The organism is Thalassolituus alkanivorans (genome assembly GCF_020447205.1).
GTDB lineage: Bacteria > Pseudomonadota > Gammaproteobacteria > Pseudomonadales > Oceanobacteraceae > Venatoribacter > Venatoribacter alkanivorans.
Map to the genome: position 1 here is coordinate 57,672 of NZ_JAJAEL010000035.1, position 56,460 is coordinate 114,131.

A 56,460-nucleotide genomic window follows, 5' to 3' on the forward strand; every position below is an offset into this window, starting at 1 on the left:
GAACTGAAAGCCCTGCTGCAACAGCAGCAACCACCAAAATCCTGACGGAGTTTTTATGAAACGCTATCTGCTGCAACCGCTGATCAAAGGCTCCATGGTGGTACTGCCGTTACTGATTACCATCTGGCTGTTATGGTCTGCGCTGATGTGGCTTAACGGTCTGGGCCTGAGCCTGCTCGCCAGCCTGCATATTCCCAGCATTTTTCCTGGTATGGGCCTGCTGCTGATGCTGCTGGCTTTGCTGTCAGTCGGATTATTATTTCAGTTCAACCCGGTCAGCTGGCTGTATCAGTATGTGGAAGATGCCCTGCTGCGTTTTCCGCTGGTAAAAACACTGTACGGCGCGGTTAAAGACTTTGCCGCCATGTTCGATCAGGAAAAACAGCACAATCAACAGGTCGTGCTGGTCGATATGCCCGGCGATGCACAATTGCTGGGCTTTATTACCGCCAGCAAAATTCCGCCGGCGGTGCAGAATGCCGGCGATAAGGAAGAACTGGTCGCGGTATACCTGCCCATGAGCTACATGGTTGGCGGCTATACCCTGTTTGTTCCACGCGCCCGCCTGACGATGCTCGACTGGTCGTTTGAAGATGCCATGCGCTTTGCACTAACTGCCGGAGTATCGCAAAGCCAGGCACGCAAAACCAAAGAGCCGTTATGGCCCCTTAATGGTGACGATAAAAACAAAGGTGTCTCTGAATAATCAATCGGCGGCAATGTCACACACCTGGCGCGTCAGCGCCAGGAAGGCGCCCAGCGCCAGCAATAAAAAGGCACAGGCAACAAGAATAGCCACCGGATAATACAGATTACCGGCCAGATCGAGCTGGCTGTATTTAATAATCATAATCAGCGCTTCCAGCACCAGTGCGATACACACGGTGCCGACAAAACGGGTGATGGTGCGGCGGATATTCTGGAAAATATTTTCCCCGGCTTCTTCCGCCGCGTATTCCTTACCAACCCCCAACCCCAGCTCATACATTGCCAGCGCGATAACAAGCGTATTAATCGCCTTAATCACCAGCGTGACCATATCGCCATCACTACTGAATAATCCGTTAAAAAACGTCGAAAATGATAATCCCACCAACAATAAAGCCAGCAGATGGAATACACCGGAAAATAATAAAGCGACGCCGGTTTTGTATTGATGCAGCAAAGGCTGGGCAGTGTTTCCCGATGGAGTCAGTAACGAATTCAGCATAAGTCGGTCCTGTGACAGCGTTAAAAATACGTCTGTCTGAGACTGCCTCATCCCTGCACGGTTCCTTCTTTTTTACAGCCGAAGCACAGCTGAAGTACAACTACAGTACAACTACAGTGCAGCTACAGGGCCGCAAGCGCTGCCAGCATTCCTGAAGTTAAATGCGCAAGGTCGTTATCATCCATCACAAAAGGCGGCATCACATACAGCAGATTACCAAATGGCCGCACCCAGATACCGCGTTCCACACAGGCTGGCTGCAGTTGCGCCATGTTCACCGGCTGCTGCATTTCAATCACGCCAATAGCACCCAACACACGAACATCAGCAACTCCCGGTAACTGACGTGCCGGCATTAATCCCGACAGCAGTCCCTGCTCCAGACGCGCGACCTGCGCCGCCCAGTCGTTTTCCAACAGCAAATCGATACTTTCACAGGCCACCCGACAAGCCAGAGGGTTACCCATAAAAGTCGGGCCGTGCATAAAACAGCCAGCCTCACCAGCGCTGATGGTTTCCGCAACCTGTGAGGTAGTAAGCGTTGCCGCCAGTGTCATATAACCACCGGTCAGGGCTTTGCCAAGGCAGAGAATATCCGGTGTGATTCCGGCCCATTCACAGGCAAACAAACGTCCGGTGCGACCAAAACCAGTGGCAATTTCATCGGCAATCAGCAGCACGTCGTATTCATCACACAGGCGCCGCGCCTCGCGCAGGTACTGCGGGTGATAGAAGCGCATGCCTCCGGCTCCCTGCACCACCGGCTCAACAATCAGGGCGGCTATGTCGGCATGATGCTTTTGTAACACCTGCTCCAGTGCGCTGCAGTCAGCGGCATCCCAGTCGTCATAAAAACCCGTCTGCGGCGGCGGAACAAAATATTGCTGCGGCAGAATACCGGCAAACAACTGGTGCATCCCACGGGTTGGATCACATACCGACATCGCCCCCAAAGTATCGCCGTGATAGCCGCGTTGCAGGGCCAGAATCTTATGTTTACCGCTAAGCCCGCGGGCCTGCTGATACTGCAGCGCCATTTTCAGCGCCACCTCCACCGCCACCGAGCCAGAATCCGCCAGAAACACCTTATCCAGCCCCGCCGGCGTCAGCGCCACCAGACGCCGTGCCAGCTCAATGGCCGGACTGTGCGTCAGACCGCCAAACATCACATGACTCATCTGCTCAGCCTGCTCCAGCAGAGCAGCATTCAGACGCGGATGGTTATAGCCGTGTACCGCACACCACCAGGAAGCCATGCCATCGATCAGCTCGCGGCCATCCGCCAGCTGCAGTCTGACTCCACGGGCCGCAACCACCGGCCACACCTGCGCCGGCTCAGTCATTGAGCTGTAAGGATGCCAGAGGTGTTCACGGTCAAAAGCCAGATCGGGCTTCTGTCGCAGCATGGAAGAAGCTGGGTGAGAAACAGAGGAAAAATGCATAGCAACTCCTGACAGTGGAAGAGACCCAGGCCGAAGCAGGCCCGGCTCCGGACCGTTCCGCAGTAAACTTGTAAACCATTTTTAAATTGACTGGTTAACCATCAGCATTATGATCAGCCGCAACTCCCCTGTCGAGTCGGCAACAGAAACAGACGAGCCGGCAACAGCGACAGGCTTTAACCCATTCAGAAAAGGCACCCTCAGGCAGCATGAGCTGGAACCAGCGTATTCAACAGGCACTGCATGAACGCCAGCAACAGCAGCTGTGGCGCCAGCGCGCTCTGCTGGGTGATGTGCAGCAGACACACACCCTGCGCAACGGCCAGCCGGTGCTGAACTTCTGCGCCAATGATTATCTTGGTCTGGCCGCCTGTGGTGCTGATGATCTGGCCCATGCCGCACAGCGCTGGGCAATGGGAAGTGGTGCTTCACATCTGGTGTGTGGTCACAGTAGCGCCCACCATGAGCTGGAGCAGGCACTGGCCGCGCACTGTGGCTATGAGCGGGCGCTGTTATTCTCAACCGGCTTTATGGCAAACCTCGGCACGATTGCCGCCCTCGCCGGACGTGGTGACGAAGTGCTGCAGGACAAGCTCAACCACGCTTCACTGCTGGATGGCGCCTTGCTCAGCCGCGCCAGACTCAGCCGTTACCGCCATGCCGATTACCACCATCTGCAACAGCTGCTGGACGTGCCGGCCAACGGAGAACGTCTGATCGTCAGCGACAGTATCTTCAGCATGGACGGCGATCTGGCCGACGTCCGCCGCCTGAGCGAACTGAGCAGCGAACACAACGCCCTGTTAATGATCGACGACGCCCACGGCTTTGGCGTACTGGGCAGCACAATCAGCACCCCCAACATCGAACCCGCTGCAGGCCAGGGAGTACGGGCCTATTTTGGCCTCAGTCCGCAACAGCTGCCGCTGTACGTCGGCACTCTGGGCAAAGCGCTGGGCGGTTTTGGTGCTTTTGTTGCCGGCAGTGCTGACCTTATCGATTACCTGATCCAGTTTGCCCGGCCTTACATCTACACCACCGCGCTGCCACCAGCGCTGGCCGAAGCAATGCTGGCCAACCTGAAGCGTCTGCAGCAGGGCGACCGCCAGCAACAGTTGCAGGCCAATATCCGCTATTTCCGCCGTCAGGCCGCCAGTCTGGGTTTATCGCTTATGCCGTCAGAATCAGCCATTCAGCCGCTGCTGATCGGTGACAGCGGTAGCGCCCTGCGGCTATCTGAGCAGTTGCTGCAACGCGGGTTGTGGGTCAGTGCCATCCGTCCGCCCACCGTACCTGCCGGCAGCGCCCGCCTGCGCATAACCCTGAGTGCTGCACACCGTCAGAGCGATATCGACTTACTGTTAAACGCCCTCGCTGAATTGCTGCCGGTTCAGGAGGCCAGTGCATGAGCCAGCCTATCTCCCCATGGCGCCTGCTACGGACAGAAAGCCCCGGCCCCGACTGGTTCTGGCTGCCGGGCTGGAGTTTTGCCCCGGAAGTCTTTGCCCCGCTCTATAACCAGCTGCCGGGTCAGCACTATGGCTTTGATTATTCCGCAACAGGGGTTGCAGACAACAGTGACTTCAACAGCTGCGCTCAGGCTCTGGTCAATCAGGCTCTGATCAATCAGGCTCCCGCCAGTCCGCAACGTCCGGCGATCTGGGTTGGCTGGTCGCTGGGTGGTGCCCTGGCCTGCGCAGCGCTGTCTGTTTCTGCAGCGGCATCGACAACGCAAAAAACGGGCAATATTACCCTGATCACACTGGCCACCAGTGCCACGTTCTGCCGTTTACAGGCGGAGGACGAGTTTGGTCTGGATGCCGATCTGCTGCAGCAGTTCAGCCAGAATATGCAGCAACAGCCGGAGAAAACCCGGCGCCGCTTTCTCGCACTCTGCACTCAGGGCGCCGCTGACGCACGGCCACTCAGTCGCCTGCTTGCCAGCCACCAGCTGAGTGATCCGGCTCCCCTGCTGTCGGGCCTCGACTGGCTGCGCAGCTATCGTCTTAACCCTGCAACCGGCAACCGCCTGCAGGTCAGGCAGGAACAACACTGGCTCGGCAGCCACGATGCGCTCAATGCCGGCGGACTCAACCCGGTGTATTACAGCCCCGGCCACAGTCATGCTTTTTTTCTCGAACCCGAGGGACAGGCCGCCCTGTTAACCCGGCTGCAGGCCTTGTGTTGCCTGCTCAAACCGGCCAGCGGAGCACAGGGATGAACGCTGAATGTCTTTCTCTGCAGACGCCCGGCGACAGCACGATCACGCTGCAGCGTGATAAACGCCTGGTAGCACAGCAGTTCAGCCGCGCCGCCCACTCGTACGATCAGGCCGCAGGCATTCAGCTGCAGGTGCGCAATCAGCTGCTCAGCCGTCTGCAACGCATCAACGGGCCCTTATACGGTCACTGGCTGGATATCGGCTGTGGCACCGGTCAGACCCTGCCGCGGCTGCAGCAATTAGGGGCACAACAGGTCTGCGGGCTCGATCTGGCCGGCGGCATGATCCGCAGCGCCCGCCGTTTCAGCAGCCCGTCGATTCACCTGTTGCAGGCCGATGCCGACCATATACCGCTGGCCAGCGCCAGCTGTGACGGTCTGTTTTCCAGCCTGATGCTGCAATGGAGCGAGCAGCCGCACAGCACCCTGCGAGAATGGGCGCGGGTGCTGAAACCCGGCGGCACACTGGCTCTGGCAACGCTGCTGCCCGGTACTCAGCAGGAGCTGTTACAGGCCTGGCGCAGCATCGACGACAAGCCTCATGTAAACAATTTCATCAGCGCCGCTGACCTGCAGCAGGCACTGTTGCAGGCCGGATTGCGCAGCGTTAGCCGGCAGCAAAGTCTGTTGCAGGAACATTACGACTCACTCACCAGCCTGCTGCGCAACCTCAAAGCCATTGGCGCCACCAATGTGAACCCAGGCCGGAAAAGCGGCCTGGGCGGCCGCCGGGCATTGCAGCAGCTGGATAACGCTTATCCGCGTGACCGCAATGGCCTGCTGCCGCTGAGCTATCAGGTGCAGTGGCTGCTGCTGCGTAAAGAGTAAAATGGGAACAGAGCCAAATGACACAGCGCCTCTTTATTACCGGCACCGATACTGACGCCGGCAAAACCCTGATCAGCGCCGCCTATCTGCTGAAAGCACAACAGCAGGGTTTAACCTGCCTGGGTCTGAAACCCGTCGCCGCCGGTTGTGAACGTAAGCCTTCCTCTTATCTGATGCGCAACAGCGATGCCCTGCTGCACCAGCAGTACAGCCAGCCGGCACAGGATTACAGCGTCCACAATCCCATCGCTCTGCAGGCGGCAATTGCACCCCATATTGCCGCGCAACAGGAGCAGTGCACACTTACCGTGGACAGTCTGATGCAGGCCTGCCAGCCCGCCCTGCATCAGCAGCCGGATCTGCTGTTATGCGAAGGCGCCGGTGGCTGGTTGGTACCATTAAATAACGCAGAAACCCTCGCCGATTTTGCCTGTTCACTGGGCGCCCCGGTGATTCTGGTGGTGGGAATGAAACTGGGCTGTATTAACCACGCACTGCTCAGTGCCCGCGCCATACAGCAATCCGGCTTAGCGCTGGCAGGCTGGGTGGCCAACCAGCTGCCACCGGGGATGACCGCGGCACAGGAAAATCTGCAATTCCTGCAACACTGGTTCAATCAGCAGAATGTTCCCTGCCTGGGGGTTATTCCGCCTATCGACGCTCTGAATTGCACAGATAAGCAACAATTACAGGCCGTTTCTGACTGTCTGCATTGGCCCCCGGGCCTGCAGTTGTGAATAACAGGCACAGCAAAAAACGGCAGGCTTCGTGATAGTGTGCAAAAATACATTCATCGTGTGTTATTTCATTCGTCATTGGTCAGGCCAGAAACACCATGGAAGATTCTATCAATCCATCTTCAGCAACCGCGCCGGATACGGCCCTTACGACAGAGCAGATTCAGCGCTTTATTCCTTTTGATGAGCTGTCTGCCCATGCTGTCAGCGAGCTGTTGCCGCATTTCCGTGCCTATTCGCTGGCCGATAAAAAGATTCTGTTCAAACGTGGTGAAGAAGACGACGAATGTCACTTTCTGCTTGAAGGAACGGTCGACCTGGCCGATGACCAGTTCCGTATTACCCAGATTAAAGGCGACGATGACGAAAACTTTCTCGCCCTGGATGCCAGCCATCCGATTCACCGCCATGCGGCCATTACCCAGTCGCCCTGCCAGTTGTTTGCTATCAAGCGTCAGTATCTGGAGCTGATCACCACATGGTCGGAATTACGTCAGGCCTATGATCAGGAAGAAGACTCTGAACACGACTGGCTGGAAAGCCTGCTCACTTCCGATCTGTTTAACCGTGTACCACCGGCCAATATCCAGAAGCTGCTGGCCCGCTTTAACGAACGCGAAGTGTCACTCGGTGAAGAAATCATCCGTGAGGGCGAAGAAGGCCATGAGTGCTATGTGATCAAAAGCGGCAAGGCCATTGTCAGCCGTAAAGTAAATAACAAACAGGAAACCCTCGCCGCTCTTGGCAGCGGAGATCTGTTTGGTGAAGACGCCCTGGTCAGTAATCTGCCCCGTAATGCCAGCATTACCATGAGCAGTAACGGCGTGTTGATGGTATTAACCAAAGAAGACTTCGACACCCTGCTGAAAACTCCGGTGGTTGAATACGTCAGCGAAAGCCAGCTCAGCGCCCTGATCGATGAAGGCGATACAGGTACCGTCGTGCTCGATGTACGCCTGCCACAGGAGGTCGCGGCCAGCCCGATTCACCGTGCGACAACCATACCACTGGCACAGCTGCGTACCCGTCTGAATGAATTATCCAAAGCCTTTGTGTATGTGGTTACCGGCGAAGGCCGGGCGGAAGCCGCGGCCTATATCCTCACCGAGGCCGGTTATCAGGCGCGGGTGCTGAAACGCAGTGAATAGCGCAGCGCCTGCCAGACCGGTTCAGGGTCTGGTTACTGGTGCAATCATCTCTTCATAAGCTTTCATATAACGCGGCAGCGTATTGCGGTCGAGCCATACCGCCATACGCTGACGGTTGGTTTCGGTATTTTTCTGCTCAGCTACCCAGCGGTTTACCGCCGCCACCACGGTTTCTCCCCAGGGCGTTTTCGGGCAGGCCATGGCACCCTTGGCAAACTGCGGCAGCTCTTTGATCGACAGTGCCACCAGCTCATGCTCTTCCGGTGACTGAATCGTGTCGACCATATAACGGTTAATCCAGGGGTATTCGATAATGTAATCAATACGCCCCGACTGCAGCATACGGTACAGACTCAGCGGCCCATGCAGACTGGAGAGCACCGTAGCACGCTGATACACATCGCCGGCACTCAGCAGATTATCGAGAAACACATAATAGGAACGGTCAGCCACCAGCCCCAGACGCATATTGGTACGCGCCAGCATATCTGCTGCTGCAATGGTCATCTGCGGCGCAAACAGCGCCTGATAATCATCCAGCCGCACCATAAAGGCCAATGATGGAAACAACGCCGGAGAATCACTGAACAGGGTGTACTTTGCCCGCTCCGGAGTATACAGCGCCGCCGGATGGCAGATATTTTCCCCTGCACGGATCAGCTGCCAGGCCCGGGCCGGGGTCATCTCTTCCCGTACATGGCGATACTGCGGCATCGCCGCGATGACCAGATCCAGATAAGTATCGGCGATGCCCTTGCCTGCCATTGGCCCCTCGCTGATATGCAGTGGCGGATATGGCATCACAATCCAGCGCAACAGCGGACGATCATCTGCTACAGGCGTTTCCTGCGCCAGGCAGGACAGAGCCATCACAAACATCCCCATAGCCAACAGCCAACGCATATCAGCCCCCATCCTCCGATAATAAGAACTTAAGCGTAGACCAGCCATATCGTCTGAGGACAGGAAGGTACTTCAGGGTATTTGTCATAGATGGCCCGAAGGGTGGCGGCCATGGATGGCGGGCATCAAAGCGCAGCAGGAGCATAGCTTAACGCGCTTCAGCGCGGCCCGAAGGGTGCCCGCCACGGATGGCGGGCATCAAAGCGCAGCAGGAGCATAGCTTAACGCGCTTCAGCGCGGCCCGAAGGGTGGCGGCCATGGATGGCCGCCATAAAAAAACCCGCACAAGGCGGGTTTTTTCAGAAGGGCAAAACTTACAGTTTGCCGGCTTCTTCTGCCAGGTACTTGGCAACACCTTCAGGAGATGCGTCCATACCTTTGTCGCCTTTGTTCCAGCCAGCCGGGCAAACTTCGCCGTGCGCTTCGTGGAATTGCAGAGCTTCAACCAGACGCACCAGCTCATCGATGTTACGGCCCAGTGGCAGGTCGTTGATGTTGGCAGCACGTACCACACCTTCTTTATCGATCAGGAAAGCACCACGCAGCGCAACGCCACCGGCAGTTTCTACGTCGTATGCTTTACAGATACCGTGGTCAACGTCAGCCGCCATGGTGTACTTAACTTCGCCGATACCACCTTTGGCAACCGGCGTGTTACGCCATGCGTTGTGGGTGAAGTGAGAGTCGATAGACACAGAAATCACTTCCACGCCCAGCTCTTCGAACTTGGCCATACGGTGATCCAGAGCGATCAGCTCAGATGGGCACACGAAGGTGAAATCCAGTGGATAGAAGAACACCAGAGCGTATTTGCCTTTGGTTGCTTCTGCGAAGTTGTATGAATCAACGATGGTACCGTTGCCCAGTACAGCCGGAACGGTAAAGTCAGGTGCTTTTTTACCTACCAGTACGCTCATGTTTCTTACTCCCTGTGAGTTCTGAAATTTATCGGTATTATCCGGACAACACCTGCGGCGCAGCCGGAGCATAAAGAGCTGGTATCATACAACGCGCTCCCGGCTAAGCATACCGCCGCCGCCAGAGAATCAGGGCGATGATTAATTTTGCCAATCATAGCCATAGCAATTGTCTATAACACGGGTAAGTGATTGTGGCAGAAGGGTTTTTCAGCAAACTCTCGGCACCGAAGCGGAGACACTACCAGCGCTTGCTGCTGGCTGTGGCTATCTCGTTGTTGCTGCATGCCCTGCTGCTGTCGGCGCCCTTCTCTGTACGGCTGTCACCGGCCCAGACCCAACCCGTAATTAATGCCGAACTGCGCCAACCAGAGGTAAGCGCCCGGACCTTACAGGATGAAGCACCAGCTCAGGTGCCGACGACTCAGGTTCAGGCAGTCCCGACTCAGGAAGTGGCTCAAAGCCAAAGCGAAGCTGTTAAACAAAACGCAGCTGTGAAACACAACGCAGTTCCGGAGCAGAGTCAGAAGCAGCCTCAGGCAAAAACAGAAGCCGCCAAACAACAAACCCAGCAGCTAATACCTGAGCCGCAATCCACACCACAACCAAAGCAGCAGTCGAGCGCACAGACAGCACAACAACCGAGCCAGAAACAAAGCGGACTGGTCACTGAGAAAGAAGATTTATCAGCCGATCCACTGGAGCGCAGCTACCAACAGAAACTGCTCGCACATCTGCGCGAACGGGTAATCGCCCCGGCGCAATTTACCGGCAGTGTAAGGCTGGAGCTGACCTTAAGTTACCGTCAGGTGGCCACCAACGTGCGGGTTATCCGCTCCAGTGGCGACCCGGTAATGGACGACTGGGCCGTCAAAGCTGCACTGAGTGCCAACCCCTACCCCAGAGTGCCGGATGAATTACCGGCTTCGTATACCTTTCGCCCGACCATCCGCACCCTGCAATAACGCAGCTGCATGCCCTGAACACAGCCCATAAAAAATGGCCGCATAGGCGGCCATTTTTCTGCGGATAATGCAGATAAAAAGAAACGACAGCTTATTTACTGTGCTCCAGAATATCTTCCACAATTTCCTGCTCTTCATGCAGGTCTTCAGCGTCGGCTTTCTCATGCGGCAACAGCAGGTTCAGCACAATCGCCACCACACCGCACAGGCTGACACCCTGCAGGTGGAACTCGGAAGAACCGATTGCCATACCACCAATACCGAATACCAGAGTGGTCGCCACAATCACCAGATTGCGCTGTGCACTCATATCGACTTTGGCTTTGATCAGAATGTTCATGCCAACACCGGCAATAGAGCCGAACAGCAGAATCATAATACCGCCCATCACCGGCGTCGGAATGGTCTGCAGCAGCACACCAAACTTGGCCACGAATGCCAAAACAATGGCAAACACTGCCGCCCAGGTCATCACTACCGGGTTAAAGGCTTTGGTCAGCATCACCGCACCAGTCACTTCGGAGTAGGTGGTGTTTGGCGGGCCGCCAAACAGAGACGCCGCAGAAGTCGCCAGACCATCACCCAGCAGAGTGCGGTGCAGACCTGGCTTCTGCACGTAGTTTTTACCGGTCACGCTGCCAATCGCCAGAACGTCACCAACGTGTTCAATCGCCGGCGCAATGGCCACCGGAATCATGAACAGAATGGCCGCCAGCTGAAATTCCGGCGTCACAAACTGCGGTAACTTAACCCATGGGCTGGCATCCACGGCTGTCAGATCGACCATGCCGGTAAACGCAGCAATGGTGTAACCCACCGCCACACCCGCCAGAATCGGCACCAGACGGAAAATACCCTTCGCCAGAGTGGCCACCAGCAAGGTGGTAATCAGGGCAGGCATCGATACCCACATAGCATCGGCATAGGGGAAGAGTTCGGCGGACGCATCACCGGCTTTACCCATCGCCATATTCACCGCAATAGGAGCTAAGCCCAGACCAATCACCATAATGATCGGACCGGTAACCACCGGCGGCAGTAAGCGGTGCAGGAAACCCGGGCCACGCAACGCCACCAGAGCCGACAGCGCAACATAAACCATACCAGCACAGAACAGCGCGCCCATGGTGGCCGCCATGCCCCAGGTTTTTACGCTGAACAGAATCGGCGCAATAAAGGCAAAAGATGAGGCCAGGAAAACCGGCACCGAACGTTTGGTGGTGAACTGAAAAATCAGCGTACCGATACCGGCGGTAAACAGCGCCACACTCGGGTCGAGGCCGGTAATCAATGGCACCAGCACCAGTGCGCCGAAGGCCACGAACAACATCTGTAAACCGGCCAGCAGCATACGCCAGCCGCGATACAGATCTTCTGTATTGTCCCGCATAGAAACTCCCCTGATTTTTAATTATTTCGTGCCGAAGATCTTGTCACCGGCATCGCCCAGACCAGGGATAATGTACCCCTGCTCGTTCAGATGGCTGTCCACCGATGCGGTATAAATATCCACATCCGGGTGCGCATCCTGAACCTTTTTAATGCCTTCCGGTGCCGCTACCAGCACCAATGCACGGATGCTGGTACAACCGGCCTGCTTTAACAGGTCGATGGTTGCCACCATCGAACCGCCGGTGGCCAGCATCGGGTCCACAATCAGTGCCATACGCTGGTCGATATCACCGGCCAGTTTGTCGAAGTAGCTGACCGGCTCCAGGGTTTCTTCATCGCGGTACAGGCCGACCACGCTGATTTTGGCACTTGGCACCAGCTCTAACACGCCGTCCAGCATGCCCAGACCGGCACGCAGAATCGGTACCACGGTAATTTTTTTGCCGCGAATCCGCTCCGCTTCAACCGGACCACACCAGCCATCGAGGGTGTAGCTTTCCAGTTCCATATCTTTGGTTGCTTCATAGGTCAGCAAGTTGCCGACTTCAGCCGCCAGTTGGCGGAAGGTGCGGGTGCTCATTGATTTGGATCGCATCAAACCAATTTTATGCTGCACCAGGGGGTGGCGGATCTCATGTACGCTCATGCATGCCTCATTCTGTCTTTCGGGTACAATAACGGGCGCAATTTTCGCACAGCACCTGATCCTGCGCGACGCAAAATTTAACCGAATGGTCAGATTGGCCTGATAGACTGAATCCGAGGTAAGTATGCCCCGCGCCTGTGCCCGCCATATTCTGGTAAAAACCAAAGAAGAAGCCGACAAACTGAAGCAGTTACTCGATAAAGGAGCCGACTTCAGCAAACTGGCCAAACAACACTCCATTTGCCCGAGCAAGAAAAACGGCGGCAGCCTGGGGGAGTTCAACAAAGGCGATATGGTCAAAGCCTTTGACGATGTGGTGTTCAAAGGGCCGCTGTTAAAAGTACAGGGGCCGGTTAAAACCCGCTTTGGCTACCATCTGATCGAGACTATTTACCGTAACTGAGGCAGTGGCAATGCCTGCCTCTGCAGCTCCACTGTTTTTAATCAGCACCGTAGCCAACAAAAACAGCATTTTTTAACATCAAAGCCTGTTGCCTCCCAGGGGAACTTATCCCCTTGCCGGCGGGCCGACCCCAGCTTCGCGCTTTCTGGGCCGTTACCCTTGAAACCTTGATATTTACTGGCCGCGCGGCTCATCGGCCATCCATGGCCGGAGCCACTTGTCCGCATCCCTGCGGACAGACCAGGCATATCTGCGGTTTCTGCGGCGGCCCCAGAGGCGCAGAAAACCGTCACCGCGATGTCGTTTTTCAAATCAAACGCATTCTTTTAAATGTCACGTCTCAAACACGGTTTTCTTTGAAATACGGCTGAGCGGAATGCTTAAACCGGCGATCGTGCGGCGCCAGACAACCAGATGATTCTGCGGCCTTCAGAGCAAAACCCTGCCCCGGAACGATACAAGTTATGGGTATTTTAAAACGTCGTTCCGGGGCGAATTGTTTTGCGTGCCGCATAATCATTGCAGTTGGCTGGATGAAGCCGGACGCGCCGAAAAGAGAGGATCGTAAGGAGATACCTCTCCTTACAGGGGGCCAGGGGCTTGCCCCGGAAAGGCGTTTCAGGTTGAAAAACAGTCGTCGATTATGGAGTGACACTCCAGGCTGTGGGACAGCAATGGCCTCTGCCCTGTCTGTAACTATCTTTTTCTGCCTATGATGACATTTGCCATCCGTCAGCGCAGACTAAGCGCTTTATTTTCAGCTTCCGGAAGCCGCTATGCGTATCGCCATTCTTTCCCGTAATCCTAATCTTTATTCGACCCGTCGTCTGAAAGAAGCGGGGGAGCAACGTGGGCATGAGGTCGATATTATCGACACCCTGCACTGCTATATGGATATCACCAGTAACAAACCGACGGTGCGTTACAAAGGTGACGCCCTGCCGCAGTACGATGCGGTGATTCCGCGTATTGGCGCCTCCGTTACCTTCTACGGTACGGCGGTGGTGCGTCAGTTTGAAATGATGGGCACCTATTCCATTAACGAATCCGTCGCCATCAGCCGCTCGCGCGATAAACTACGTTCGCTGCAATTGCTGTCACGTAAAGGTATTGGCCTGCCGCGTACCGGTTTTGCCCATCGTCCGGATAACGTTGAAGACCTGATCAAAAACGTCGGCGGCGCGCCGCTGGTGATCAAACTGCTGGAAGGCACCCAGGGCATTGGCGTGGTACTGGCCGATACCAAAAAAGCCGCCGAAAGCATCATCGAAGCCTTTATGGGTCTGAACGCCAACATTCTGGTGCAGGAATTTATTAAGGAAGCCGGCGGTGCCGATATCCGCTGTTTAGTGGTCGGCGGTAAAGTTGTTGCGGCGATGAAACGTCAGGCGGCCGAAGGTGAATTCCGCTCCAACCTGCACCGTGGCGGCAGTGCCGAAATCGTACGTTTATCGGCGGCTGAACGTAAAACCGCCATCGACGCCGCCAAGGCCATGGGCCTGAATATGTGCGGTGTGGATATTCTGCGCTCCAACAATGGTCCGGTGGTGATGGAAGTGAACTCCTCTCCCGGCCTCGAAGGCATTGAAACCGCCACCGGTAAAGACGTTGCCGGCATGGTGTTCCAGTTCCTGGAAAAATCAGCCCGCACCAGCACCAAAACTCGCGGTCAGGGTTAATGCGCGGACTGAATTAATACATAACGATCAGGGAAAGCATGCCAAAGCGTAGTATCGAAATTGCCGGGATCAGCATCGCTCCCGGCGAAAGCCAGAAAATCGAATTACCAGTCGGGCGTTTATACACCGACAATTCCGTCTCCATGCCGGTCTTTGTTAAACGTGGTAAACGCCCCGGCCCCACTTTATTTATCAGTGCCGCCATTCACGGCGACGAGCTGAATGGCATCGAGATCATTCAGCGTCTGATTAATTCACGCAAACTCAACAGCCTGCGCGGTACGTTAATTGCGGTGCCGATCGTCAATGTTTATGGCGTGATCAACCACAGCCGTTATCTGCCCGACCGCCGCGATTTAAACCGCTCTTTTCCCGGTAGCAAAAAAGGCTCGCTGGCGGCGCGTATGGCGAATATGTTTCTCGAAGAAATCGTCAGTAAATGCGATTACGGCATCGACTTTCATACCGGCGCCATTCACCGCTCTAACCTGCCACAGATCCGCGCCAACCTCGACGACGAAGAAACCGCCGCCATGGCCAGCGCCTTTGGTGTTCCGGTACTGCTGAATTCCAACCTGCGCGATGGCTCGCTGCGTGAAGCCGCCGCCGACCATGGCGTGCGTATTCTGCTGTACGAAGCCGGCGAAGCATTGCGTTACGACGAGCTGTGCATCCGTGCCGGCGAACGCGGCACCATTAACGTTATGCGCCACCTCGGTATGCTGCCACGCAGCCGGGCGAAAAAATCCCATGTGCTGGAGCCGGTCACGGCGCGTACCAGTGCCTGGGAACGCGCTACCGACAGCGGCTTTGTGCAGCACCATAAAGAACTCGGTGACCGCGTACAGAAACAGGAATTACTCGCTACTATCCGCGACCCGTACGGCACTGTGCTGGACGAAGTCCGCTCGCGTTACGAAGGCATTATTATTGGCAAAACCAATATCCCGCTGGTGCAGGAAGGCGAAGCCATGTACCACGTGGCCTACTTCCATCAGCCTGATGATGTGGTCGAAGGTATCGAACAGCTGCAGGACCTGCTGCCGGACGAAGCCCTGAGCTGATGCCCGGCCTGCCTGCTCTGACGCCGTAAAAACCGCACGGGCGCAACAATGCGTTGCGCCCGCTGCCTTTGACTCTTCCCGCCAAACTCCCTATATTGCCGCCGCGGTCTCAGCCTGCTGAGAGCGCATCGTTCTCGGGGCGGGGTGAAATTCCCCACCGGCGGTAACAGCGTTTATTGCGCTGAAGCCCGCGAGCGCTTGCCGGCGGTTTAACTGCCAGCAAGGTCAGCAGATCCGGTGTAACTCCGGAGCCGACGGTATAGTCCGGATAAGAGAGAGCGTGTCAGACAGCACAGAGGCCCGCCTCTGTCAGTGCTTTTGTCTGCCCGTTCGCCCTGATTCTAATCAGCATTTAAAGAAGAATCAGAGCCAATGAACAACACTTTTAATCCTCAGCAACAACGCATCGCCTTTATTCACGCTTCCTGGCACACCGACATCGTGCTCAAGTGTCTGGATGGTTTTAAAGACGAACTCGCCAGCCGTGGTTACGACATCAGCAATATTGATGTGATTGCAGCTCCCGGCGCCTACGAAATACCCCTGCAGGCCAAACTGCTGGCCAAGAGCGGGCGCTACAGCGCCATTGCCGCCAGCGCTCTGGTGGTCGACGGTGGTATTTACCGCCACGACTTCGTTGCCGCCGCCGTCTGTAATGGCCTGATGCAGGTGCAACTGGAAACCGAAGTACCGGTGCTTACCGCCGTACTCACTCCGCACAACTTCCACGAGCACGACGAGCATAAAAACTACTATGCCCGCCATTTTGTGATTAAAGGGCAGGAACTGGCTAACGCCGCCGATCAGGCCATGCGTTTAACAGCCAGCGCCAAAGCCCTGGCTTAAGCAGCCTTCAGCGGCAGTTCTGCGTCTGCAGCTGCCGCTTTCAGCATATTCTCCCTGCTCTGCGCCGGATTTGTTCTGGCGCAAAAATCTGCTAACAATAGCGTTCTCATCCATAACAAGAACAAGAGAAGCGCCATGAGCCGTCAGATTTTTGTGAATCTCTCCGTCAGCGACATCCAGCGTTCGCGCCAGTTTTTTACCGCACTGGGCTTCAGCATTAACGAGCAGTACAGCAATGAAGTGGCCATCTGCGTCGTCATTGCCGACAACATTTTCGCCATGCTGCTGAAGCCGGAATTCTATTCGCAGTTCACTTCCAAGAGTCTGTGCGATGCCCATACCAGCAGCGAAGTGTTGCTGTGCCTGAGCTGCAGCAGCCGCACCGAAGTCGATACCATCGGCCAGGCGGCCGAAGACAATGGCGGACGTATTTCCCGGCCCGGCCAGGATCAGGGACCCATGTACGGCCTGGCCTTTGAAGATCCGGATGGCCACACCTGGGAGCTGATGTATATGGAAGCACAAAACAGCTGAGGACAAACCTTATGGACATCCGCAAAGCACAGATTACCGATGAATTCGTTGTGCTGGATGGCCAGCAGCGTGCCAGTCGGGTCGCGGTTAATGAGGGCATGTACGCCGCCCTCGACCGCGATTTTAATCAGTTCCGCCAGTGCTCACTGGTTGCTCAGTATGAGTTTTCCGGTCCCTGGAACAGCTGGGAGATTCATCCGGCCGGCGATGAAACCGTGATACTGCTGAGCGGTAGTGCCACCTTCACCCTGCTGACCGGCGACGGTCAGCAGCAGGTAGCGCTGGCAACTGCCGGAGACTATGTACTGATTCCGCAAGGCATCTGGCATACCGCAACCACTTCTGAAGCTACCCGCCTGCTGTTTATCACCCCTGGCGAAAACACCCGTCACCATCAGGGCGCAGAACCACCTGTGCTCTGAACAGGCGACCTCGCCGGGAGTGAGGGGCCAGACAGGCTGATTTATCTCAGTGTCGGCCCTCAACAAATCCGCTATGATCTGCGCCTCACTGATCGGGGCCGAAGTCTCCGGACCTGCTGTCTTATCCGGCATTGTCCGTACGCCTGCCCTTTTACTAGGGCCTGTTATGCACCGTACCATGTTCGATACCCCCATTCTGAAAACCCTGCTGCGCTGGGGCTCCATTGCTTTTCTGAAGCTCGCCGGCTGGAAAAGCGTGGGCCATATACCGCCGGATTTAAAAAAATGCGTGATGATCGCTGCACCGCACACCAGCAACTGGGATCTGCCCTTTATGCTGATGATCGCTTTTGTCTTCCGCGTAAAAATTTACTGGATGGGTAAAGAGCAGATTTTCAAACCGCCATTCCGCGGCCTGATGATGTGGATGGGTGGCATTCCCGTTGACCGCTCCAAAGCCAACAATATGGTGCAGGCTTCGGTTGATGCTATTAACAGCAACGAGCAGCTGTTCCTGATCGTACCGCCGGAAGGTACGCGCGCCAAAGTAACCTACTGGAAAACCGGCTTTTATCATATTGCCCATAATGCCGGCGTGCCGGTGCTGATGGGATTTCTCGACTATCCGAACAAAACCGGCGGCATTGCCGGCGTGTTCCACACCACAGGCGACATCGACGCCGATATGCAGGCTATTCAGGCGGTCTACGCACCCATGAGCGGGAAAAAAGCCGGACAGTAATTTACCGTCCAACGGCAAAGCGCAGCGCAACCGCCTGCGCTTTCTGGCATCCGTACTGCAGTTTTGACTACCGCCTGTCTTGCACCCTCTGTTTATTTTTCTTGCGTTGCTGTTTTCCCGGCTCATTTTCCCGGCTCATTTTTCTGAGCTCTTTTTCTGGGCTCTTTTTCTAGGCTCTTCTGTCACATTCCGGATTGATGCCTGTCGTGTCCTGACAGGACAAAAACCAACACCGATCCTCATCCTGACCTGCTGAGCCCATCATCCTGACAAAATTCGTCACACTTTCAGCTCAATGTGACAAAAATTGTCACATTGCGTAATGTTTTGCCGTTAATTCCCGTTAATATCTCTCTGCGGCCGTTGTCTGTGCCGACCATTTTCACACGCATACCTATAAACGCAGGAAGAACGCCATGACTGCCACACTGAATTCAGAGCTGTCGCCCGCGGCAGCGCAAAGCCAGAGCTACGCTCCGGCTTATCCACACGGTAAAATCGAACAACTCTTCTGGGATATTTTCTGGGTGCAGGGCAGCATCCGCGTTGGCCCGGGCATGAGCATGAACCGTAATATGGTGATCATCCGTAATCGCCACGAGCTGACCCTGATCAACCCGGTTCGGCTGAACGAGACGGAAGAACGCAAACTGGAAAAACTTGGCCGCGTAACCCATGTGTTCCGCCTCGGCGATTTTCATGGACTGGATGATCAGTACTACGTCGATAAATATCAGGCGCGCTTCTGGTGCCAGCCTGGCCAAAGCACCTACAAAACCCCACGCGCCAATGTGCATCTGAAAACCGGTCTGGCCATGCCTTTCCCGCACGCTGAGCTGTTTATCTTTGATAACGCCAAATACCCGGAAGCGGCTTTACTGCTGACCAAGCACAAATGCCTGCTGACCACCGATTCCCTGCAATATCTGGATAACTGGAATTACACCAGCCTGTTCAGCCGTCTAGCCTTGCGCGTTATGGGTTTTAAACCGGGGCTGAATATCGGCAAGCCGTGGCTGAAACGCGTAACACCGAAAGGCCAGACTCTGGAAGCAGATTTTAACCGCCTGATGAATCTGGATTTTGACCATCTGCTCGCCGCCCACGGCTCACCATTAATGAACAACGCCAAAGCCGCTATCGGCGAACAGCTGCGTCGTTTATTCAACTAACGGCGCCTCCGTGCCTGTCTTTTCAGGTCTGCTGCAATGGCAACAGACCTGAAACACACTAAACCGTGAGCCCCTCGCCAAAAGGTTTTATCATGCGGTCTGATGACAGATCAGGTACAACCCCATGACCGGAAATTATTTCGACTCCCCCTTTGCCGGTAAACCCCTGAGCGAACAGATAACCAACCCCAATATTATTGTTGGCCGCCACAGTTATTATTCCGGTTATTACCATGGCCACAGTTTTGATGACTGCGCCCGCTACCTGGCACCCGACCGCGACGATGTTGATAAACTCATTATCGGTAATTATTGCTCTATTGGTTCCGGCGCCGTTTTTATGATGGCGGGTAATCAGGGGCACCGCAGCGACTGGATCAGCACCTTCCCCTTTTTCTACCAGCAGCACCCAGCCTTTGCTGCCAGTAAAGATGGCTTCAGCCGTGCTGGCGACACCTGCATCGGCCATGATGTATGGATCGGCTCAGAAGCCATGATTATGCCGGGCATTACCGTCGGCAACGGCGCCATTATTGCCAGCCGGGCGGTGGTTACCCGCGACGTTCCGGCCTATGCCGTTGTCGGCTCTAACCCGGCGCGGGTTATCCGTTCCCGTTTCAGTGACGAGCATATTGCCCTGTTGCAGGAAATGGCCTGGTGGCACTGGCCGGATGAACAACTCAGCGCCTGTATGGAGCTGCTCTGTTCCGCAGACATTGCCGCGCTCTATCAACACTGGCAGCAACATATAAAACCCTGAATACGGACAAAAACGGGCCGCTGCAGAAATCAGCGCTTAAGCGCGTTATAATTCTGCGCCGCCCTGTCTGCTACCGCTGAGATCAGAAAGAACCATTATGAGTAAAAAGCGTCGTGATATTCCGGCCTACGGCCTGCCCATTATCGAAACCCACTTTCACCTCGATTATCTGAAAGAAGGCAGTGCCGACGATATTCTCAGTGCCGCCCGCGCCATTGGCGTGGAACGCTTTATGACCATCAGTGTTGAGCCTGACAATATGCCCAAGGCACTGGCGCTGGCCGAAGCTCACGCTGACCTGTACGCCACACTGGGTGTACACCCGCACGAAGCCGCGCTGTTTGATGACGCCGCCGAAGGCTATATCCGCACCCATGCCATCCACGAAAAAGTGGTCGCCGTCGGCGAAATTGGTCTCGATTATTATTACGACCACTGTGACCGTACTGTGCAACGTCAGGTATTTGCCCGCCAGCTGCAACTGGCGGTGGAATGCGGATTACCCGTTGTTATTCATACCCGCGAAGCCGACGAAGACACCATGGCCATTCTGCGTGAATACGCCCCGCAGATGACACGCAAAGGCGTGGTGCACAGCTTTACCTCCGGCATGGAACTGGCACAGCTGGCCGTTGAACTGGGCTTTTGCCTCGGCATTAACGGCATTGTTACCTTTAATAAAGCCGACAATGTACGCGCAGTGGTTGCCGCCACACCACTGAGCAATTTATTGCTGGAAACCGACGCACCTTTCCTCACGCCGATTCCGTTCCGCGGAATGGAAAATGCTCCGAAATATCTGCCTTTTATTGCCGAAAAAATTGCCGGCGTAAAAGGCCTGAGTGTTGAAGAGGTGTTAGCTCAGACTTACCAGAATTCCCTGCGCGAGTTCTTTTAATGTTCAGCTGCCTGCCCGATTGCCAGCTCAGTGAACTCGGTGCCAGCGACTGGCTCTGGTTACTGGCCTTCGGGGTCTTTGTTTATGCCAGCTCACGACTGTGGGCGCGCTGGGCTTTCAGCTACAATAAATACCCTTTCACCAACCTGCGCTGGCATGCACCACGCTTTATTTATATTGCCTTTGTTACCGCTATGCTGACCGTCGTGCCGGTATACACCTTTTTAGGTGAAGACGCAGGTTACTGGTATTCACGTATTCTGTATTTTCCGACCACCTTTATTGCCTACGTTGCCTGGCTACTGGTTGAACTGAATGATCCCCGTCAATGACAGGACTTGCTCTGATATTCACGGCGGTAACAAGCACAAAATGCAGAATAACCGTTACCCTGGCTGCAACAGGGTATTCATAACCGCAACCGTGCAGACGCTCTGCTTCTGCTTTACCATCTTAAGAAATTGCAGCGGAGAGTGCCGTGATCAGCCTGACCAGCGCCAGCCAGTATTTTGAAGAACACTTCACTAAACTCGATATCACCGACAGCCAGATCGACAATACCGAGTTTGAAGAATGCGAATTCAGCGACTGCGACTTATCGCACAGCGTATTTAAAGGCTGTAAGTTTATTAACTGCCGCTTTACCCGCTGCAATCTGAGCCTGATTAAAATCCCGCAAAGCCGTTTTGCCGAAACAACCTTCCACGAGTGCAAAATGGTTGGTATCGACTGGACCCGCGCCCAATGGTCCAGCTACCAGTTTCACCCTGAACTGAAGTTTTACCAGTGTATACTGAACGACTCCTCCTTCCTCGGACTGAACCTGCATGAAGTGGTTATGGAAGAGTGCAAAGCACACGATGTTGACCTGCGCGAAACCCAGCTGAACAACGCCCACCTTACCTACTGCGACTTTACCCACAGCCTGTTTGGCCGCACCAATTTAAGCGGTGCAGACCTGAGTGAATCGGTTAATTTTAATATCGATGTGCTGGATAATAATCTGAGCAATGCGACCTTCAGTCGCTATGAGGCGTTAAATCTGCTGGAGAGTCTGGGTATTAATCTGGTGGATTAATGTTTTGGCGGCTTGTGTGAAGGTATGCAGTATCAGTGACTCAGATATTGCCGCTGCGCGGAGTGATTTCTGTAATCTATTCTATGCCAATGCTCGTCTCCGTTGAGTAACACTTGAACTAACCCAAGCGCCAGACAGAGCGCTCTCTGTCGTCTGTTGCCACTTGTAACCATCTCTATCAATTATTGAATCAAAGCCTGAACTTCAGTACTCTCGAACCACAGCAGGGATGCCGCTATATCGTTAATACAACACAGTCAGAACGACGAGAACAACCGCCCTCCCCGCTAACAATCCCGAATGATAAAGCCACGCTATTCCTGTCTGCGTATATAAGGATGGGCGGCAGCGTGTCTGGTGTAAGCAAGCATGAAAGAAATCAGAGGACAATGATATGTTATTCATTTTAATCGGATCTTTTCTTCTTATTGCCGGATTACTCTCAATTAATTTTGAGGGCCTTACTCAGTCACTAAAAGAGCAGGATAAGGCGCAGTGGACGAAACTGGGATCTCCGGAGGGATCGTCATTTATTGATCTTGGAAAAACACTGGGAATGTTCAGCTGGGTACTGAATCAGGGCTATGAAAGTTCTGAAAGCCCAGAAGTAAAAGAGCGTGGAAGGTCTGACTTCAAAAAGGCCATCATTGCCAGGCGCTTATTATTGTCCGGATCCTCTCTTCTGATCATTGGATTTTTCGCTGCTCTCACTGGTGTATAAAAGTTACCAACCATGGTCCTCCAGGACACTCTTATCATCAGAGATTAAAGACCAGAGAGCGTATTTAAACGCTCTGCAGCGAACAGCATACGAAAAGGCAATAAACCTTGACCATATCCGGAAAGCAGAAAGCAACAGCAGGAATATTAGCCGTAGCGATAAGCGTGCTCCTCACTTATCCCTTACTCGCAGCCTGGCTCAGGCTTGAGATAAATAACCGCTGGATAAGCCGGACATATGAAAACACTGCACAGCCACTTATTGATTTTATGCCAGACAATGGAATCTATAAGTATTACTTCACCAGATATTTAGTGTGGTTATGTCAGCAATATCCTGAAAATTGCACCCTTTCTGCGGAGCCTGCCTCTGAGTAACTGAGAATCTGCGTCTCAATCAGGAACTAACTGCCCGACTACAGCAACCTCTGCCGTAAAAGACCTGAATTCAGATCACCTAATGCGCGACCTTCTGAGCCCCGGTTCATAGCAATAAAGACAGAGCTACCCCTTCACGACTTATCTCACTTAAAACAAAAGGTGTAACTATAAAGATCCGCTTTTTACCCGGTGACTGGCTTGGTCTTGCTGCCGGGACTGTTGCAGGCCTGATTCAGGGAATCATGATATTCAGCAGCAACATTATCCTTCACACAGAGCATATGCCAGTTCTTCCTGGGGTATTCTTCGGTCTGTTCGCTCCGGCGATACTGGCTCTTTTCAGTAAGATTATTCCGCTGCCAGCACCTGCGACCAACCAAAAAATCGGCAGGTATATCAATATGATTTTTTTCATGATTACATTCGGAATCTTTACCGGAATTTCCGGGTTCGGCTATTACCTGTTCGTAAACGGAGACAGCAGCGCCATTCCTATTCTGTCGTTTTTTAGCTCCGCCGGTATCGGATTTATTTTTGCCTATCTGATCAATCCGGAGTTAGCATTCAGACCTGCAAGCAATTCGCAAACAGACAGCAATAACACTGATCGCTAAGCAGGAATAGGTAATAAGGTTCTTTACTTTATTATCGGCATAAAAAACGGGCCTCAGATGAGGCCCGTTTTTGTTTTAGGCAGCGGCGTTAACAGCAGCCGCTATTGACGCAGGTTTTATCCCTGTGCCGGACGGCGTGGACGACGCGGTGCGCTGCCTGCCGGGCGACTGTTACCGCCATTGTTATTACCGCTGCTGCCGGATGAACGGCGCTGTTCACCCTGCTTTTGCTCACCCTGTTTCTGAGCTGAGCCAGAACGACCTGAACTGGAACGGCCAGCGTTACCGCCATTGCCGTTAGAGCGACCACTACCGGCCGGACGCGGAGCGCGCGGCTCGCGGTCGAAGGTATCTTTAAAGCCTTTAGGTTGCTTGGCTTTTTTCGGTTTACGCGGAGATTTAGGGCGCGACACCGGCAGCGGGGTATTAGGCTCAAAACCTTCCTGCACACGGCGTTCAATACTTTTGCCGATTAAGCCTTCAATGCCTTCGAGGTCTTCCAGTTCTTCGGCACAGACCAGGGCAATGGCTTCACCACTGGCACCGGCACGTCCGGTGCGGCCAATACGGTGTACGTAATCGGCGGCAACGTTAGGCAATTCAAAGTTGATTACGTGCGGTAATTGTTCAATATCCAGACCACGGGCGGCAATGTCGGTCGCCACTAATACGGCAATATCGCCGCTTTTAAATTCGGCCAGCGCACGGGTACGGGCACCCTGACTTTTATTACCGTGAATTGCAGCGGCGGTAATACCACGATCCTGCAGATGCGTGGTTAAACGGTTAGCGCCGTGTTTGGTGCGGGTAAATACCAGTACCTGTTTCCAGCCGTGTTGTTTCAGCAGGTGGCTGAGCACTTCAGGTTTGCGTTTTTTATCGACCGGAATCAGCCACTGTTCAACGGTGTGGGCTGTGCTGTTACGCGGGCTGACGTCAATTTCTACCGGATCGTTTACCAGGCCTTTGGCAAGGGTACGGATCTCGTTAGAGAAAGTGGCCGAGAACATCAGGTTCTGGCGGTTTTTCGGCAGCAGTGCGAGGATTTTTTTGATGTCGTGAATAAAGCCCATATCGAGCATACGGTCGGCTTCGTCCAGCACCAGAAATTCCACCTCGTCAAAACGAATGGCTTTCTGCTGGTACAGGTCGAGCAAACGACCCGGACAGGCCACCAGTACGTCCACCCCACGGCGCAGGGCAATCATTTGCGGATTAATGCTGACCCCACCGAATACAACGGCGGAGCGGATATTCAGGTATTTGCTGTAATCAGCAACGTTTTCACCTACCTGAGCAGCCAGCTCACGGGTGGGTGTTAATACCAGCGCGCGGCAGCGGTTGGCGCTGGCGCGTTCGCCCTGCTGCAGTTTGTGCAGCATTGGCAGGGTAAAACCGGCGGTTTTACCGGTGCCGGTCTGGGCGGCGGCCATTACATCGCGGCCAGCCAGTACGGCGGGAATGGCCTGGGCCTGTACCGGAGATGGCGTGGTGTAACCCTGATCAGCAACGGCTTTCAGGATGGCATCGGCTAAGCCGAGTTCGGAAAATTGGGTCATGAGTGCGTGATCTGCTCTGAGAGCTGACATTGCAAGGAGAAATGGCGCGGTGTCAGCAGCCGCGTCCATCCGGGCAGTCGCCCGGCAAGGCAGGTCAACAGGTGTTCACCCGGCCTTTGAGAGGGGGCGGACTGTACTGGAATTAACAGGGTGAGTCCAGAAAAGCCCGGTATGGAAATGTAGCGCTGCGTAATAACGGCTGCCGGTCTTACCCGTGGTTGTCAGAGCCAAAATGGCGTAACGGCCGCAGTACTAAAAGCAGCAGAACCGGTGGTATCAGCAGCAGCCAGACGGCGGCAATAATCAGCACCGACCACCATACTTCGCGGCTGCTGCCGGCAAACAAACGCTGTGCAGATATAACAAAGGCAAAATGCTCACGCGTGCTTTGTTTATGCTCAAAAGAGGAGGCGAAAATATAGTATTCAGCGCCGTTAATCGTGGTTTTTTCCAGACGATTCTGCAACGCATTATGGCGGGTCATACTGAGAAGCTGGGGATAAGGCACTACTGCGGGTACAGCGCTGCGGCTGGCGTCTTCTCCGGCCAGCCATTTATCCTGTAAAAATTGCCAGGTTTGTGGACGGATAGCGGCCAGCACCTGATCCAGTATCGCCGCTAACGGGTGCAGATCTTCCTGCAGCAGCAATTTAAGCCCCTGAGGCAATAGCTCCAATCCGGCAATCTGTTGGCTGAAACGCAGTCCGTTTATAAAATACTGGTCGGCGGTTTTACGCAGAATAAGCTCCATATCCAGCGCCGCATCTGCCCTGCCCTGTTTTACCGCTTCCAGTGCTTCCCGCGTGTTGGCAATATCCAGCAAAGTGATCTGTGGGTAATTATTGCGGATAACATTAATAACGCTCCAGCCGGCAGGAATAGCCAGTGTTTTACCGTTCAGTTGCTGCAAATCATTAATTTCAGCGTCTTCCGGCCGCTGCACTACGGCGTAGGGCAACTGCAGAAATGATTGGGTCATTACGCCGGGTAATTGCTGACGACTTAATACCGGTTGCAGAATTTCCAGCTCTTTACGACGGAATAATTCCATTAATTCCGGCCAGGCATAGCCATTTACAAATTCGATATTCAGGCCGGTCATTTGCGCAATTAAGCGTAATAAATCAATGCTGTAACCACGCGGCTCGGCTGATACAGCAAAATCAATCGGCGGCCAGTCGGTTTCATTGGAAATACGCAAGAGCCCCAGGCTGTCAATATAGCGGGTCTGTGCTTCGCTGAGCGTAAAGGGGTCGGCGGGAGGCAGGCGGTCTTCATTCCAGCGTTCAGCATTACTGGCAATAATTTCGCCACTCTGCTGGTAGAGATATATTTCACCATCCAGACTCAATGGCTGGCTGCGCAAGTGGGAGGCAAGGGTAGAAAAGGCAATATCTACCGCCAGTACAGCCTGCCCGCCAGCAATGCGTGTGCTGTAACTCTGTCCCGGCGCCTGCAGATGCTGAAATAAATATGGCTGGGTTTTATTCACACTGCCGCTTTGGGCGCTGGTATACCAAAGACGCTGGCTGGCGTTGTAGTCACTGGCTTCATCGCGGGCAAACGTTTGCTGCATATGCAGGTCGTAAAATTCGAAGCGGCGACGACGCTGATCTCCTTTCCCTGTAACCGTAATGACCACCCAGCGGTCGCTGGGCGCGGCTTTCAGCTGACGTCGTACAGCATCGCTGCTGTTAAGGTTTACCAGTTCGTAGACATCACCATTCTCAAACCCGATATAAATGGCGTACAGCACCGGATTATTACGCATTACTTCGGCAAATAACTGCGGAGTTGCGCGGTTAACCCATTGTCCCTCTACTAATTGTGGATATTGCGCCAGCGCCCGGGTGGTTTGCAGCGCATTGTTATCGAGGTTTCTGAGGTAGTCGCGGGTCGCACTGACGGTTTGCTGATAACGCGCCATGGCAGAATCCAGCACCATGGCACGGCTGAAATAGTAATGCAGACTCAGGGCAACCGCGGCGGTGATCAGCGTAACCAGCACCACCGCGACAATCAGGCGGAACTGCAGAGCCGCTGCCGACAGCGGATAAGGGTTGTCCGTTTTATCCTGCCAGTGCATCTGCGTCTCCCTGCCCGTGCCCCGGGTGTCTGTTTATCTGTTATTCAGCATAAACCAATCGTATATTTCTGCCTTCAGATCAGCTCACTGTCCAGTTCACGGGTCAGCACTGCCCTGACTTTCTCTTTTAATGCTTCGGCGGCTTCACGTCCTTCAATGCCTTCGGCCAGTTTGATTTTTTTACCGCCGGCTTCAACCTGCAGAGAAAAATACTCGGTGCTGATACCGTTCTGATTGCTGGACGACATCCCCATATCCAGAGTCAGCGGGCTGGCGGCATTAATCTCTGCACTGCGCTGATATAAGGCGATACCGAATAAACGCCGCACCACACGCACTCTGCCCGGCTCAACATCGGCTTCCAGGCCACGCCCCAACCAGAATACACCCAGCCAGGTGACCAGCAGGCCGACCAGCAAAAATACCGGAGCCATCAGCCACAGCATCAGTTCACCCTGTGCCGCCATAAAGAACAGAAAGACGCCGACACAATCAAATATCAGGCCGAATACCAAAAGCCCAAGCGCCATACCGGTATGCCGTCCGGCAACACTCTCAAGGTGCAGGCCGCTGCCTGCGGCTGTCATAGCAATCTGCGCAGCGGCGCTGGTGTGCGCGTCTTCCCGCTGCTGTTGATTCCAGGCTTCCTGCTCTTCTGCCGGCATCTGAAATGATGATGTCTGCTGACCTTTTTCTACCGGAATGCTCCAGCTGCGTTCGAACTCAACCTGCAAACGATTGCTGTCGCGCATCGCCCGGCTGTTATCCACCCGCGGATTACGTGCCGCTGCAACCGGCACACTGACAATACCGTCACAATGAAGATTCCACTGAATACGCCCCCGGTAACCAGACGGTGAGCCACTGCCCGGTAAATCAGCCGGAACATCAAACAGGGCATGCACATTACAGCCACTGTTATTCGGCTCACAGTGCGCACGGCCTTTGCTCTGCCATATAACATCGTGATGGGTCTTACTCTCTTTGCCGCTACCGGTGCTGTAGATATGCACACAGGTTAACCGCACCTGTGGTGACGTAACCCACTCACCGCTGGCCAGATGAAAATATCCACCCACCTGTCCGCCGGCATTTCCGGGTAAAGGATCAGGATAAAAAAGAGTCTGACCAATCTGCAGATAGCGCTTACGCATACGCAGCGCGGCATAAATTGCACCGCTTCCAACCAGCGGGAAAATCAGCCCAAGCAAAACCTCCGGCTCACCATCCTGCAGGGCATCAACAATAATGAACAACAGTGGCGCAGATATCAGGACAAACAGACAGCCAATAAACAGCAGAATTTTATAACTGCCGCGCTGGTCACTGGGAATTCCTTCACGCGCACGATCTGCCTGATCGCTGACATTGCTGCTGCGGCCGCCCATAAACATAACGGCGCCGCCCACTGCCATAAATACCGCACCGAAAATGCCACCAAACACCATCAGCCCCATACGCAGGGTTCGGTCGAGATAGGCCTCCTGCGGGTCGGCAGGATTAACATAGGCATGCACCTGATTACGCTGCTGCTCCGATTTAAGCCGCGAATAAAGCACCTGCCAGAAATCGCCGATATTGTCAGAGCCACCGGTTAAGGCCACGCTGTCGCTGTAATAGGTGCGGCCATTAAACTGGTATTGATAGTGCGCTTCTACACTCCAGGTCACGCTGTCATCACCGTGATGTGTACGCAAATCCAGGCTGGTAATAGTGGCCGGTACGCGGGCCCAGTCTTCTGTTTCGTAATAACGCAGCAGATTACTGCCCACAGTAAAAGCGGCAACGGCAAAGCCTGCTGCAAAAAAAATAAAACCAAACAGCATCATACCGACGCTTTTTCCGGATTTACTTTTCTCGGTGGATTCTCCGCCTTTACTGCGGATGTTCGATGAAGCCGGCATAGGTATTCCCTGACTCTATAATTAAATGCCCGGTATGATGAGACAGTCAGCAACAAGCTGCAACGCAGAATCTGCTTTTCTTATCATCAGTGCGAGCCAGATCACAGCCTGAAAGAAAAGCCCCCGGGAATCCTTCATGCAGCGCCGCACCGGGTAAAGCGCTACCGATAACAGAGCATAACCCCGCAGTTTTACAACGTGCAGAACTGTGGCAGGCTGGACAACAGATAACACACAAGGAACTGTACTATGAATGCCGTACGCCGCTGGCTGGCTCACCCGCTGATTGTTATTGCAATGGCGGTTATTTATATCGTTTCCCAAAGTATGATTGCCCATACTCTGCAACAGGGTGGTGCCGAGGCCTTACTGTTCCGTTTTCAGTTCTGCTATCAGGCAGATGCATTTACCGCGCTGCTGCACAGCATCAGCGATGCTCAGTTAAATGCCCTGCAGCAACACTTCGCCTATGACCATATGCACCCGCTATGGTACGGATTGCTGGCACTATCCCTGACCAGCTGGCTGCTTGATCTGAATGCATTATCCGCACGCTGGAATCTGCTGCTGTGGCCTGCCGTGCTGATGTCGGTTCTGGATGTTGTTGAAAACAGCATTCATGAACCCTGGTTTAACCTGCTCAGTACCCCCAGCGATCCCTGGGTTATGATTGCCGGTTTCAGCGCCACCTTAAAATGGACACTCGCCGCACTGTATCTTAGCGGTGCGCTGGCATTGACTATCCGCTATGTCAGCCTGCGCAAAACCCGGCAGCCGCACGCCTGAACCACACCCGCCCGCAGACTGTAAGTGGGTAACCGCAACTGATTATCTGACCATCGGAGTACTTTCATGAAACAACCTAAAACGGCCCTGACCCTTGCAGCCGTCTGCCTGGCTGGCCTGCTCAGTGCCTGCAGCAATGATGAAGTTGGCGATGTTTCACTGGGTTTATTTACCCTCAAAGACATCAAACTGAATGTTATGACCGACCCGCTGGTTCCCGGCGTTACCTGCCATGTTGCATCCATTGAAGCCGATTTAAGCTTCTCAGACCCCAGCGACAGTGCCATTTCCTGCCGTCAGACCGGCGAAATCACCGCCGCGATGATTGCCCAGATCGATAAAAGTAAATCCGGCGATGTGGTGTTTAAAAAATCAAAAAGTATTTTCTTTAAAAATATGAAAATCCGCCGTATTTACGACGCCGAAAGCCAGACCCTGATGTATCTGTCTTATGCCACCAAAGAAACATCCGGCAGTTTTAAGCACAGTCTATCAACTGTGCCCCTCTGGGGAACTCAGGCGTACAACAGTGCACCGCAACCAGCCCAGAAATAAGGCATACACAATAAAAAAGGCCCGTCATTGACGGACCTTTTTCGTTCAAAACTCAGACGTTGGCTTATACCTTGTCCGCAGTTTTAAGCAAAAAGTCACTGGCATCATGCCGTTCATGCAACTGTTCGTGCGGCTCACCCCAGGTACGGTTAACCATACGGCCACGCTGCACAGCCGGACGCTCAGCAATGGTATTGGCCCAGCGCAGAACATGGGTGTAGGTGTGTGCTTCTATAAATTCCGCCGCGTCGTATAAGCCGCCACGCACCAGCACGCCATACCAGGGCCAGATGGCCATATCAGCGATACTGTATTCGTCGCCACAGATAAACTCTTTGTCGGCCAGATGACGGTTTAATACGTCGAGCTGGCGCTTGATTTCCATGGTATAGCGGTCAATCGGATACTGATATTTTTCCGGCGCGTACGCATAAAAATGACCAAAGCCACCACCTAAAATCGGCGCACTGCCCATCTGCCAGAATAACCAGTTAAAACATTCAGCACGGCCTGCGGCATCCGCCGGAATAAAGGCATTAAATTTTTCTGCCAGATACATCAGGATGGAGCCCGATTCAAATAAACGCTGCGGTGGATTAACACTGTGATCCATCAGCGCCGGAATTTTGGAATTAGGGTTAACCGCAACAAAACCTGAGCCAAACTGATCGCCTTCCATAATATTAATCAGCCAGGCGTCATATTCAGCGGCGCTGATTCCGGCGGCCAGCAGCTCTTCCAGCAAAATAGTTACTTTCACACCGTTCGGCGTCGCCAGTGAATACAACTGCAACGGGTGCTTGCCGACCGGCAATTCTTTGTCGTGAGTCGGGCCGGCAACCGGACGGTTAATATTGGCGAATTTACCGCCATTACCCGCCTGCCATTGCCAGACTTTAGGCGGGATGTAAGTTGTTTCAGTCATGAGGCTCCCCTTGCGGATGAACAGATAGCCTCAAGTGTACCCTTTCCGCTGACCAAGACCACGGCCGCAAGCGGCCGTTTTATAACGGATTACGGCACACTGAGTTGCAGCCTTAAAGTGCAGCGTGCAATCCGCGCAGTAAGCTTTCGGTTTCATCCCAGCCGATACAGGCATCGGTAATCGACTGGCCGTACTGCAGCTCGCCTTCATCGTTCTGACGTCCGGCGTGAATGAAACTTTCCAGCATTAAACCCAAAATACCGCGGTTGCCTGCAGCCCGCTGAGCCACCACTTCCTGCGCAATCGCCACCTGACGCTCATGCTGCTTGCAGGCATTATCGTGACTGCAATCCACCAGCACTTTGGCGTGGCAGTTGCCTTTTTCCAGCTCCGCCAGAGCAGACGCAATTGAGCTGGCGTCGTAATTGGTAATGCCACGGCCGCCGCGCAGTACCAGATGCGTGTCCGGGTTTCCCGGGGTGTCGAGCATGGCCATCTGGCCATCCACATCCACGCCCAGCGTATGGTGGCTGTGACGCGCAGAAATCATCGCATTCACGGCATTGACGGCCGAACCATCGGTGCTGTTTTTAATGCCGACAGGCATTGGCAGATGGCTGACCATTTCACGGTGGGTCTGCGATTCGGCGGTGCGCGCACCGATGGCGGTCCAGCTCACCAGATCATCGAGGTAGCGCATCACCAGCGGATTCAGTGCTTCGGTGGCCAGCGGCAACCCCAGCTCTGCCAGTTGCAGCATAATGCCGCGCGAGCGTTCCAGCCCCAGCGCCATATCGCCTTTGCCGTTACGCTCCGGATCGTAGGCCAGCCCTTTCCAGCCGATGCTGGTACGGGGTTTTTCCACGTAGGCGCGCAACACAATCAGCAGGCGGTCGCTCAGCTGCTCGTTCAGCGCGGCCAGGCGGCGGCCGTAATCCAGTACCGCCGCTTCATCGTGAATGGAACAGGGGCCGGTGACGATCAGCAGACGGTCATCGTTGCCGTTGAGCAGATCGCGGATCTGCTGACGCTGCTGGTCAATCTGCAATGCCAGCGCTTCGTTAAGCGGCAGGTCAGCCTTGAGCTGGCGCGGTGTACGCAGCGGACGCACCGCCGGGTCATTGCTTGCCTGATGATCGGCGGTTTGTGTTTCTGTTGGTTGCTTGCTCTGTGTTTGTACGTTCATGGTGCAGTCCTCAATGTATTTGTCAGCGTATTTCCTGCGAATCAGAAGTGCGGCCAATAGCGGCCGCGACTAAATCGGCGGTACTGATGCAACAAACAAACAGCGGACTGAACTTTCATGACATATTCCTTAATTCTGCCAAGCCAATAACAAAAAACCCCGAAAGGCGGACTGCCAATCGGGGTTTTCCGGTGGCAGTCGGTTCTCACCGGACTGCCTTAACTGCATGATGCAAATTAAGCGCGGCCCGGCTCCTGGCTAAAATAGCCATAACCAAACCACCAATAATTAACGTTCTGAACAGCAGATACAGCGCTGCCTGCTGCAGAAGCAGCATGGGCAGAGAGCATGTTCAGTACGCGGGAATCAGTATTCATAGCGCTCAATACTACGCTGAAAGGCATACATTTCAACCCCGCAGCGCGTTTCATCCATGACAATTTTGTGAAACAAGGCCATTTATCCGGCAACCGGTTGCTGCACATCACCTTCAGGCCCGGCGTCAGCTCCGGTATCCGTTCCGGCATATGCCGGGCTGGCATTTTCTGGCGCCGGTAAGACGATGATAAAGCTGTTAAACACCGCCAGCGCCAAGCGTACCCAGGGCAGCAACAGGTAGAAGACCGCCAGCAGTATCGGGTTGTCGTAGTAATCGTTGAAGTAGAAAAACAGCTGCAGACCAAAGAATAAACCCGGTAACAGCATGGCCAGCAATACCGTCTTCAGCGGATTCCAGCCCATATTGCGCAGGCGCTGAACCAGAAACCAGAACGCAACAATCACACTCACAATCAGCACCAGAGCAAACCAGACCAGCAGCTGTTCCTGACGTGACGACGAATAACCATAACCATTGCTGTAACCAAACAGCGACACAGCTCCCGCAATCAGCAGCAGCGCTGCCACCACACCCAGCACCGTACAGCGCCAGAAAAACTGAATACTGTTGAGCTGCTCTTCAGCCGCATAGCGCGGATTCATACGCAGCAACGGATGCTGTGGCTGGCTGACGCTCAGTGCCGGGCGGAACAGCACATAAATATGAAACAGCAACCAGCCTGCGCTGATCCCCATAATGGAGAACATCATCACTCCTGATGGCGAGCTGTTCATGTTGATATTCGACATATAAGGCACCATCGACAGCAAACCGTAATTCAGCAAGCCAACCGGCACCATCAGCCAGCGACCAAACATACGGCAGGCCAGAATGACACTCAGCACCAGCCACAGCGGATCAACCAGAATATTAATGGAGAAGAAAACCCACATCAGCTCAACGTAGTCGGAATAAGGACCGTTAAACGCATAACCAGAATCCGGGAAGACATAAGCGCCACCGGCATGCAATGCACCCTGTATCGCGAACAGAATAAAAAACGCCAGCATATAGCGGTCACGGTCGATGCGTCCGTCAAGAACAGCGGTTTTTTCGCCGCTGAACTGGTCGCGCCAGAACAGGTCTTTTAATAGCAATAACATGATAAATAATCCTTTTATCGTTGTGCCGCCGGCAGCTCAGGAACTGCACGGACAAAATGGGGCAGAATAAGCACTCGTCTCGGTATGACCGCTGCATGGCGGCTGAATGACCGCTGCATTCCCTGCCCGGCATCAGAAAGACGGTACAAAATATAAAAATCCCGGCTATTGCCGGGATTTTTCAAAACAATGCTGATTACACTATTTATTGGCTTCTCAGTAAAGATCAGGCTTCGGCAATAATCACCGCCCGTAATGGTGCCGGATAACCTTCAGCGGTTTTATTGCGGTCTTGCGGATCGAGAAAATCCGCCAGCGAGTTGAAATGCATCCAGTCGGTGGTGCGCTGCTCATCCAGCGAGGTCTGGTTCAGATCCACCACCCTTGCGTTTTTAAAGCCGACGCGGCGACACCAGAGCAGCAGGGTTTCGGTGCTGGGAATAAACCATACATTGCGCATCATGGCGTAACGATCTTCCGGCATTAATACTTCGCCCAGAGCGCCATCGATCACCAGCGTCTCCAGCACCAGCTCACCGCCGGGACGCAGTGCGTCTTTTAATTCCTGCAGATGATCCACCGGCGATTTGCGGTGATACAGCACACCCATTGAGAACACCGTATCAAAGGCTTTTAAATTGCCCGGCACATCTTCCATTTTCAGCGGTAATAAATCGGCGCGGGCACTGTGCCCCGTGGCCTGAAGATAGCGTTTATACGCCTGAAACTGCATCAGGAATAAACGTGACGGATCAACACCAATCACACGGTAAGCACCGGCACCCAGCATGCGCCAGATGTGGTAACCGGAACCACAGCCAACATCCAGTACCACTCGGCCATCCAGCGGCGCCAGATGCGGAGCCACCCGGTCCCACTTCCAGTCGGAGCGCCATTCGGTATCGATGTGTGTGCCAAAAAACTGAAACGGCCCTTTACGCCAGGGAATCAGCCCTTCCAGCGCCTGCTGTAATTGTTCCTGCTGAGCGCTAGTAATGGCATCGCTGCTGAGGGCAATATCATGGCGATTTAAATCAGCCTGAACCTGCTCAATAACCGGTAGCTGCTGCAGGGCATGTAACCAGCGCTGCTGATCGCCGTGTTCTTTTTCCTGCAGCACCAGTTCCAGCTGACGCGGTAAAACCTCAGCCCAGGGCGCCAGCTTACCTTCGCGCATAAAGGCCAGAACATCATCAAACCAGTGCAGAATATCGTCACGCTCTGTCATTATTTAACCGCTAAAAAGGACACAAAATTAAAACACTGATACCAGCGGATAACCTGACGGAAGCCGGCCGCTTTAAGACGCTCAATATGCGTCTGTTCCGTTTCCGGAATCAGTACGTTTTCAATCGCGCTGCGTTTCTGGGCAATTTCCAGATCGGAATAACCATTGGCGCGTTTAAAGTCGAGATGCAGTTCGTCCTGCAGCAACTGCTCTTCGGCACCGAAGCAGAGTTTCTCCGACAGAATCAGCGCCCCGCCCGGCAGGGTCGCATCGGCAATTCTGCTCAGCAAGGTCAGGCGCTGCTCGGGGGCAATAAACTGCAGCACAAAATTCAGCGCCGTGACCGAAGCATTTTCCAGCGGGTATTCAAGAATATCGGCACAGGCCATGGTAACCGGCACCTGACCTTCATCCAGCGCCACATAATGCTCGGCACGCTCAATCATCGAGGCCGAATTATCCAGACCGATAATCCGGCAGCCCTCGGCGCGTTCACCCGCCGCCTGTACACCATGGCGCATCGCCAGGGTAACCGCCCCCAGCGAACAGCCCAGATCGTACAGACTGGAACCCGGCTGCGCATAACGGCCGGCAATAATGCCGGACATTGCCACGGTTTCGGCATAGCCCGGCACGGAGCGTTTGATCATGTCCGGAAAGACACGCGCGACCGCACTGTCGAAGGTAAAACTGGCGACCTTCTGCTGTGGGGTATTAAAGATGGTATCGGGCTGTTGATCGAAGTCGGACATGGCAAACTGACCAGATTCTGTGCAGGGGGCGCATTCTAACGGATGGACACCGGAGCGGCCAGCACTGGCCGCCATTCGCGCCTGTAAGGCCGCCCGAGTCTGATAATACCCAGCGACCCCATACTATTTACTGATAAAACTATTAAATAATCAGTAAAGGCGACCGAACAGCTTTTGACTCCGGTCTGGCCGCTACTTAAGGTGCCGCCGTCCTAAAAGGACCCGACAGGGAAGCCAAAAGGCAACCACTCAGACGAACTCTGACAGCCACCCGGTTCCCTGTCGTTATTACAACACTACGGAGAATCGCATGAATGTAATGCTGAAAACCGCCGGCCTGAGCGTGCTGGCATCTGGCCTGATCGCCTGTGGCGGCGATGAAAATCAGGATGCTGCAGTTCCGCAGAATTATCACAACATTACCACCCATCTGCAGGGCACGGTATTTGATGCCGTTACCGGTGCACGAATCAGCAACGAGTCTCTGAAAGTGCTGCTGGTCCAGGGAGATAAATACCGTACAGCGAAACTGAACAAAGAATACGCTGGTGACTATTTCATTCAGGATATTCCGACCTCAACTGAAAACAATGTGACTTTCCGTATGGAAGCCACAGCAACGGGTTACCAGCCGGTCATTGCTTCCGTTGATTTCAACGCTGATACAAACAACCTGCAGGATAAAAATGCATGGCGCATGGGTAATTTTTATCTGTACCCGCTGGGCGTAAGCGCTGCGGATATGACAGTGACCGTTACCTACAATGGTGAAAAGATTGAAGGAGCAGCCGTTCAGCTGCAACCAAATACCAATGGTAATACCCTGACTGCCGACAGCATTAATGTTATTGCCCCTAACAATGGTTTCCAGGGTGCAATCACTGCCACAACCGATGTTGAAGGTAACGCTGTATTCTCCGGCGACGCTCTGGTTCTGGGTGGCCGTTATCAGGTACAGATTCTGCCAATGAGCTACAAAGGTATTGAACTGGGTCAGCCTACTGCCGTTAACGTGAATATTGGTACCAGCACTATCCACCAGCGCGTAGCGATGGTCGATATCGTACCAGGCAACAACGACGGTCTGTACGTTGCTCAGGCGTCTAACGAAGACGACAACGCCATTAACAGCAATGGTACTCTGACTCTGAAACTGAGCCGTCCGGTCAGCATCGTGAATGAATCATTTGCCAGCGCTGCACTGACCAACGCCACGACAGCGGTGTTGGATACCAACAGCCAGGGCAGTGAAGTAACGGTTACTCTGTCTGCCGACGGTCTGACTCTGACTCTGCAGCCAAACTTTATTACCAATCCGGTAAACTTCAACGGCAATAACAGCGGCACCGCTGACAATGCTATGTACATTACTTACAGCAACCTGTTCGTTCGTCTGCAAGACGGCGACACCACAGAGCTGTACAACGTGCTGAGCCTGGTAGATACCAGCGGCTTAACTGTCAGTGGCCGGGTAAACGTTACCGTAGCTTTCTGATAAGAAAGAATAAAAAAGCACCGCTCTGCGGTGCTTTTTTTACCTACTTCCGGCGCCAGAAAACTCAATCCGGTTCCGACACCTCATCCAGTAATAACTGGCCATCCTGTTCCAGTGCTTCTTCGGCCAGATCGCGCGACAGTTCTTTTTTCGCCCGCACGCCCAGCTGTAAAAACTTCTCGCTCTGACTGAGCAGGTTACCACGGCCGCTTTTCATTGAGTTCCAGGCATCGTCGTAACTCTTCTGTACGGTGCCAAGCTGGCTGCCGACCTTCTCGAATTTCTCCACCACGATCACCAGTTTTTCATACACCTTAGCCGCCTGGTCAGCGAGTTTTTCGGTGCTCTTACTGCGCCGTTCCACAGCCCAGATACTGGCCACCGTGCGCAGGGTCGCCAGCAAGGTGGTTGGTGTGACCACCACAATACGGCGTTCAAAGGCTTCGTTAAATAAGGCTTCATCCTGCTGGAATGCCAGCATAAAAGCCGGCTCTACCGGCATAAACAGGAAAACAAAATCCGGTGAATGCAGCCCCTGTAATTGTTGATAGGCTTTATCGCTCAGGCTGCGGATATGATTACGGATAGCATCCACATGGCGGCGCGCGGCAGCATCGCGCTCAATATCGCTTTCGGCGTTAACATAATCGGTATAGGCATTGAGCGAGACTTTGGAGTCGACAATGATGTGTTTCTTTTCCGGTAAATTAATAATCACATCCGGCCGATAGGTCTTGCCTTCATCATTCTGATGGCTCTGCTCGCGCTGGTATTCTTCCCCTTTGCGTAAGCCGGAACGTTCAAGCACGGTTTCCAGTACCATTTCGCCCCAGTTACCCTGCATTTTTTTCTCACCGCGTAATGCGGTGGTTAATGCGTGGGCCTCGGCGGTAATCTGCTGATTGAGTTTGTGCAGATTTTCGATCTGGGTTTTCAGCTCGGTGCGGTCTTTAACGTCATTCACATAAACGTCATCGACTTTTTTGCGCAAACCTTCGAGCTGATCTTTAAAAGGCGTCAGTAAAGAATCCAGGCCTTTCTGGCTTTGCTCGCTGAACTGCTGCTGTTTCTGTTCGAAAATTTTATGCGACAGGTGCTCAAACTCTTTCAGCAGCTGTTCTTTATTCTGCTCCAGCAAGGCTAACTTTTCTTCAGCGCTGCGCTGCTGTTGTGTGCGTGCTTCCTGCTCGGTGGCCAGTTGCTGCTGCAACTGATTCAGCTGCTGCTGCAATTGCTGTTGCTGCAGATTTTGCTCCTGACGCTGCTGTTCCAGCTGTTGTGCCTGCTGCTGCAGATTTTCGCTGCGCTCCTGCCAGCGTGCCTGGGCGACATTCTGCTGCTGCAATTCCTGCTGAACCTGTTCCAGCTTCTGTTGCTGCGCATCCAGACTCTGGCTCAGCTGAGTATTCTGCTGCTGATATTGCTGTTCTTTCTGCAACCACTGCTGCTCGCTCTGCTGCCACTGCAGTTGTTCCTGCTCCAGCTGCTGCTGGATTTTCTGTATCTGTGCATGCTGATAAAACCAGGACACAGCTGCAGCAGCCGATGATAACGCCAGCGCCGATAAAGCCAGCTGTATTAACGAAAACTCAAACATAAAACCTCATCAGATGCAGACATAAACATCAGTTAAAAATGCGCACGCACGCCGGCAATAATACTGTCGGCATCAATATCGCTGAATTCAGTGGTGGAATATTCGGCGAATAACACCACATCATGCTGATTGGGCAGCGGGAAATTAAATCCGGCACTGCGCATGGTAGAGCAGCCATCGTCTGACCAGGGCTCCAGAACACCACTCACCGCCGTACTCCAGCAATGACGGCCATAACGCACCCAGGGGCCAACGCCATTGGCCAGTGGCAAACGCAGGGTAACATCCCAACCGGCACTGATACCGTCGAATTGTGGGCTTTCGGCATTCTCGTTAATGTTTTTATCGCCCCACAACCATAAACCCAGACCGGTGCTGACACCCGGAATCCATTCGATGCCGCCTCTGGCATACACCAGATCGGTGAGCAGGGTGTCAGACTCACCATCGTCACTGCGCTCTTCCGGAATGCTCTGGGTACTCAGCCCCAGCGCCAGCGCGGCATACCCCTGAGGCTGCCAGGCCTGTACCGGCATACCCAGCAGTAAAAGCAGAAAGCCCATACAGCTCGTTGCGGTACCGCAGCTGTACCGGCCTTTCATCGTGTTGTCATCGGAATACATCATGTTCAGTCCTGTTGTTACTTAGGCCATCGGGCCAAATGCGCTGTCGTCATTTGCCACCCTGCGCGCCAATCTGTGCTGATTATGCCTGATTGCTGCGGCATTGCGTGCCAGTGAATTGCCAAACTGGTTCCATCGTGCAGAATCGACATCACAATAAAAACAGCTCACCACCAAAGGATAATTCCATGAAAGCCGTTGCTTTAGCGCTGCTTGCGCTGACCCCGGTCCTGACCACTCAGGTTCTGGCCAGCTCCTCCACCCCGAGCATGAACAACCACTACTCTACCCATCCGCTGCAGTGGTACAACGAGGTTTCCGAGCTGGAATACTTCGACACCAACTTCACCACCACCTGGGTAACCAATCCGGCCTGTGATAACAGCGCCGACTTTACCGCCGTCACCTACAACATTTTCCACAATGTGGGCTTTGTGTACGACTTCGGTGATGAAATGGAACAGTCACTGGGCAAGGTCACTGAATGTGCCGACGTTATTATGCTGCAGGAAGCCTGGGACTACGACGATATGTACGAAGACGGCCCGGTGGATGATTTTGCCGCACGCGGTTTTGAAGACACCTACGGCGGTGGCAGCAACTATTGCAACGGCAGTGATATCGAAGACGACTGTCCGGGACTGATGATTTTCTCGCGCCACGGTTATGCAAAAAAACTGGGATACCACAAATACAACGCCACCAGCGGTATTGATGGCGTAAAAGGCAAAGGCGTGATCGGTGCCATTGTCGAAAAAAATGGCCAGTACATTTATGTATTCAACACCCACCTTGTCTACGGCAGCGCGCAGCATCTGGGCGGCAACAGCAGCGACGACAACGCCCGCCGTGGCCAGATGAATGAAGCCATTAACTGGATTAAAGGTAAGATCGACGCCAACGCCGCACAATTCCCGCCAGCGGCCGTTATTTTCGGTGGCGACTTTAACACCGACCTGCAGAACCCCGCCGCGGTACAGAACATCACCCAGGGCAGCCTGTGGGATCAGATGGCATTAGTACGTAATCAGAACACCGAAGTACGCGATGGCCTGCAATATACCTACTGGCCAAAAGATGCCTGCTGTGAAGACACCGGTCCGAACGGTCTAGCAACCGACGATTACGCCTGGTTCGACTACACCCTGGTATTTGATGCAGCCAACTGGAACATCGGCGCTCCGGCTACCGGCTGCGGCGTTACCCGCGTCAATACCAGCGTCTGGGCACCGGAATGGCGCGGTCAGGATGGCCAGCGTTACCTCGCCTATTACACCCACAGCGATCATTACGGCAGCCTGACCGAAATCGATCTCTGCCAGCCGTAATATGCAGCGTTTAACTATTATCCGGCTGGTGCTGCTTGCAGCACTCGCCACTGGCTTCACTGTGCTGTTGCTGCAATGGCGGACACCGCTGACTCAGGTCGGCGGTGATTCTGTATCCCTTGTTACTGACCCACAGTCTGATGCTGCGCCAGAGCACACTCTGGCCGACGCCCCGGCTTCATTGCGTGAACGCCTGCACCAGAGTTTACTGCGCGGCGCCCAGCAGGCCGCCGCTCAACAGCTGACCCAATCACTGAATACCCTGCACTGGCGCGAAAGCGAATGGCAGGCCGACCCCAATGCCGGGCTTGAGCGTTTGCAGCAACGCTGCCAACAACAACTCAGCCGTGCCTTTGAACGCAACACTGACGACAGCGACATTCAGCAACTCTGTGAACAGCAGTTGCTGTTATCTCTGGCGGAAAGTCAGGGCTTAACCCTGAAGCAGGCCAGCCGCTTTATTTCGCTCAGCCGGGAAAACCCACAACCGCTGAAACAATTCCAGCAACGCTCACCATTGAGCGATTTCGATAATCCGCTGCAATTTTTTGAACAATACTGGGCCACACAGGATGCACTTTACGGTACCGATATAAGCCGGGAAGTCTTCGGCGCCCAGCGCGATGGCATGCGTTTTAATCAACGCTTTCAGGATTTTTTAACACAGGCCAAAAACCTGCCATTAAAAGACCGTTTGGCCTGGTATGAACAACAGCAGCAACAATTTGCCAGCCAGCATGGTCAGCCGTTAAGCGCCCTGAGCAGTGATGCCGCGGATGAGCTTAACCGCTTAATCGGGCTGCATGAGCTGGATGCCGTTGCCGATCCGGTACAGCGCCGTTATGAACTGCGCAGTGCGCTGCTGGGCGAAGAAAAAGCCCGGCATTTCCGCAAGCGCGAAGAGCGGCAAATGCGCGAAAGCGGACAGCTGGCCCCCCTGTACTGAACCAGCGTTACCGCACTCTGTTTTATTTTTAAGTGGCCTTTACAGCGAATATAAAGGCCATTTTTTTGCACTCCCACCGACCTGCGCTGGCATAAAAATACAGCCCCTATGCAAGCAGAATTGCGCCATAAAACATTTTGCTTCGGGCAAACATAATGACAGGATCAGAAAAAACAGAGCGGAGACCGATATGGCCGTAATTTCTCACAGGGCTGAACCGGGTCAATACAGCGGTCATGCTCTCCGCCGCTGGCCTGCGCTTCAGTTCTGCTTTTATCCTCAGGCTGCGCCATGATTATTGGCCATGGCAATGCCGTTGATGAAGCAACCGCAAATCATTTCCCGGTACAGCAACGTATTCATGCAGATCAGAGCCAGGGCACCATCGTATTGCTGGAGCGTTTTGTAAAACGTTGCTGCGGTGCCAGCGAAGGCATTCGCGCCAGCCTGTTACCTTCCGAACCTGACAGCGCAGCCTATACCTTTAATGGCCGCGAAAATTTTACCTGCTGGCGCCGCGCCGCCGGGCAATACAGCCTGCATATCAGCAGCACACAACAACCCTTGCAAAAAACACTGACACTGAACGCCGGTGACATTATTTATCTGGCTTTGGATACGGAACGCACAACTAAACCGCCAGTCATTCGCCTGACAGAAATCAGCACTGCTCTGGGTGAATAGCATGTGCAGAAGGCGCTGGATGATCAACTCAAACCGGCAAGCGGTTACAGCGAGTTGCAGTTACAGCAACTCGAGCAATACCGCGCTCAGCAGCAACAGCACAAGCTGAACTGTGGTGGTTCTGCTGTTACCGCATCTCAGCAAGGCCGGGAATAATCTTCCGCCCGGCAATCCCCCGGATTACGCAACGGGCAATCCGCTAACGATAAACAACCGCAACCAATGCAGCTGTCGAGCTGCTGCTGTAATAAATTCAGGTCAGCTATTTTCTGTTGCAGTAACGCCTGCCACTGACGTGACATGGCCTGCCATTGTGCGGCAGTCGGGGCGCTGTCTGCGGGTAATACCGCCAGCGCCTGTTTAATTTCGCGCAGGCTGATGCCGGTGCGCTGCGCCACCTTAATAACCGCAATACGGCGCAAAACATGGCGGCTGTAACGGCGATGATTGCCGTTATTACGCCAGCTGCGGATCAGCCCTTCTGCTTCATAAAAATGCACGGTGGATACCGGGATATCACAGCGCCGGGCAATTTCCCCCACGCTCAATGCGGTTTTGTCGGCGGCAACCGGCTGCGGCATAACGCTTGACCTCAAGTTAAGTTGAGGTTTTATGGTAGCCGCCGGTTTCATTATTGAGAAGACTATTTATGTCACAGACCGTCATATCTCCGGCTCAGGCTGTCCCGATACAGGCCCCCGCAACATCCGCGGAACTACCACCCACACAACAAACCTCAGCGCTCAGTCTGATTATTATCTGCGTTCTGGTCGGCCTGAATCTGCGCCCGGCACTGGCGGCCATCGGCCCGGTTGTAACGCTGCTGCAACAGGATACCGGGCTGAGCTTCAGCGGTGTTGCCTGGCTGACCCTGCTGCCGGTACTGGCGATGGGTATTGGCTGCTTTGTTACCTTATGGCTGCGCCGCCATATCAGCCTGGCGCACTTAATTCAGGGCGCTTTAGCCTTGTTACTGCTCGCAAACCTGCTGCGTCTGATCGAGGCCGGTAGCCTGAATGCCGCACTATTACTGCTGACCGCATTACTGGCCGGCTCCGGTATTGCCGTTATTCAGGCAACACTGCCGATTGTGATTAAGTCGCTGGCCAGCTGGCGTGCCGCTCTGGCTTTCTGGGCGGTGCTGGCGGTTGCAGCATTCGTGGCCTGGATACGATGGACTGCACGGACACAAATTCAGCCTGCGGCAACGTCCGCTGAACCACAGTCAGCAACAGACGCTGAAGTACTCTCTGCACGCCCGGCTGCCCAGAGCTTCAACCGTTACCGGCTTATGTCATTAGTGGCGACCTTCAGCATGGCAGCCGCGGGCTATGTATGCGTACTGGCCTGGTTGCCGCCGTTTCTGATTGACCTCGGCTACAGCAACACAGAATCCGGATTAATGCTGGGTTATCTGACCGCAGTGGAAGTGATTGCCGGATTACTCTTTCCGGCCTGGGCTGCAGGCAGCCCCGACCGCCGCCGGGTATTATTCAGCGTGCTGATATTATCCATCGGTGGTTTTATCTGGCTGGCGTATTTTCCGCTGACAGGTGCAGTGCCGTTGCCTTCTGCAGCATTCACCCTGGCATCAATGCCCATAGTGCTTATCCCACTGACGCTGCTGGGACTGGGTATTGGCGGACAATTTCGGATGATTATGATCGTTACTATGGATCATCACCCGGATGCTCAACAGGCGGGTTCATTAATCAGCAAAGTGCAGGGATACGGCTACAGCCTCGCAGCAATTACGCCGTTAATAATGGGAAGTGTGCGCGATCAGCTGGGTAATTTCAGCTCAGCCTGGCTGGCTCTGGCCATTATGTATGCTGCCGCCTTGCTGCTGTGCAGCCGTTATAACCCGGTGCGTTATCCACAATTGCTGATGGCGCGACAGTAAAGAATAAACAGCCTGACCGCTTCTTCAGGCTTTTATTGCAGGCTTCCAGCACAGGTTTTTAACATCACTTCGCCACCGGCACTGTTCAGCAGAGTATTAACGGTATCGTTCATAGTCTGCTGACTCAAAGGCCAGTCGGGTGTTTTGTTACTGCGCGGGAAAATCATATAAACCACGGTGCCGGAAGGCGTACCGGCGCCGGTTCTTGGATTCGGGTTATCGCCGCCCAGGGCACTGGCAAGCGCAATCGACATTTCCCCCAGCGTCGCTCTGGCCGGGCCAATATCCGCAATAATAAAAGGTGACGATTTCCCATTACTCAGATTCAGCGCATACCCAAAATCGCCTAATGCTCCGGTGCCTTTCTTTTTATAAAAATCACCGGGAAATACCAGATACGGCACCGAGCGGGAGTCGACATAACGCTGCGGATCGGTCACCGCTTTCTGTTCATCCTGCAGGGATGTACGCGAAACTAAAAAGCCTTTAAAAGTGCCTTCTGGCTGCACATAAGCCTGCGCCGGATTATCCGGGTCGGCGACAATGGCCGAACGCCACCAGCTGTATTTTGGATAACCCCCATTAACCGGACAATCCAGTCCTTTAAAGCCTTCGCCCTGTGTACAGTGCAGGCTGACATCATCCGGGTGATAGGCATTGGGCGCACCATCGGCATCAACCCTGATCTCATTAGCGGTAAACAGATAAGCGTTCTGCTCACTGTGATGCAACAATGCCGTACCCTGAAACTGATCCCACGCCGTGAAAACACAGCCGGATTCGGCCATCACCTGCGATACCCACAGCGGCAGCATAATAAGAAGAGCCATTCCTTTCATAGTGATTCTATCGTCCTGACAGCACAGAGAGCGTTGAGTGTATCGGACACATCGATTAAAAACACCCGCAGGCGGCATCAGGCGCATATATGTACAGGTTGTTACTGACAAAAAACAGCAGAAGCCACAGCCCTTTTCCATTAACATCGATTCAACTTAAGCCCTGAAGAACGGAGAACCCGATGCCCAAACTCACTCTGTTTTACGATGGCCACTGCCCGCTTTGTGTACGCGAAATGCGTCACCTGACCCAGCTAGATCGTGCGCAGAATATGCAACTGGTCGATATCCAAAGTGAGGACTTCAGCGAACACTGGCCGCAGGTTAATAAAGCAGAAGCCAGCAGCATCTTGCTGGCCGTGCAGGACAACGGTGAATGGCTGCGCGGCCTTGATGTTACTCACCGCGCCTGGCAACTGGTCGGCAAGGGCTATTGGATCGCGCCCCTGCGCTGGCCGGTTATCCGCTTGCTCGCCGATCAGGTTTACCTGTGGTTTGCGCGCAACCGTTACCGGATTTCCGGCTGGCTGACCGGCCAGCAGCGGTGTGAGGCCTGTGAGATTAGTGGCTGTGATATTGCGGAAAAGAAGCAGAACATGAAGCAGGATAAGTAATAGCAGCCGCTGCTCGGACTGGGTTTAGCGATTGATTCAAAGCCAATGCAGGGTTTGGCTGAGTAGCCGCTGCAGCGGCTACTTAACAGCATCGCAGGGAGCCGGAGCCCCGGCTCAGAACCCTTAACCCACAACAGGCTGTTTAGCCTCATCCTCGGCCTGCTTACGCAACATAAAACGCTGAATTTTTCCGCTGGAGGTTTTCGGCAGTTCAGCAACAAATTCAATCTCACGCGGGAAGGAATGGGTCGACAGGCATTTACGCACATGCTGCTGTAATTCTTTCGCCAGCGCCTCATCGCTGAAATATTCCGGGCGCAACACCACATAGGCTTTAACAATGGCACCACGCTCGGCATCGGGTTTACCCACGACCGCGCTTTCAATCACTGCCGGATGTTCAAGCAATGCACTTTCAACTTCGGCCGGGCCGATACGGTAACCGGCGGAGGCAATAATATCGTCATCGCGGCCAGTGTAAGAATGTGAACCATCGCCATTGCTGACGACCACATCGCCAGTCAGATAATACTGACCTTTATAAGGTTTTTTCGCATCGCCCATATAACCCTGAAAAAAGAACAGCGGCGAGTTATCCATATCCACCGCCAGCTCGCCGGTTTCACCGGGCGCCACTTCTTTACCATAAGGGTCAAGCGCAACCAGACGATAGCCGGGTATCTCATATCCCATGCTGGCATCACGGTGCATATGATCAAACTCGTGGAAATTCGCCGAGGTCATACCGGTTTCGGTCTGGCCATACTGATCACACACACGGCAATTCAGCATGCGCTGTGCCCAGCTGACAATTTCCGGATTCAGCGGTTCGCCGGCACTGCTGGCTACGCGCAGATTAATCTCCGGATAGTTTTTTAATAAATCATCATTGGCTTTTAATAAACGATACGCCGTTGGTGCCGCCGCCAGATTGGTAATGGCGTATTTACGTAAAAATTCAAACGTATTGTCGGCAGTAAATCCGGCTTCGTTAAAATGAATGGTCGCACCCAACTGCAGCGGCGCCACAATGCCGTAATACAAACCATAGGCCCAGCCCGGATCGGCAACGTTCCAGAATTTATCGTCGGCACGCAAACCCACGGCGTATTTCATATACATATGAAAGGCCATTAATGCCCGCGCCGGAACCACCAGACCTTTGGCTTTGCCAGTGGTACCGGAGGTAAACATCTGCAGCATCGGATCATCGGCACCAATTAAAACCGGCTCAAAGCTGTCTGATTGTTTGGCCAGCTCGGCTTCGAACAGAAAATCCGGCTTACCCGCCACAACATCGGCGGAATCCGCGACCAGCATGCTGGGTGGCAAGCCTTTAACATCGGCCAGCTTGGGCCACTGTTCCGGATTGGTAATAATCAGCTTACTTTGCGCCTGTTCAAGACGGTATTCGATTGCGCCGGAACCAAACGCGGTAAACAATGGCTGATATACTGCACCGGCTTTCAGAGTACCGAGCACACAAATGAGTAATTCGGGGGTTCGTGGCAACAGACAAGCCACACGGTCGCCGGGGCCAATGCCCTGAGCTTTAAGAAAACAGGCAAAGCGCGCCGCACGCTGCTGCAGCTCGGCAAAGGTAATTTCGCCGGTTGAGCCATCAATGCGCTCGTAACGCAGGGCAACCCGGGTTGGATCTCCGGCATGGCGGTCGCAGATTTCGGTGCAGACATTAAGACCTTGGTCGAAGTCAGCACAGAACTGCTGTTTGAGAGAATCGACAGAAAAACCGCTGACGAAGGCGTCATAGCTCATAGTGTGCATAGTGCTTTACCCTGTTGTTCTTGTTGTGCGCATCATTGTTGTCTGCGCGGGCGTTTATCAGGGCCTGTTTAAATAGTGTCGACAGGCCCTGACATGCGATTCACCCATGCTAAGACAAGGCAGGCGACAAACAGAATGACAGGATTAAGCAGATAACTTAACAACTTTTGCGCACAGCCAGAGCGCTGATGCCAGGCCAGCCGCTCAGTCCAGACACCCGGGCCAGACACTGGTAAAAACAACGCAGGACAGCCGATATCGCTATGCAAAATCTGACCTTCTCTTCACATTATGCCCGCGCTGCACTCTACGGACTGGAACAGAAAAAAGGCGATTGCTCGGCCCTGCTGCAGGCGAAGAATATTGACCCCAACCTGATCCGCGAGCCACTGGCGCGTATTCCTACCGACCAGTTTGTGCGTCTGTTTCGCCTGATCTGGAAAGCGCTGGATGACGAGTTTATGGGCCGCACTATCAACCCCTGTAAGGTCGGTCATTTTCATCTTATGGGGTCACTGGCGGTACATGCTAATAATCTCGAAGAAGTGCTGCGCGAAAGCATCCGCTGTTACCGTTTATTTACCAAAGAAATAGAAATCAGCCTGAACCTCGATGGCGATGATGCCGAACTGAGCCTGACTCATCATAATCCGCAGCTCGACCCCGATGCTTTTTTGGTCGAATGGTTATTACTGGTCTGGCACCGCCTGACCGGCTGGCTGATTGACCGTAAAATTGTGCTCAGCCAGGCCACGTTCACACACGCCCTGCCACCGCATTTTGATGAATACCGTTTTGTATTTCCTACCCGCTGTTTTTTTGGCCGCGAGCGCAACAGCCTGTTTTTCAGTAAAAACCTGCTTTCTATGCCGGTGGTGCGCACACCCACCGAGCTGGATGAATTTATTAATAATTCACCACGTGACCTGATTGTCTGGACCGATGAAGACGACAGCATCACCACCCAGGTGCGCCGCTTGCTTGAAGCCGGCGATACCAGCAGCCTGCCGAACCTCGACTGGGTGGCCGAGCAACTGCACATGACCTCCTACACCCTGTGCCGCAAATTAAAAGCCGAAGGCAGCGCCTATCAGAAAATTAAAGATAACCTGCGCCGCGATCAGGCCGTGGTAATGCTGACCCGGCAAAACCTCAGTATTGCTGAAATATCCAGCCAGCTTGGTTTTGCCGAACCGGGAGCGTTTTCACGCGCGTTTAAAGGCTGGACCGGGGTGAGCCCGTTGGCGTACCGACAGCAGGATCAATAAAGGAGCCGCTGCGCGAGGTAGCTTTTGTTATTGAATAAAAGCCAATGCGGGGCTGCCTGACCGCCATGCATGGCGGAATGCCGATTGTGCAGGAGCACACAATCGGCGCTGCGCCCCATGCAAGGAGAGGTATCTCCTTCCGATCCTCTCTTGCGCCTCTCTGGTGCTGTTCATCCAGACGCACACCCGATATAACACCAAACATCGCACTGTGGGAGAGGATCTTATCCGCAACGGAAGCAGCCCTACATTCACTCCATATGTAGAGTGGGCACTGCCCGCCAAAAGGCCTGAACAGAAGACCGCTGAATAGTGACTTTTTGTAGGTATCTGCAATTTACCCACAAAGCTTCGTATGTAAAGAAACGGTGGGACTATATACAGTATATTTCCGATTTATACGCAAATCAGGCACACTTTAAATTCGTGCTTGCTCGCTTTGTCAGAGGGTAGTAACTTAAACGTCAAATGAATCAACAGTTTGCAAACATGGTTTGTAAACTGCTAGTTAATACAGCTGCCTTCTGAACCTGAATTAACAGGTGTGCGCGTTTTTCTTGAAGGAATTTAAAAAAGGATCAGCTTCGAGAGAACGCTTTAATTTTTCCATAGCAATTTTATTAACAAATTTGATGTGGCGCGCCCGATTGGTCGCCAAAGAAAAGAGAGCTACTAAAACGTGGTCAAACAAATCAAGAGCTTAAGGATTAACAAGGCCAGGCACCGTGACGGCTTTTCCGTTACGGCTTTGCCCCCCACTAAAAAGCCGCGCATGCTGGCGGCGTTAGCAGAACAATTTAATGGATAAAGCCCTAGAGCTAAAAATCAGTATACATAATGGTCTCTCGATTTCGAGAAGTGAGGCATTACAGCTGCTTGCGCAGTCAGAGCTTGTAAAAAAACTCACACGAGATTGGAGCAATGACCCGCTTTTCTATGTATGGAGACTCATTGCGTTGAGTGAGATACCTTTTGCCCGGCACCTTGAATATACCAGCAAGCTAATTGAACAGGTCTTTGAGAAGCTTGCAACTCCTTTTGGTTTCTCGTTAAGCGGTGATGAAAAGTATTTTCTCCCCTGTTACAACGCCATGCTGGTCTCTGCGATGTGCAGACTAGGCCAATCCAAATCAGATCACGTGTTGAATGGTATTGAGTGGATTACTACATATCAACCAATGGATCGCGGACGATCAGTAACAATACCAAAATTTAATTTTGATAGACTCGGCGGTTGTTTTAAACCTACACCTTGTTACATTGGAGTCGCCAAATCCGTATTTGCATTATTTTCTTATAGGGAAGCGACTGGAGATACAGGTGTTAACGAAAAATTGGAGCAAGGTACAGAGTACCTGCTTGAACATGAACTGGTAAGAAGGCGTAGCGATGGTACACCGATTACCCGACATATCATGGATATTTCATTTCCTGAGTCTTATCACCTGAATATTGTTGAACTGATTCGATTTGCCGGTAATGCCGGCCTTTTGGATGATCCAAGAAGCCAATACGCAATACGTTATTTGGAAACAAAAAAGGGAAAACTGGGTTGGGTAAGGGATTTTCGTTACAGAGCTAACGGATACACTACCTTTGATGATGGTAGAAGAACAGGTGATTGGGTAACTTACATAATTAATAGCGCATTAAATGGACGGCCATGCTAACAAAGCGCTGCACCGGACAAACCGGTGAAAGCATGTCAGGAGTGATCGATGGAATACTATATAGAGCATAAGAGGGAGCTAACAGAGGAGGAGAAAATAATCCTTCGTCGAGTGCTTTCAAATCCTTCACATGGCTCTTATGCAAACCAAATCGATTCGCTAGTAATAGTGGCTCGCTGCGGCTGCGGCAAGTGTCCCACGATTTTTTTTGGTCAAAAAATTGAGGATATTCCAGTTCCAGATGGTAAAGATATTGTGCAATATCAAGGCATAAATTCAGATGGTGAAGTCGTAGGTGTAACAGTCATGGCCTTGGCAGGCAAGCTAACTGAGCTGGAGGCGTCATCTTTTTCAGGCGGAGATATCAATTCATGGCCTCAAGTTAAAGATCTGGTAGCAGTAAATGTATAAAAATTGCTCCGGCCCAAAGCGCGACTTCCACCAGAACTTGATTCGTTCACCCATACTCGTGGCATGATAAGGTAACTTATGAACTTTGACTAATTGCCACTCCATGATGCTCCCTTGTATTCGATAGCTTACACATGGCAAGAACATTCATTACGTATTGAGCTGACGGCATTTATAAAAAACCAACAAAGAGCCATTCCTTATATATTGCAATTTAATGGAGTTAAAGGATTTGAATTATCCCATGAAGAACCTTGGGGACCATCAGATTGTATCAATGAAGTTGAATATAACAATGGAGAATATAAAATTAAAATGCAAAGCGGTGACATTTTATTGATAAAAGCTGATAGCTATGACTTTAATCCGGTTCAACAATAGCCAAGCATCAACGTAGACTGCCTACTGCAAGTTTTCTTACTGGCAATAACTCCAGCATTTTTTCTGCGAAAAAATCTCTGCATTCACCTGCCGTTTACTCAGGTTTTACGGCCCCCCCCCCCCTGCTCCCTACGACCACTCCTGCCATAACAACAGCTTTGTATTTTTAAGCCCCCCCTTCGCCGATATCTGTGTATAAAAGCGGCATCAGAATTAAGAGTACTATTCTGCCTGCATAATTTTAGGCAGGAGATCCCCGAAAAATATCATCGATACGGGGATCGAATGACCAGACTACTGATTTCCGCAACCTGAGTCCTGCAGTTATCCGCCTGCTCTCAGGTTGAGACACAGACCACAGATACTGAGGCTGCTGCACAGGTACAGAGTATTCCTGCTTACAGGACTTCGATAGCCACCACCAATACAGAGAGAGGTTACGCCTTTTGTCAGGCCAAGCTGTTGCAGTGCATTCATCAGGGTAACTACGATACGTGAACCGGAAGAACCAATCGGGTGACTAAGTACGCAGGCACCGCCATTGACGTTGACTTTATCCTCATCCAGCCCCAGTCCCTGAATCGCCAGCAGGCTGACGACGGCAAAGGCTTCGTTAATTTCATATAAATCACCTCGGCACCATTGATGATGAGGTATGAGTATAATTTCGCTCTGCTACTTGAATATAAACATACCAATGGGATTGTAAATCGGGAAGATATTACGCCATATAAAGCCCAGAGCATGGCACATAACGAGTTTTTCCCGGAAGGCAGGTTTCATCAGTATATCTTTTACGATCATCAGATGAATACTGTAACACTCCTATTGATGCCTCGCTCACATCAGAAAATCTTCTTATCAGGGCCTGGCTATGCTGGACAACCATCTTGGTAAGCGCAGACTCAGGAACCTGGATTCATCAAAAGAGAGTAAAAGGGTTATTTTGTTTTACAAAATACGATGTGAGTGCGAAAATTTGCCGTTCAATCCGTAATTTAAAGCGACGAAGAAAAACGTCTCATATAGACTGACCTTAATATGAGAGCATTCCCGGTAATCGAGTGATTAATTTTGGTTTTTAAGTTTTTATGTATAAGAAAATACTGGTAGCTTTCACTTTTTTATTACAAATATCAGGCTGCGCAACCACCCAGGGCGGTAAAGGCTTTGATCTGGTTGATGACAACGAATACGCTAAAGCCCTGCCCTTCTTTGAAGCCGCCGCGATTCAGGATGGCGACAAGACCTCCGCTGTGATGGCCAGTTTTCTGTACTTATCCGATTATCAGATACCACGGGACATTGATAAGGCTAAAAAATACTTCGAGTTAGCCAAAAGCCTGGGATATGCCCCCTGGGATCAGTATCTTGATTACTTCATCCCCTTAGCTGAAGCACGGATAATGCTATATGACGACGATCCGGATAATGACAGCCAAGGTACAGATATACTCAGAGGTAACCGCTATTCTGAATACTCACCTGCACTGGGATTGCTGGCAAAAACTTATGCCTTTGGTAAAGGTGTCGATAAGAATCTAAAAATTTCAAAGCTCTTATTTCAAAGAGCCATTGACCATGACCGCTATGTTTATTCCGCTCATCATTATGCCTGGTGGTTAGCCACCCATCCTGACGAAGAGTTCAGAGATGGCGCATTGGCATCAGAGCTTATTAAAGATGTCATAGAAGATGATGAGGAAGCGGAAAGATCATCCACACTGGATACGCTTGCAGCAATATATGCAGAAAATGGCCAATTCAACGAGGCTGTCAAAATCCAGAAAGAAGCAATTGAGAAACTGACAAAGGAAAGTAAAGAGCACCCACAGTTTATCGTTTGGGAAAGCTGGCTGAGTTGCCGCTTAAAAACCTACGAACAAGCCCAACCCTGGCACTATAAATCAGGTCAGATGCCCTTTTCTGGCGCAACCGGAAGCCAACCCTGTGTATGGGAATAAAGTGCCTGAATGACGCCCTTTGCATAGATCATCGATACGGGGATTGAATGACCAGACTACTGATTTTAGCAACCTCAGTCCTGCTGTTATCCGCCTGCTCTCAGATTGAAACACAGACCGCAGATACTGAGGCTGCTGCACAGGTACAGAGTATTCCTGAACCGCCTACCTGGAGGTTTCCCGATATTATGGAAGCTGCCCGTGAGCTGGTTCCCCTGAGTATCGAAGGTAAGCCTTTTAACCGCCATGGTTTTGCATATCCCATAGAGGAACTGAAGCAGCTGGATGTTAAAAACATGAGCGCCGCTGAGCTGCAGAATTATGCTGATGTTATAACCCATGCTTACCCGGATGCACTGGGCCGGCAGATTGCGGATGAGTGCGACAGCACAGAGGCGGATGAATTAAGTAACCGTGCGATCGCGACCGTGGCCTATGTGTCACTCAATGCCATTGATGCCGGTATTCGTTCTGAAGCAGCCGCCTGTCTGGCACGCGTTCAGGCCGATTTACAACGTCAGGAAAGCCACTGACCTTTGTCAGTGGCTTTAAGGCTGTTACTTGCAGAGTATGGCCTCCTGCCAAACCGGATAAACCCCTGCTTACAGAATCTCGACAGCCACCGCCGTGGCTTCGCCACCACCAATGCAGAGAGAGGCCACGCCTTTTGTCAGGCCACGCTGTTTCAGTGCATTAATCAGGGTAACCACGATACGTGAACCGGAAGAACCAATCGGGTGGCCAAGTGCGCAGGCACCGCCATTGACGTTTACCTTATTCTCATCCAGCCCCAATTCCTGAATCGCCAGCAGGCTGACAACGGCGAAGGCTTCGTTAATCTCGAATAAATCCACCTCGGCACTGTTCCAGCCAGCTTTTTCCAGCACCTTTTTTATTGCGCCGATAGGCGCCAGGGTAAATTCCGCCGGTAATTGCGCATGGGTTGCATGGGCAACGATGCGTGCCAGTGGTTGCAGGTTTTTCTGCTGCGCGTAGGCGCTGCTGGTCAGTACCAGGGCTGACGCACCATCGCTGATGGAACTGGCGTTGGCAGCAGTAATAGTACCGTCTTTTTTGAACGCCGGTTTCAGCGTTGGGATTTTTTCCGGGCGGGCTTTGCCCGGCTGCTCATCAACGTCGATCAGGGTATCACCATTGCGGTCTGATACCAGCACTGCCGCAATTTCCGGTTCAAAATGGCCGTTTTTAATCGCCGCCAGCGCCTGATTAAGCGAGCGGATGGCAAAGTTATCCATGGCTTCGCGGCTGATGCCGTATTCATCGGCGCTGCGCTGGGCAAACACGCCCATCAGGCCGCCTTCGTAGGCATCTTCGAGACCATCAAAAAACATCGAATCAATAACCTGGCCGTGCCCCATACGCATACCGGCGCGCGCTTTGGGTAATAAATACGGTGCCTGACTCATATTTTCCATACCACCGGCAATCATCACGTTATTGCTGCCCGCTTTGATCTGATCGTGGGCCAGAATAATTGCCTGCATACCGGAGCCGCACATTTTATTCACGGTCGAGCAGCCTGAGCTGTCGGGAATTCCCGCCGCACGCGACGCCTGACGCGCCGGGGCCTGCCCCAGTCCGGCTGGTAATACACAGCCCATAATCACTTCGTTAATCTCATCCGGGCTCAGGCCCGCACGCTCTATCGCAGCGGAAATAGCCACCGCGCCTAATTGCGGTGACGGTACACTGCTTAATTCGCCCAGCATAGCGCCCATTGGGGTACGGGCTGCCCCACAAATAACGACGTCATTATTGTGCATAGTTTGCTCCGGATTTTTTGGGCTGACGATCCCTGGATAAATATTATTGCCGGATGGTCAGCCACTTTTGTTTATATATCGGGGTTTATCTGAGTTGCTGCTCTGCGCTGTCGCTTTATCAGCTGCTGCCTGGACTGCTATTTTCCTAACAGGGAACGGGCAATCACTTCTTTCATAATTTCTGACGCGCCGCCGTAAATACGCTGCACACGGGCATCGGTAAAGGCGCGGGAAATCGGATACTCCGAGGTGTAGCCATAACCACCAAATAATTGCAGGCAACCATCGGCTACGCGAAACTGCATTTCGGTGGCGCTGTATTTCGCCATCGATGCCGTAGCGGTATCCAGCTCACCGGCGCTGTATTGGCCAATACACTGGTCAATAAAGGCCTGATTAACGCGGTATTCGGTTTCCATTTCAGCAATGCGGAAACGGGTATTCTGCAACTGGCTGAGTTTCTGGCCGAATAATTCACGCTCGGTGGTGTAGGCGACGGTTAAATCCAGTGCGCCACGGGCGGCGGCACAGGCCAGCGCACCAATCACCAGACGCTCGCGTGGTAATTCGCGCATCAGGTAAACAAAGCCCATGCCTTCTTCACCCAGTAACGCCGATGCCGGAAGGCGGATATTGTCGAAAAACAATTCAGAGGTATCGCCGCAATGCTGACCGATTTTTTCCATATTGCGGCCGTGGCTGAAGCCCGCAAGCGTCGTGTCGACCAGAAATAAACTGATGCCTTTGGCACCGGCCGTCGGATCGGTTTTCGCCGCCACAATCACCAGTCCGGCGTGCTGGCCGTTGGTAATAAAGGTTTTTGAACCGTTAAGAATATAATGCTCGCCGTCTTTTTTTGCCGACGCGCGCATAGCCTGTAAATCGCTGCCCGCGCCGGGTTCGGTCATGGCGATGGCACCGACGATTTCACCGCTGGCCATTTTCGGCAGCCACTGCTGTTTTTGCTGCTCGCTGCCGATATGC

The 56,460-nt window shown here is 53.1% G+C and carries 59 protein-coding genes, 1 pseudogene and 1 riboswitch (2 of these 61 running past the window's edge); of the genes and pseudogenes, 38 read left to right on the top strand and 22 right to left on the bottom strand.

What is annotated here, in order from left to right; translation table 11 throughout:
• Both LGT44_RS10680 and LGT44_RS10685 read left to right on the top strand, forming a co-directional pair.
• Positions 1-45: the 3' portion of an ion transporter gene (locus tag LGT44_RS10680; RefSeq protein ID WP_225692312.1), read on the top strand. 768 nt of this gene lie to the left of the window's left edge; 45 of the gene's 813 nt are visible here — the last part of the coding sequence; the start codon falls outside the window, past its left edge; it ends in the stop codon at positions 43-45.
• A 10-nt stretch (positions 46-55) separates the two neighbouring features.
• Positions 56-706, top strand: a complete 651-nt coding sequence (locus LGT44_RS10685) for a DUF502 domain-containing protein (RefSeq protein ID WP_145469587.1) — start codon at positions 56-58, stop codon at positions 704-706.
• On the opposite strand, the gene LGT44_RS10690 is transcribed toward LGT44_RS10685, so the two are convergent.
• Entirely contained in the window at positions 707-1,210 is a 504-nt protein-coding gene (locus LGT44_RS10690) for a hypothetical protein (RefSeq protein WP_222428578.1), read from the bottom strand. It abuts the gene before it with no gap.
• Between the two features lie 122 nt (positions 1,211-1,332).
• On the bottom strand, positions 1,333-2,652 hold the full coding sequence (gene bioA, locus LGT44_RS10695; protein WP_230333597.1) for an adenosylmethionine--8-amino-7-oxononanoate transaminase: 1,320 nt from the start codon (positions 2,650-2,652) through the stop codon (positions 1,333-1,335).
• A gap of 209 nt (positions 2,653-2,861) precedes the next feature.
• Here bioA and bioF point away from each other — a divergent pair, with 209 nt between their 5' ends.
• From bioF to LGT44_RS10720, 5 genes are all read left to right on the top strand, one after another.
• Positions 2,862-4,061: an 8-amino-7-oxononanoate synthase gene (gene bioF, locus LGT44_RS10700; protein WP_230333599.1), complete on the top strand. Its 1,200-nt coding sequence runs from the start codon at positions 2,862-2,864 to the stop codon at positions 4,059-4,061.
• Positions 4,058-4,873 (top strand): alpha/beta fold hydrolase, encoded by an 816-nt coding sequence (locus LGT44_RS10705; RefSeq protein ID WP_230333600.1) that lies wholly within the window; start codon positions 4,058-4,060, stop codon positions 4,871-4,873. The genes bioF and LGT44_RS10705 overlap by 4 nt, the downstream gene beginning before the upstream one ends.
• Positions 4,870-5,700 (top strand): malonyl-ACP O-methyltransferase BioC, encoded by an 831-nt coding sequence (gene bioC, locus LGT44_RS10710; protein WP_230333602.1) that lies wholly within the window; start codon positions 4,870-4,872, stop codon positions 5,698-5,700. Before LGT44_RS10705 ends, bioC begins: the two co-directional genes overlap by 4 nt.
• Positions 5,701-5,717: 17 nt before the next feature.
• Complete coding sequence (bioD, locus tag LGT44_RS10715) at positions 5,718-6,437, top strand: dethiobiotin synthase (protein ID WP_230333604.1); 720 nt, start codon at positions 5,718-5,720, stop codon at positions 6,435-6,437.
• 98 nt (positions 6,438-6,535) lie between these two features.
• A complete protein-coding gene (locus LGT44_RS10720; RefSeq protein WP_145469592.1) occupies positions 6,536-7,585 on the top strand; it encodes a cyclic nucleotide-binding domain-containing protein in 1,050 nt (349 codons plus the stop codon).
• A gap of 21 nt (positions 7,586-7,606) precedes the next feature.
• Here LGT44_RS10720 and LGT44_RS10725 read toward each other — a convergent pair whose 3' ends face one another.
• Both LGT44_RS10725 and LGT44_RS10730 read right to left on the bottom strand, forming a co-directional pair.
• Entirely contained in the window at positions 7,607-8,488 is an 882-nt protein-coding gene (locus LGT44_RS10725) for a TIGR02285 family protein (protein ID WP_225692304.1), read from the bottom strand.
• A gap of 314 nt (positions 8,489-8,802) precedes the next feature.
• On the bottom strand, positions 8,803-9,405 hold the full coding sequence (locus LGT44_RS10730) for a peroxiredoxin (RefSeq protein ID WP_145469595.1): 603 nt from the start codon (positions 9,403-9,405) through the stop codon (positions 8,803-8,805).
• A gap of 194 nt (positions 9,406-9,599) precedes the next feature.
• Here LGT44_RS10730 and LGT44_RS10735 point away from each other — a divergent pair, with 194 nt between their 5' ends.
• Positions 9,600-10,370 carry a TonB C-terminal domain-containing protein gene (locus LGT44_RS10735; RefSeq protein ID WP_230333605.1) on the top strand — a complete coding sequence of 257 codons (771 nt, stop codon included), beginning with the start codon at positions 9,600-9,602 and terminating at the stop codon, positions 10,368-10,370.
• Positions 10,371-10,461: 91 nt separating this feature from the next.
• On the opposite strand, the gene LGT44_RS10740 is transcribed toward LGT44_RS10735, so the two are convergent.
• Complete coding sequence (locus LGT44_RS10740) at positions 10,462-11,760, bottom strand: uracil-xanthine permease family protein (protein ID WP_145469597.1); 1,299 nt, start codon at positions 11,758-11,760, stop codon at positions 10,462-10,464.
• A 21-nt stretch (positions 11,761-11,781) separates the two neighbouring features.
• Complete coding sequence (gene upp / locus LGT44_RS10745; protein WP_145469598.1) at positions 11,782-12,408, bottom strand: uracil phosphoribosyltransferase; 627 nt, start codon at positions 12,406-12,408, stop codon at positions 11,782-11,784.
• 124 nt (positions 12,409-12,532) lie between these two features.
• Here upp and LGT44_RS10750 point away from each other — a divergent pair, with 124 nt between their 5' ends.
• From LGT44_RS10750 to LGT44_RS10815, 14 genes are all read left to right on the top strand, one after another.
• Entirely contained in the window at positions 12,533-12,811 is a 279-nt protein-coding gene (locus LGT44_RS10750; protein WP_145469599.1) for a peptidylprolyl isomerase, read from the top strand.
• A 776-nt stretch (positions 12,812-13,587) separates the two neighbouring features.
• Positions 13,588-14,490, top strand: coding sequence for a 30S ribosomal protein S6--L-glutamate ligase (rimK, locus tag LGT44_RS10755; protein WP_230331541.1), 903 nt, complete (start codon positions 13,588-13,590; stop codon positions 14,488-14,490).
• A gap of 38 nt (positions 14,491-14,528) precedes the next feature.
• Positions 14,529-15,554, top strand: a complete 1,026-nt coding sequence (locus tag LGT44_RS10760) for a succinylglutamate desuccinylase/aspartoacylase family protein (protein WP_145469601.1) — start codon at positions 14,529-14,531, stop codon at positions 15,552-15,554.
• A 126-nt stretch (positions 15,555-15,680) separates the two neighbouring features.
• Positions 15,681-15,838, top strand: a riboswitch (FMN riboswitch).
• Positions 15,839-15,926: 88 nt separating this feature from the next.
• Entirely contained in the window at positions 15,927-16,400 is a 474-nt protein-coding gene (locus LGT44_RS10765) for a 6,7-dimethyl-8-ribityllumazine synthase (RefSeq protein ID WP_230331540.1), read from the top strand.
• Between the two features lie 135 nt (positions 16,401-16,535).
• Positions 16,536-16,934 (top strand): VOC family protein, encoded by a 399-nt coding sequence (locus LGT44_RS10770; RefSeq protein ID WP_225692299.1) that lies wholly within the window; start codon positions 16,536-16,538, stop codon positions 16,932-16,934.
• Between the two features lie 11 nt (positions 16,935-16,945).
• A complete protein-coding gene (locus LGT44_RS10775; protein ID WP_230331539.1) occupies positions 16,946-17,356 on the top strand; it encodes a cupin domain-containing protein in 411 nt (136 codons plus the stop codon).
• A 166-nt stretch (positions 17,357-17,522) separates the two neighbouring features.
• Positions 17,523-18,098 (top strand): lysophospholipid acyltransferase family protein, encoded by a 576-nt coding sequence (locus tag LGT44_RS10780; RefSeq protein WP_145469605.1) that lies wholly within the window; start codon positions 17,523-17,525, stop codon positions 18,096-18,098.
• Between the two features lie 416 nt (positions 18,099-18,514).
• Complete coding sequence (locus tag LGT44_RS10785; protein ID WP_225692298.1) at positions 18,515-19,270, top strand: hypothetical protein; 756 nt, start codon at positions 18,515-18,517, stop codon at positions 19,268-19,270.
• Positions 19,271-19,394: 124 nt separating this feature from the next.
• Entirely contained in the window at positions 19,395-20,030 is a 636-nt protein-coding gene (catB, locus tag LGT44_RS10790) for a type B chloramphenicol O-acetyltransferase (protein WP_225692297.1), read from the top strand.
• Positions 20,031-20,127: 97 nt separating this feature from the next.
• Positions 20,128-20,928 (top strand): TatD family hydrolase, encoded by an 801-nt coding sequence (locus LGT44_RS10795; protein WP_230331538.1) that lies wholly within the window; start codon positions 20,128-20,130, stop codon positions 20,926-20,928.
• Entirely contained in the window at positions 20,928-21,260 is a 333-nt protein-coding gene (locus tag LGT44_RS10800; RefSeq protein WP_230331537.1) for a hypothetical protein, read from the top strand. The genes LGT44_RS10795 and LGT44_RS10800 overlap by 1 nt, the downstream gene beginning before the upstream one ends.
• A gap of 146 nt (positions 21,261-21,406) precedes the next feature.
• Positions 21,407-22,006, top strand: a complete 600-nt coding sequence (locus LGT44_RS10805) for a pentapeptide repeat-containing protein (protein ID WP_230331536.1) — start codon at positions 21,407-21,409, stop codon at positions 22,004-22,006.
• Between the two features lie 394 nt (positions 22,007-22,400).
• Positions 22,401-22,727, top strand: coding sequence for a hypothetical protein (locus tag LGT44_RS10810; protein ID WP_230331535.1), 327 nt, complete (start codon positions 22,401-22,403; stop codon positions 22,725-22,727).
• 661 nt (positions 22,728-23,388) lie between these two features.
• Positions 23,389-23,721, top strand: coding sequence for a hypothetical protein (locus tag LGT44_RS10815; protein WP_230333607.1), 333 nt, complete (start codon positions 23,389-23,391; stop codon positions 23,719-23,721).
• A 116-nt stretch (positions 23,722-23,837) separates the two neighbouring features.
• On the opposite strand, the gene LGT44_RS10820 is transcribed toward LGT44_RS10815, so the two are convergent.
• From LGT44_RS10820 to LGT44_RS10830, 3 genes are all read right to left on the bottom strand, one after another.
• Positions 23,838-25,280 (bottom strand): DEAD/DEAH box helicase, encoded by a 1,443-nt coding sequence (locus LGT44_RS10820; protein WP_230331533.1) that lies wholly within the window; start codon positions 25,278-25,280, stop codon positions 23,838-23,840.
• A 208-nt stretch (positions 25,281-25,488) separates the two neighbouring features.
• Complete coding sequence (locus tag LGT44_RS10825; protein WP_230331532.1) at positions 25,489-27,366, bottom strand: transporter substrate-binding domain-containing protein; 1,878 nt, start codon at positions 27,364-27,366, stop codon at positions 25,489-25,491.
• Positions 27,367-27,440: 74 nt separating this feature from the next.
• Positions 27,441-29,270 (bottom strand): DUF3592 domain-containing protein, encoded by a 1,830-nt coding sequence (locus LGT44_RS10830; RefSeq protein ID WP_230331531.1) that lies wholly within the window; start codon positions 29,268-29,270, stop codon positions 27,441-27,443.
• A 249-nt stretch (positions 29,271-29,519) separates the two neighbouring features.
• Between LGT44_RS10830 and LGT44_RS10835 the strand changes: the two genes are divergently transcribed.
• Complete coding sequence (locus tag LGT44_RS10835; protein ID WP_230331530.1) at positions 29,520-30,056, top strand: hypothetical protein; 537 nt, start codon at positions 29,520-29,522, stop codon at positions 30,054-30,056.
• Positions 30,057-30,122: 66 nt separating this feature from the next.
• Entirely contained in the window at positions 30,123-30,611 is a 489-nt protein-coding gene (locus LGT44_RS10840; protein ID WP_230331529.1) for a CreA family protein, read from the top strand.
• A gap of 64 nt (positions 30,612-30,675) precedes the next feature.
• Here the strand turns inward: LGT44_RS10840 and yghU are convergent, their stop codons facing one another.
• From yghU to cmoA, 5 genes are all read right to left on the bottom strand, one after another.
• Positions 30,676-31,536 (bottom strand): glutathione-dependent disulfide-bond oxidoreductase, encoded by an 861-nt coding sequence (yghU, locus tag LGT44_RS10845; RefSeq protein ID WP_230331528.1) that lies wholly within the window; start codon positions 31,534-31,536, stop codon positions 30,676-30,678.
• Between the two features lie 112 nt (positions 31,537-31,648).
• The gene (locus tag LGT44_RS10850; RefSeq protein WP_230331527.1) at positions 31,649-32,722 is read right to left on the bottom strand and encodes a 3-deoxy-7-phosphoheptulonate synthase; all 1,074 of its coding nucleotides are present in this window, start codon (positions 32,720-32,722) and stop codon (positions 31,649-31,651) included.
• 459 nt (positions 32,723-33,181) lie between these two features.
• Entirely contained in the window at positions 33,182-34,204 is a 1,023-nt protein-coding gene (locus LGT44_RS10855) for a hypothetical protein (RefSeq protein WP_230331526.1), read from the bottom strand.
• A gap of 226 nt (positions 34,205-34,430) precedes the next feature.
• Positions 34,431-35,432, bottom strand: a complete 1,002-nt coding sequence (cmoB, locus tag LGT44_RS10860; RefSeq protein WP_230331525.1) for a tRNA 5-methoxyuridine(34)/uridine 5-oxyacetic acid(34) synthase CmoB — start codon at positions 35,430-35,432, stop codon at positions 34,431-34,433.
• Positions 35,432-36,184 carry a carboxy-S-adenosyl-L-methionine synthase CmoA gene (gene cmoA / locus LGT44_RS10865; protein WP_230331524.1) on the bottom strand — a complete coding sequence of 251 codons (753 nt, stop codon included), beginning with the start codon at positions 36,182-36,184 and terminating at the stop codon, positions 35,432-35,434. Before cmoA ends, cmoB begins: the two co-directional genes overlap by 1 nt.
• 310 nt (positions 36,185-36,494) lie before the next feature.
• Between cmoA and LGT44_RS10870 the strand changes: the two genes are divergently transcribed.
• Complete coding sequence (locus LGT44_RS10870) at positions 36,495-37,679, top strand: hypothetical protein (RefSeq protein WP_230331523.1); 1,185 nt, start codon at positions 36,495-36,497, stop codon at positions 37,677-37,679.
• A gap of 64 nt (positions 37,680-37,743) precedes the next feature.
• On the opposite strand, the gene LGT44_RS10875 is transcribed toward LGT44_RS10870, so the two are convergent.
• Together LGT44_RS10875 and LGT44_RS10880 are read right to left on the bottom strand one after the other, a co-directional pair.
• Entirely contained in the window at positions 37,744-39,276 is a 1,533-nt protein-coding gene (locus tag LGT44_RS10875; protein WP_230331522.1) for a DNA recombination protein RmuC, read from the bottom strand.
• 32 nt (positions 39,277-39,308) lie between these two features.
• Positions 39,309-39,902: a hypothetical protein gene (locus tag LGT44_RS10880; RefSeq protein WP_230331521.1), complete on the bottom strand. Its 594-nt coding sequence runs from the start codon at positions 39,900-39,902 to the stop codon at positions 39,309-39,311.
• Between the two features lie 185 nt (positions 39,903-40,087).
• Here LGT44_RS10880 and LGT44_RS10885 point away from each other — a divergent pair, with 185 nt between their 5' ends.
• From LGT44_RS10885 to LGT44_RS10900, 4 genes are all read left to right on the top strand, one after another.
• A complete protein-coding gene (locus LGT44_RS10885) occupies positions 40,088-41,227 on the top strand; it encodes an exonuclease/endonuclease/phosphatase family protein (protein ID WP_230331520.1) in 1,140 nt (379 codons plus the stop codon).
• Position 41,228: 1 nt separating this feature from the next.
• Positions 41,229-42,173 (top strand): hypothetical protein, encoded by a 945-nt coding sequence (locus LGT44_RS10890; protein WP_230331519.1) that lies wholly within the window; start codon positions 41,229-41,231, stop codon positions 42,171-42,173.
• Positions 42,174-42,464: 291 nt separating this feature from the next.
• Positions 42,465-42,857 (top strand): hypothetical protein, encoded by a 393-nt coding sequence (locus LGT44_RS10895; protein ID WP_230331518.1) that lies wholly within the window; start codon positions 42,465-42,467, stop codon positions 42,855-42,857.
• A gap of 3 nt (positions 42,858-42,860) precedes the next feature.
• Positions 42,861-43,013 carry a hypothetical protein gene (locus LGT44_RS10900; protein ID WP_230331517.1) on the top strand — a complete coding sequence of 51 codons (153 nt, stop codon included), beginning with the start codon at positions 42,861-42,863 and terminating at the stop codon, positions 43,011-43,013.
• Here LGT44_RS10900 and soxR read toward each other — a convergent pair.
• Positions 42,995-43,438 carry a redox-sensitive transcriptional activator SoxR gene (gene soxR / locus LGT44_RS10905; protein WP_230331516.1) on the bottom strand — a complete coding sequence of 148 codons (444 nt, stop codon included), beginning with the start codon at positions 43,436-43,438 and terminating at the stop codon, positions 42,995-42,997. The genes LGT44_RS10900 and soxR overlap by 19 nt on opposite strands.
• Positions 43,439-43,506: 68 nt before the next feature.
• Between soxR and LGT44_RS10910 the strand changes: the two genes are divergently transcribed.
• Entirely contained in the window at positions 43,507-44,760 is a 1,254-nt protein-coding gene (locus tag LGT44_RS10910) for an MFS transporter (protein WP_230331515.1), read from the top strand.
• A 32-nt stretch (positions 44,761-44,792) separates the two neighbouring features.
• Here the strand turns inward: LGT44_RS10910 and LGT44_RS10915 are convergent, their stop codons facing one another.
• Complete coding sequence (locus LGT44_RS10915) at positions 44,793-45,599, bottom strand: glycoside hydrolase family 75 protein (protein WP_230331514.1); 807 nt, start codon at positions 45,597-45,599, stop codon at positions 44,793-44,795.
• Positions 45,600-45,781: 182 nt separating this feature from the next.
• Between LGT44_RS10915 and LGT44_RS10920 the strand changes: the two genes are divergently transcribed.
• Entirely contained in the window at positions 45,782-46,213 is a 432-nt protein-coding gene (locus tag LGT44_RS10920; protein ID WP_230331513.1) for a thiol-disulfide oxidoreductase DCC family protein, read from the top strand.
• Between the two features lie 123 nt (positions 46,214-46,336).
• On the opposite strand, the gene LGT44_RS10925 is transcribed toward LGT44_RS10920, so the two are convergent.
• Positions 46,337-47,998 carry an AMP-binding protein gene (locus tag LGT44_RS10925; protein WP_230331512.1) on the bottom strand — a complete coding sequence of 554 codons (1,662 nt, stop codon included), beginning with the start codon at positions 47,996-47,998 and terminating at the stop codon, positions 46,337-46,339.
• A gap of 263 nt (positions 47,999-48,261) precedes the next feature.
• Here LGT44_RS10925 and LGT44_RS10930 point away from each other — a divergent pair, with 263 nt between their 5' ends.
• The 4 genes from LGT44_RS10930 (at position 48,262) to LGT44_RS10945 (ending at position 51,728) form a co-directional block, all read left to right on the top strand.
• Complete coding sequence (locus tag LGT44_RS10930) at positions 48,262-49,266, top strand: AraC family transcriptional regulator (protein ID WP_230331511.1); 1,005 nt, start codon at positions 48,262-48,264, stop codon at positions 49,264-49,266.
• An 800-nt stretch (positions 49,267-50,066) separates the two neighbouring features.
• A complete protein-coding gene (locus LGT44_RS10935) occupies positions 50,067-50,936 on the top strand; it encodes a hypothetical protein (protein WP_230331510.1) in 870 nt (289 codons plus the stop codon).
• Positions 50,937-50,984: 48 nt separating this feature from the next.
• Complete coding sequence (locus LGT44_RS10940; protein WP_230331509.1) at positions 50,985-51,347, top strand: hypothetical protein; 363 nt, start codon at positions 50,985-50,987, stop codon at positions 51,345-51,347.
• A 114-nt stretch (positions 51,348-51,461) separates the two neighbouring features.
• Positions 51,462-51,728: a hypothetical protein gene (locus LGT44_RS10945; RefSeq protein WP_230331508.1), complete on the top strand. Its 267-nt coding sequence runs from the start codon at positions 51,462-51,464 to the stop codon at positions 51,726-51,728.
• Between the two features lie 396 nt (positions 51,729-52,124).
• Here the strand turns inward: LGT44_RS10945 and LGT44_RS10950 are convergent.
• Positions 52,125-52,358 (bottom strand): annotated as a pseudogene (locus LGT44_RS10950) (acetyl-CoA C-acetyltransferase); the annotation flags it as partial.
• Positions 52,359-52,596: 238 nt separating this feature from the next.
• Here LGT44_RS10950 and LGT44_RS20335 point away from each other — a divergent pair.
• The 3 genes from LGT44_RS20335 to LGT44_RS10960 all read left to right on the top strand — a co-directional run bounded on the left by LGT44_RS20335 (position 52,597) and on the right by LGT44_RS10960 (position 54,225).
• Complete coding sequence (locus tag LGT44_RS20335) at positions 52,597-52,725, top strand: hypothetical protein (RefSeq protein WP_456243407.1); 129 nt, start codon at positions 52,597-52,599, stop codon at positions 52,723-52,725.
• 94 nt (positions 52,726-52,819) lie between these two features.
• Positions 52,820-53,692 (top strand): hypothetical protein, encoded by an 873-nt coding sequence (locus LGT44_RS10955; RefSeq protein WP_230332326.1) that lies wholly within the window; start codon positions 52,820-52,822, stop codon positions 53,690-53,692.
• A gap of 47 nt (positions 53,693-53,739) precedes the next feature.
• Complete coding sequence (locus LGT44_RS10960) at positions 53,740-54,225, top strand: hypothetical protein (protein WP_230332327.1); 486 nt, start codon at positions 53,740-53,742, stop codon at positions 54,223-54,225.
• Between the two features lie 69 nt (positions 54,226-54,294).
• Here LGT44_RS10960 and LGT44_RS10965 read toward each other — a convergent pair whose 3' ends face one another.
• Together LGT44_RS10965 and LGT44_RS10970 are read right to left on the bottom strand one after the other, a co-directional pair.
• Positions 54,295-55,476 carry a thiolase family protein gene (locus LGT44_RS10965; protein WP_230332328.1) on the bottom strand — a complete coding sequence of 394 codons (1,182 nt, stop codon included), beginning with the start codon at positions 55,474-55,476 and terminating at the stop codon, positions 54,295-54,297.
• A 137-nt stretch (positions 55,477-55,613) separates the two neighbouring features.
• On the bottom strand, positions 55,614-56,460 hold the 3' portion of the coding sequence (locus LGT44_RS10970; RefSeq protein WP_225692269.1) for an acyl-CoA dehydrogenase family protein. The gene runs 302 nt beyond the window's last position; the window shows 847 of its 1,149 coding nt (coding positions 303-1,149); the start codon falls outside the window, past its right edge — the gene reads right to left on this strand; the stop codon is at positions 55,614-55,616.

Excerpts from the sequence above, each read along its gene's own strand:
- LGT44_RS10685 (WP_145469587.1), top strand. The coding sequence starts at position 56 with ATGAAACGCTATCTGCTGCAACCGCTGATCAAAGGCTCCATGGTGGTA.
- LGT44_RS10690 (WP_222428578.1), bottom strand. The coding sequence starts at position 1,210 with ATGCTGAATTCGTTACTGACTCCATCGGGAAACACTGCCCAGCCTTTG.
- bioA (WP_230333597.1), bottom strand. The coding sequence starts at position 2,652 with ATGCATTTTTCCTCTGTTTCTCACCCAGCTTCTTCCATGCTGCGACAG.
- bioF (WP_230333599.1), top strand. The coding sequence starts at position 2,862 with ATGAGCTGGAACCAGCGTATTCAACAGGCACTGCATGAACGCCAGCAA.
- LGT44_RS10705 (WP_230333600.1), top strand. The coding sequence starts at position 4,058 with ATGAGCCAGCCTATCTCCCCATGGCGCCTGCTACGGACAGAAAGCCCC.
- bioC (WP_230333602.1), top strand. The coding sequence starts at position 4,870 with ATGAACGCTGAATGTCTTTCTCTGCAGACGCCCGGCGACAGCACGATC.
- bioD (WP_230333604.1), top strand. The coding sequence starts at position 5,718 with ATGACACAGCGCCTCTTTATTACCGGCACCGATACTGACGCCGGCAAA.
- LGT44_RS10720 (WP_145469592.1), top strand. The coding sequence starts at position 6,536 with ATGGAAGATTCTATCAATCCATCTTCAGCAACCGCGCCGGATACGGCC.
- LGT44_RS10725 (WP_225692304.1), bottom strand. The coding sequence starts at position 8,488 with ATGCGTTGGCTGTTGGCTATGGGGATGTTTGTGATGGCTCTGTCCTGC.
- LGT44_RS10730 (WP_145469595.1), bottom strand. The coding sequence starts at position 9,405 with ATGAGCGTACTGGTAGGTAAAAAAGCACCTGACTTTACCGTTCCGGCT.
- LGT44_RS10740 (WP_145469597.1), bottom strand. The coding sequence starts at position 11,760 with ATGCGGGACAATACAGAAGATCTGTATCGCGGCTGGCGTATGCTGCTG.
- upp (WP_145469598.1), bottom strand. The coding sequence starts at position 12,408 with ATGAGCGTACATGAGATCCGCCACCCCCTGGTGCAGCATAAAATTGGT.
- LGT44_RS10750 (WP_145469599.1), top strand. The coding sequence starts at position 12,533 with ATGCCCCGCGCCTGTGCCCGCCATATTCTGGTAAAAACCAAAGAAGAA.
- rimK (WP_230331541.1), top strand. The coding sequence starts at position 13,588 with ATGCGTATCGCCATTCTTTCCCGTAATCCTAATCTTTATTCGACCCGT.
- LGT44_RS10760 (WP_145469601.1), top strand. The coding sequence starts at position 14,529 with ATGCCAAAGCGTAGTATCGAAATTGCCGGGATCAGCATCGCTCCCGGC.
- LGT44_RS10765 (WP_230331540.1), top strand. The coding sequence starts at position 15,927 with ATGAACAACACTTTTAATCCTCAGCAACAACGCATCGCCTTTATTCAC.
- LGT44_RS10770 (WP_225692299.1), top strand. The coding sequence starts at position 16,536 with ATGAGCCGTCAGATTTTTGTGAATCTCTCCGTCAGCGACATCCAGCGT.
- LGT44_RS10775 (WP_230331539.1), top strand. The coding sequence starts at position 16,946 with ATGGACATCCGCAAAGCACAGATTACCGATGAATTCGTTGTGCTGGAT.
- LGT44_RS10780 (WP_145469605.1), top strand. The coding sequence starts at position 17,523 with ATGCACCGTACCATGTTCGATACCCCCATTCTGAAAACCCTGCTGCGC.
- LGT44_RS10785 (WP_225692298.1), top strand. The coding sequence starts at position 18,515 with ATGACTGCCACACTGAATTCAGAGCTGTCGCCCGCGGCAGCGCAAAGC.
- catB (WP_225692297.1), top strand. The coding sequence starts at position 19,395 with ATGACCGGAAATTATTTCGACTCCCCCTTTGCCGGTAAACCCCTGAGC.
- LGT44_RS10795 (WP_230331538.1), top strand. The coding sequence starts at position 20,128 with ATGAGTAAAAAGCGTCGTGATATTCCGGCCTACGGCCTGCCCATTATC.
- LGT44_RS10800 (WP_230331537.1), top strand. The coding sequence starts at position 20,928 with ATGTTCAGCTGCCTGCCCGATTGCCAGCTCAGTGAACTCGGTGCCAGC.
- LGT44_RS10810 (WP_230331535.1), top strand. The coding sequence starts at position 22,401 with ATGTTATTCATTTTAATCGGATCTTTTCTTCTTATTGCCGGATTACTC.
- LGT44_RS10815 (WP_230333607.1), top strand. The coding sequence starts at position 23,389 with ATGCCAGTTCTTCCTGGGGTATTCTTCGGTCTGTTCGCTCCGGCGATA.
- LGT44_RS10820 (WP_230331533.1), bottom strand. The coding sequence starts at position 25,280 with ATGACCCAATTTTCCGAACTCGGCTTAGCCGATGCCATCCTGAAAGCC.
- LGT44_RS10825 (WP_230331532.1), bottom strand. The coding sequence starts at position 27,366 with ATGCACTGGCAGGATAAAACGGACAACCCTTATCCGCTGTCGGCAGCG.
- LGT44_RS10830 (WP_230331531.1), bottom strand. The coding sequence starts at position 29,270 with ATGCCGGCTTCATCGAACATCCGCAGTAAAGGCGGAGAATCCACCGAG.
- LGT44_RS10835 (WP_230331530.1), top strand. The coding sequence starts at position 29,520 with ATGAATGCCGTACGCCGCTGGCTGGCTCACCCGCTGATTGTTATTGCA.
- LGT44_RS10840 (WP_230331529.1), top strand. The coding sequence starts at position 30,123 with ATGAAACAACCTAAAACGGCCCTGACCCTTGCAGCCGTCTGCCTGGCT.
- yghU (WP_230331528.1), bottom strand. The coding sequence starts at position 31,536 with ATGACTGAAACAACTTACATCCCGCCTAAAGTCTGGCAATGGCAGGCG.
- LGT44_RS10850 (WP_230331527.1), bottom strand. The coding sequence starts at position 32,722 with ATGAACGTACAAACACAGAGCAAGCAACCAACAGAAACACAAACCGCC.
- LGT44_RS10855 (WP_230331526.1), bottom strand. The coding sequence starts at position 34,204 with ATGTTATTGCTATTAAAAGACCTGTTCTGGCGCGACCAGTTCAGCGGC.
- cmoB (WP_230331525.1), bottom strand. The coding sequence starts at position 35,432 with ATGACAGAGCGTGACGATATTCTGCACTGGTTTGATGATGTTCTGGCC.
- cmoA (WP_230331524.1), bottom strand. The coding sequence starts at position 36,184 with ATGTCCGACTTCGATCAACAGCCCGATACCATCTTTAATACCCCACAG.
- LGT44_RS10870 (WP_230331523.1), top strand. The coding sequence starts at position 36,495 with ATGAATGTAATGCTGAAAACCGCCGGCCTGAGCGTGCTGGCATCTGGC.
- LGT44_RS10875 (WP_230331522.1), bottom strand. The coding sequence starts at position 39,276 with ATGTTTGAGTTTTCGTTAATACAGCTGGCTTTATCGGCGCTGGCGTTA.
- LGT44_RS10880 (WP_230331521.1), bottom strand. The coding sequence starts at position 39,902 with ATGATGTATTCCGATGACAACACGATGAAAGGCCGGTACAGCTGCGGT.
- LGT44_RS10885 (WP_230331520.1), top strand. The coding sequence starts at position 40,088 with ATGAAAGCCGTTGCTTTAGCGCTGCTTGCGCTGACCCCGGTCCTGACC.
- LGT44_RS10890 (WP_230331519.1), top strand. The coding sequence starts at position 41,229 with ATGCAGCGTTTAACTATTATCCGGCTGGTGCTGCTTGCAGCACTCGCC.
- LGT44_RS10895 (WP_230331518.1), top strand. The coding sequence starts at position 42,465 with ATGATTATTGGCCATGGCAATGCCGTTGATGAAGCAACCGCAAATCAT.
- soxR (WP_230331516.1), bottom strand. The coding sequence starts at position 43,438 with ATGCCGCAGCCGGTTGCCGCCGACAAAACCGCATTGAGCGTGGGGGAA.
- LGT44_RS10910 (WP_230331515.1), top strand. The coding sequence starts at position 43,507 with ATGTCACAGACCGTCATATCTCCGGCTCAGGCTGTCCCGATACAGGCC.
- LGT44_RS10915 (WP_230331514.1), bottom strand. The coding sequence starts at position 45,599 with ATGAAAGGAATGGCTCTTCTTATTATGCTGCCGCTGTGGGTATCGCAG.
- LGT44_RS10920 (WP_230331513.1), top strand. The coding sequence starts at position 45,782 with ATGCCCAAACTCACTCTGTTTTACGATGGCCACTGCCCGCTTTGTGTA.
- LGT44_RS10925 (WP_230331512.1), bottom strand. The coding sequence starts at position 47,998 with ATGCACACTATGAGCTATGACGCCTTCGTCAGCGGTTTTTCTGTCGAT.
- LGT44_RS10930 (WP_230331511.1), top strand. The coding sequence starts at position 48,262 with ATGCAAAATCTGACCTTCTCTTCACATTATGCCCGCGCTGCACTCTAC.
- LGT44_RS10935 (WP_230331510.1), top strand. The coding sequence starts at position 50,067 with ATGGATAAAGCCCTAGAGCTAAAAATCAGTATACATAATGGTCTCTCG.
- LGT44_RS10940 (WP_230331509.1), top strand. The coding sequence starts at position 50,985 with ATGGAATACTATATAGAGCATAAGAGGGAGCTAACAGAGGAGGAGAAA.
- LGT44_RS10955 (WP_230332326.1), top strand. The coding sequence starts at position 52,820 with ATGTATAAGAAAATACTGGTAGCTTTCACTTTTTTATTACAAATATCA.
- LGT44_RS10960 (WP_230332327.1), top strand. The coding sequence starts at position 53,740 with ATGACCAGACTACTGATTTTAGCAACCTCAGTCCTGCTGTTATCCGCC.
- LGT44_RS10965 (WP_230332328.1), bottom strand. The coding sequence starts at position 55,476 with ATGCACAATAATGACGTCGTTATTTGTGGGGCAGCCCGTACCCCAATG.